Raw genomic sequence first — 57,671 nt, 5'->3', positions numbered from 1 at the left:
GGTCTTTCCATAAATGAAATAAAAACTCAAAGCGGAAAAGAGCCTTCAGGAAGAAGTGGTACATTACAATGGGTTAAGAAAATTAAATTTAAATATGTACCTGCAATAAGAGGATCAGAGTATTTTAATTATTTAATGGGTGACTTACATGATGCTCTCAGTGAAATAAATCCAAGCGCATTTAACGATGCTTCTGAAAAATTTGTAGACGGGTTAAAAACACAAGTGGAACTGTTAGTAAAAAACATTACAACAGAGCTTGGTTATTCAAGCCAAATTGGAATGCCCTCAGACTTTAAACTATTGTTTTCTACTCTTGATTTTTCATTAAATAAAGGTGGAGCGATGATTTCATTAAACAAAAGAGGAGATGGAATAAAAGCTCAACACATTCCAATCATCTTAAAATTTATTGCAAATCACTACAAATCAATTGCAGGGAGAGCAGTAATAAATCCTGACACAATATGGGGCTTTGAGGAACCTGAGAACAATATGGAAATGGGTAATGCATTTAAACTCTCTAAAATTTTTGCAAATTTTTCAGATGATTTACAAATTTTTATAAACACTCACTCCCCTGCGTTTTATTCTTTAGCTAAAGATTTCACAACTAAAACAAATCTATATTTAGTAAAATCAGAAAGTGAAAATATTGGCACAAAATTAAATTCTGTAAATGTAGACGACATTCAAATATTCGATAAAGAGGTTGGTTTACTGCCCATAATTACAGAATATATTTCAAAAGAAGTTGAATTAAGACAATCAGCAGAAAAAAAAGCTGAAGAATTAAGCAAGCTAAAAAGTAATACTAAAATATTAGTTTTATCGGAAGACAAAGACTTAACTTATATAAAGAAAATTTGTGAAATTCAAAATTATGATATGACTACAACCGAATTTATATCATATGAAAGTCGCTCAAACCTTTTAGCGGCTATGCAATCTTGTAAAATAAAACTAACCGACAAACCAGAATTAACAGATATAATTTTTCATCGAGATAGTGATATTTATGATAACGACGAATTTGATAAAGATAGAGTAAAAGAAAGGTTAACAAATTTAAATAAATTAGGAATAGTCAAATACCATTTATTTCAAACTTCTGGATATGATTTAGAAAATTACTTTATTAATACTCAACACATTTTTAGTTTGTATCCAAATTTCACTGTTGAAACAATTGAACAACTAATAAGTGAATCCACACTTGAAACGAAAGGTAAATCAATGGATAAACTATATAATAAGATGGAACAAAAAAGAAGGGAATATGAGAATAGGGGTGAATTATTTAAGTTCAGTAATTCAAATACAATTAAAGAATTACAAGAGCTATACGATAACAATGTGGAAAGATATCGATATGGAAAGACTGTGTTAGGTGTTTTAATAGGGAAACTTGCAAAAGGTTATGGAAATGTTGATTTGCTCCAAAATACGGATAAAATTAAAGTAAAGTTTTTGCAAGATATCATAGAAAAACAAGATTAAACATTAGAAGGTATTAATATCGAAATTTTAATATTTAACACTTATTACAGTTCTACTAAATTCATAATGCAGATAATATATTTCAACCATTATTAAATAATATTTATAAAATCTGCGTCTTATAAATAATCTAGTATTTCTTATAAAAAACTTAGTGAATGTTTATTCAGTACATGCTATATTAAAAATCAAGCCTTACAGAGATAAGGCTTTTTTTTCAATACCCAATACCCAAAATCTTAAACTCCCTATCTTCTGTAGCTAATTTCAACACGGCTACATCACCTACTTTTTTATTGATTAAGATTCTTGCTATGGGTGAGATAAACGAAATCTTGCCTTTGGCGATATTTGCTTCGTCTACTCCTACTATTTGGTACTTTTGAATCTTTTTATCGGTGCCTATTTGCATGCTTATGAGGGCGCCAAATCGTATTTCGTCATGCGGTTGCTTGCTTAAGTCAACTACTTTTGCAGTCGCGATTCTCTGATTCAGCAATTGAATTTTAGCGTTTATATAATTTACTGTAATGCGTCTTTCGTTTTCATCCGTGTTTGCTACTGTTTCTATTTCGTGTAACAACGTTTCTTTTTCCAGGAGTAATTCGTCCATTCCGTTTTGTGTTACGTAGTTCACCATTCCGTCAGGTAAATCAGCTCTAGGTGGAACCATTGGAATTTCTTCTTGATCGTTTTCTTTTACAAATCCTCTGCTCATATTTTCTATTTTTCTACTACTAGTATCGCTCCGTTCAATGTATTTGTGGTTAATTTTTAAACAAGAACAACATTCGATACCTACTAGTTTTTCATTACTAATTTTATCTATCAACCTCAGCATAACTTAATGATTATCACATTACATTAGCGTATTGGCCTATAATACTAAGTTACAAAATATCCTTTTTTTGACTGTAACAATGGCGCCATCTTTAAGAAAACTTTAGCGGTTTAAAACCGTAAAACGAAAATAGTAGCAACAAAAAAACCCCGGAATATCCGGGGTTTTAAAAATGTATTTGAGTTCTTTTAGATTAAAAGAAACCCATTGGTTTTTTATCGTATGAGATCAACATGTTTTTTACAACACGGTAATGGTCTAACGCCATTTTGTGATTCTCGCGTCCAAAACCTGACTCTTTTACTCCACCAAATGGTGCGTGAGCTGGGTAAGTGTGGTATTGATTCACCCATACTCTACCTGCTTGAATAGCACGTGGAACTTGGTATAACTCATGTGCATCACGAGACCAAACTCCTGCTCCTAATCCGTAAGGAGTATCGTTTGCGATTTCGATTGCTTCTTCAGTAGTACTGAATGTTGTTAATGCTACAACTGGCCCAAAAATCTCTTCTTGGAAGATACGCATTTTGTTATTTCCTTTAAGAACTGTAGGTTGGATATAGTACCCCTCAGAAAGTTCTCCTTCATAGTTTCCTGCTCCACCACCAGCAATTACTTCAGCACCTTCTTCTTTACCAATGTTGATATAGTTTAGGATTTTTTCGTATTGTGGTTTAGATACTTGAGAACCAATCATTGTTTCTGGGTCTAAAGGATTTCCTGTTTTGATTGCTTTTAGTCTCACTTTCATTTTTTCGATAAAAAGATCAACGATGTCTTCATGTACTAAAATTCTTGTTGGAGCAGTACAAATCTCCCCTTGATTTAAAGCAAACATCAACGCTCCTTCGATTGATTTACTAAAGAAATCATCATCATGAGCTGCTACAGATGGGAAGAAAATATTAGGTGATTTACCTCCTAATTCCATTGTTACTGGAATAATATTTTCGGCTGCATTGTGGTATACTTTCTGTCCTGTAGCTGTTGAACCTGTAAAAGATAATTTAGCGATTCTTTTTGAAGTTGCTAGTGCTTGACCTGCTTCTGCACCAAAACCTGTTACAATGTTTAAAACTCCTGGAGGCAATAAATCTCCAATTAATTCCATTAACATAATCACACTTGTAGGTGTTTGTTCTGCTGGTTTTACTACTGCAGTACATCCTGCAGCTAATGCTGGTGCTACTTTCCAAGCTAACATTAACATTGGGAAATTCCATGGAATGATTTCTCCCACTACTCCAATAGGCTCGTGCAATACGATACTTACAGTGTTTTTATCATGCTCAGCAATTGTTCCTTCGTCTGCACGAATTACTCCTGCAAAATAACGGAAGTGATCTATACAGTAAGGAATATCTGCTGCACGTGACTCACGAATAGGTTTTCCGTTGTCAATTGTTTCTAGTGTTGCTAAGTATTCTGCGTTATCTTCCATCACTTGCGCAATTTTCAATAAGGCGTTGCTACGCTCTGTTGCTGATGAAGTACTCCATGACGGAAAAGCTTCGTGTGCAGCATCTAGTGCTAAGTCTATATCTTCTTGTGTTGAACGTGCTGCTTGCGTAAATACTTTACCATCTACTGGTGAAATATTATCAAAATATTGTCCTTTAACTGGATCAACAAATTTACCTCCAATAAAATTTCCGTATCTTTCTTTAAAGTCCGGTTTTGTTACATTTGCCATATCTGTTTGTATTTAATTTGTTATAATCGTTTTAAAAACGCTTTGTTTTAATTACAAGGCAAAGGTATCAATACACAAAACCAATCTGATTACCAATACGGTTCAAAAACTTATGAAAACAGTCCAAAAAGTCCAACTCAGCTACTTTTTATTCGAATAAAAATAGTATTTAATTGTTTTTCAGTGTTTTAAAAATAATCGCGCTATTGCAAAATATCCACTGGACTTATTCCAAATTTATTTTTGAAGGCTATACTAAAGTTAGACAGGTTGTTATAACCCGCATCTAAATAAATGTCTGAAGGTTTTAAGACTCCTTCTTGCAATAAATCTTTGGCTCTTTGAAGACGCTTGTCTTGCAACCACTTTCCAGGTGCTTCTTTGTATTCTAAAGTAAAATGACGCTTGAAGGTAGACAAACTCATATTGCATAAAAACGCAATCTCTTCTAGTTTTAGGTTCGAATAGACATTACTCTCTATCACATTTTTAAATGGCGAAACTTCGTTAGAGATTAAAGAATGTAAGAAATCCTCAAATGCCCCTTTGTACTTTGCTAGAAGGTACAGCATAATTTCCTCAAATTTTATCTCTAATAAATTAGCACTATACGCTGAATTATCCAGATGAAGAATAGAAAGCGAGTTCAAGAACGACCCTATATAATCATCATTCTCTATAACAAAGTAGGCTACCTCATTTGTGTACGGCTGTGTATTTTTTGTATGCTTTTTTAAAAATTTTAAAAGTTGGTGTTCCGAAAAAAAGAACAGCTTGCAGTAATAAATCGTTTCTGTGTCTAATAATTCAGTCCACAACCAGTTTCCCTTTTTTAATAGTAGCGATTGCTGGCTGTTGACCGCAATTGAAGTATCCCCAAAGTGGACTTGCTTCTTCCCTACTTGCAAAAAGCTGAACATGTTCATGCTCAAGTTTACCTTGCTTTTTACAACATCGCTCGTCATTTTAAAATCATACACGAGTAAGCCGCTATTTACTTCTTTCTCTTTTATATAAACCTCTGGAATGTTTTCTATTGCCATGACATCTTCTTTCTTGATTGTTGTGAGTTACAATAAATACGAAACTCCAATGGATCCGTAAAAATAACCTGAATTTGTAGGATGGTGTAATTCGCGACCACGATACATAAAAATATAGGATAGATTCCAATTATTCTTTCGATACTTAAAACCTGCCTCACCATTAAAACGCCATGGAACTAGTTTAAACGTAACCGGGCTATTGTCAATAAACATACTCCCTTGAATGGTGGCATCATAGACTTGGTAATTGATGCTTGGTGCGATATAAAAGTAAAATTCACTAACTGAACTCCCTACAGCACCGCCATATAAATTAGAATCGTAAACTGCTGCTAATTTTTTAAAACCTATTCTACTTACTAATCCGGTAGACACGCCTGTGAATAAGGTTCCCAAACTAGCTTCTGATTTAAAATGGAAATCAACAAAGTCACTACTAACACTTTGCACTATTTTTTTCGAAAAAAGAACATGCGCTTGAACTGCCAGAGCATTTTGTATTTGGCTATCCCAACCAAAGACTTCTTTGTACCCTATGAGATCATGAAAGCCTTTTTGCGTTTCCCTACCAAAGGCATTAGGACCCAAATACCCCAAACGGAAATCCAAACTCAATACAGATTCCTTCTTGTAGAATATCGAACTCGCAATTTCTCCAAACAAATAGCCCGCATAAGGACGGTCCATGATTGCCTCGTCAGGCGTGTCTATAAATCGCGGTGTGTAAATGTATTGCCCTAACTTGAATCCTAGCGTTTGCTTGTATACATTGCTATTATCATTTGCAATAGTCTTTTTATAAAATAACTCTAAACCGTTAGTATAATACATGTCGTATTTAGAGGAAGTATACAAGTCATTGTCAGTTATGATACCCACTTCAGCATTTGTACTTTGCGAATGTGAGGCATAAGCCAACAGAAACAGTAGTGCTAGAAAGCGATATTTACTATGCATTTAGTAGTTAATTTTACCAACTGTGCGCATGACACGTACAATTTTTGTTTTTCTATTATTGATATAACTAGACGAACTTGTAGCAGTAAAACGGCGCGGATTAGGCAATATTGCAGCAATTCCAGCTGCTTGTAAAGGGGTAAGATTAGCAGCGCCTTTACGGTACCAGTGCTCTGCAGCAGCTTGTGCTCCATAGACACCATCTCCCATTTCAATGCTATTTAAATACACTTCCATGATGCGTTCTTTTCCCCAGATTAGCTCAATTAAAACTGTAAAATAAGCCTCAAGACCTTTACGTAAGTAGCTACGTCCTTGCCATAAAAAGACATTTTTTGCCGTTTGTTGCGAAATCGTGCTTCCTCCTTTGATGTTTTTTCCTCGGGAGTTGTTTTTATAGGCTTTTTGTAAGGCTATAAAATCAAAACCATTGTGGTTCAAGAAATTCCCATCTTCACTAGCGATAACCGCTTTTTGTAAATTAACTGAGATGTTTTCTAGTGGTTCCCAATCGTGACTAAAAACAGCTTCTTTACCCGCTTTTTTATGTTCGAAAGCGCGAATAACCATCAAGGGCGTAAAATGAACAGGGACAAATTTAAAAAGCACAACAAAAAATACCGACAACCCGATACCGAACAGAAAAAATTTTAAAATAAATGTCCTAATGCTTTTCATAAAACTACCTGATGATTTACTTGTTTTCCTTTTACTACTATTTGTAGGCCTAACTTTTATTCCCATTATATTAAATCTGCTAATTCTTGTCCTATTAAACTTCCTATTGCAACACCCATTCCTCCTAGTCTCACACCACAATAAACATTATTTGACAGCTGTGAAACAATAGGATTCTTGCTATTGCCTATTCCCATGATACCACTCCAGCGGTGTGCAATTTTAAAATCTTGCTCGGGCAAAATTACTTCTTTTAATAGTTGTTCCAATCGGTTTTGTATAATTTCTGTTTGACCAAATTCTGTGGTGGTTTCAGCATCAAAATTGAGGTTTCTACCACCGCCTAGTAAAATGCGATCGCCTATATTTCGAAAATAATAATAGCCTTTATCTAAATGAAACGTTCCCTTGATATCTAGATTCTTAATCGGTTCGGTAATCACTACTTGAGCTCTTGCCGGTTTAACAGCGCCATTTGTAATTTGGTTCGAAAATCCATTTGTAGCAAACAACAACTTATTCGTATAAAAACTAAAATCCTTCAAAGCGACTTCGACAGTATTTTCTTTATCAGCATAAGAAATGACCGTCTGTTGATTCAAAATTAAAATGTTAGCAGCGTGGGCTTTTTTAAGCAGTGCCTCCATCATGTTCCCAGTATCAATTTGCCCTTCAAATGGATTGAAAATTAAATACTCGTTTGTACCCTTAAAACTAAACCGATCAACTTCTTTATTAAAGACATTTGCTTTAAAAAGAGGTCTTAGAATTTCGTTTACAAATGGTAAAGCACGCAAGCACTCCTGAAACAAACTTTCGTCTTGTTCTGTAAATAGTTCGTACCCACCAAAGGGTTTGAAATCTATCGTATCATCACCCAGATTTTTACGCAGCATTTGCAAACCCCTCCATCTCTTTTCGATTAAAGAGACGACCTCTTCTTCAGAGTGTGATTTTAAGTCATCCATGATTTCTGAAAGGCTACCAAAACATGCAAAACCAGCATTCTTTGTACTTGCCCCTTGCGGAAGCACGCCTTTCTCTAGCAGTAAAATCTTGCTATTTGGGAATCTTTCGCGTAAGCGTAAGGCAGCGTGCAAGCCTACAATCCCGCTTCCTACAATGGTATAATCTACATTAGAAAACCAATTTTTTAATTCCCAATAACTTAAATTCATGCCCTAATTTTTTATAAAAATAATATTTTAAACGCAAAAACTAACATTTAGAAATACTTAACAAAATCCTCAAGCCCGATTTAGAATTAAATTGTATTTTTAGATTCCAAAAACAAAAGCATTTTCATGAAAAAAATTCTTCTTACAACATTAACAATGATGAGTTTAAGCGCAATGAGCCAAAACGTAATGACACCAGAATTGCTCTGGAAATTAGGCAGAGTATCTCCCTTAGGCATTTCTAAAGACAGTAAAAATATCGTTTACAAGGTGACAACACCTTCTATCGAAGAAAACAAATCGTCTTCTAAATATTATACAATCCCTGTAAATGGAGGAAACGCCACCGAAGTAAAGGATTATGAAGGACTTGTAATCAATAAAAACATTTCACTAGACTCGAAGTATTTAGCATACAATGAAGAGGTAAAAATCAACGCAGTAAATGGGAAAGATTTTTATCCAGAGTTAGAAAAATCAGAAGTTCAAATTTATGATGGTTTAGATTACCGTCATTGGGATACTTGGAACGAAGGGAAATTCAATCATGTTTTTTACAAAGAAACAAAAACCGATGCAACCGGAATTGATATTTTAAAAGGCGAAGCATACGATAGTCCGCAAAAACCTTTTGGAGGTGACGAAGATTACATTTGGTCACCAGATAGCAAGAGCATTCTATACGTAGCTAAGAAAAAAGCAGGCACACAATATGCTATTTCGACAAATACAGATATTTTTGAATACAATCTAGCCACTGGAAAAACAATCAATAGAACCGAAGGAAACCTAGGATATGATACTGCGCCACAATTTTCTCCTGAAGGAAATATAACGTGGTTACAAATGAAACGTGACGGTTATGAAGCTGATAAAAATGACTTGATTGTTGATTTCAAAGGTCAAAAAATGAACTTAACAGCAAACTGGGACGGTACCGTTGAAAGTTATAAGTGGAGTGTTGACGGTAAAAAAATCTATTTTATTGCTGCTGTAGACGGAACAAAACAACTATTTGAAGTAAACTTTCCTGGTCTTACAAGAATTGCGATACAAGTAATTCAAGTTACAAAAGGTGATTTTGACATAAATGAAATCATTGGTTTTTCAGGAAATAATGTTCTTGTTACAAGAGGAGACATGAATCACGCTGCAGAAATTTTTACCTATGATTTAAAGAAAAATGACTGGAAACAAATCACCAATGTAAATACTGATGTTTATAAAACATTGGCGTTAAGCAAAACTGAAAGAAGATACGTTACGACTACTGATGGCAAAAAAATGTTAGTATGGGTTATCTTACCTCCTAACTTTGATGCAACAAAAAAATACCCTACACTTTTATATTGTCAAGGAGGACCACAAAGCGCTTTGACTCAGTTTTATTCTTTCCGTTGGAATTTTCAATTAATGGCAGCAAACGGCTATATCGTTGTGGCGCCTAACCGCCGTGGTATGCCAGGACATGGTGTTGAATGGAATGAAGCAATTAGTAAAGATTGGGGTGGCCAGGTTATGGACGATTACCTATCTGCGATTGATGATGTAAGCAAAGAAAGCTATGTAGACAAAAGCCGTTTAGGATGTGTAGGAGCTAGTTATGGTGGGTATTCTGCTTTTTACTTAGCTGGAATTCACAACAACCGTTTTAAAACATTTATTGCTCACGATGGTGTTTTTAATACGCAAAGTATGTTTGGGACTACTGAAGAAGTTTTCTTTAACAACTGGGATTTTGGTGGTGCATACTGGGAAAAAGACAATGCTGTAGCGCAAAAAACCTATACTACTTTTAACCCAATTACATTAGTCGACAAATGGAACGCACCTATCTTAGTGATTCAAGGTGGTAAAGATTTTAGAGTCCCAATAGGACAAGGGCAAGAAGCATTTCAAGCAGCACAATTGCGCGGAATAAAAAGCAGATTTTTATATTTTCCGGAAGAAAATCATTGGGTTTTAAAACCTCAAAACGCGCAAGTATGGCAAAGAGAATTCTTTAAATGGCTTAAAGAAACGCTATAATTAAACTTGAATTTTCGATTACCATTTATTCTTAAAATCTCATTACAGAACAACAAATATCGTAACCAAATAATATCTCATGTATAAATTCCCTATTAAAAACTTATTCATCGCATCAGCAATAGCGTTAAGCATGAATTCTGTTTCAGCACAAGATGGATTAGTAAATTCGTTAAAAGTAAACATCAGTGCAAAAAGCGCTGAAAGTTTCACCTTTACTGATATCATCAATCTAGGAAACACCTCTATAAAAAATCAAGGTTCGTCAGGGACATGCTGGAGTTATTCGACTAATTCTTACTTAGAGTCAGAAATGATTAGAATGGGAAAACAACCCGTAGAACTTTCTCAAGTATTTTCGGCACGTAATGCCTATGTTGAAAAAGGTAAAAACTATGTGCGCATGCATGGCGCAGTAACGCTAGGAGACGGAGGAGAATTACATGATGTAACAAACATGTTTAGAAAATACGGAGCGGTACCACAATCAGTGTACAGCGGATTAAATTACGGTACAACAAAGAACAAATTTGCTGAAATGGCAGGTATTACTGAAGCAATGTTAGCAGCAGTAGTAAAAAATCCAAATGGTGAATTGACACCTAACTGGGAAAAAGCATACGCAGCAGTTATTGATTCTTACCTAGGAGAAGTTCCTAAAAACTTTGATTACAAAGGTAAGAACTACACACCGCAATCATTTGCTAAAGAAGTGGTAGGAATTAATCCTGATGAGTACGTAGAATTTGCTTCTTATTCTACTGAGCCTTACTACGCAAAAACGATGATGATGGTTCCTGATAACTGGTCATTTGACTTGGTGTACAACGTCAAGATGAACGACATGACTTCAATTATTGACAATGCATTAAAAACGGGTTATACTGTGGCATGGGCATCTGATGTAAGTGAAAAAAGCTTCAGTTGGAAAAATGGTGTGGCATACGTTCCTACAAAAAAGGCAGAGGACATGACTACTGAAGAAAAAGAAAACATGTTCAATGGACCTAAACCAGAATTAGAAATCACTGAAGAATTGCGTCAAAAAGCATTTGATAATTATCAAACTACAGATGATCACGCGATGCATATTGTAGGGCTTGCAAAAGACCAAACTGGAAAAGAATACTACATCGTTAAAAATTCTTGGGGAGTGACAAATGACTACAAAGGATATTTATATGTTACTAAGAATTTTGTAAAATATAAAACAACTTCTTTTATGGTTAATAAAGCAGCGATCCCAACAGACATTGCCAAGAAAATAGGAGCATAATTAGTAGCGTACAGCTGTAACTAATTATCGTGAATGTAGCTATAATTACTTCACGATAACAATATAAATCTACCCCGCATTAACACTAAAAAATGGGAAATAAGAGCAGTAATATACCTGTCAAGGTTTTTATCAGTTACCTAGCCTTAGCGGCATTAGTAATGAGTGTGGGGTGGATTTTATATTCAGAAAATGTGGTTTATACCAACATTGAAAAAAAGATAATTTTCGAAAAAAACAAGGTTTTAAAAGTCACCAAGCTCTTTACCAGTGTTTATAAAACAGAGAGTTTAGCTCGAAAGACCATCCAAACAAATTCTGAAGCAGATTTTCAAAATTACGTTCTAGAAACTGATTCATTGCAGTTTAAAATAAACGCATTAAAGAAAATCGTTTCTACTAAATACCAAATTAAGTTATTAGATAGCGTCAATATATTATTATCAGAAAAGAATAATAATATTAGGCAATTACGCGCCATAAAAAATCAAGGCAATGATGAAGAATCTGTAAGCAATGCTATTAATGAAATTTCAAAATTAGAATCATCCTTGCGCAAACTTGAGCTCAATGATTTCACTAAAAACCCTGCCGCACTGGGAACTTACCAGCGTAATGTACTGCAAAAATATGTGGATTATTTGAATCAAAATATCCCTGATGACAGCACAAACACCCTTACTAAAAAAGTAACGGATTCTATTTTAGCAGCCTCAAAGCGACTGCTGAGCACCGTCAAGAAAGAAACGGCAAAACAAAAAGAATCTGTAAACATTCAAGAAAACAAACTCTTAAGAAATGAGATATTAATCTCAGAGAAATTGAGAAAAGTATTGCGAATTATTGAGCGAGAGATTATCGTATATTCTGTTCAAAATAATACTGAAAAAGAAAAATCTTTAAAGAAAATCAATCAAATAGTAACTGCCGCCGCCGCTGTAGGCTTACTGCTTACCGTTTTCTTTTCGATATTAATTACTAGTGATTTTTCAAAAACGCAATCCTATAAAAAGCAATTAGAGATTGCCAACTTTAAAACTAAAAATCTCTTAAAAAGCAGAGAACAACTCATCTCTACGGTGAGTCACGACCTTAAAACGCCCTTAAGCACTATTATGGGTTATATTGAGATGTTAGGCAATTCTCCATTGACGGCAAAGCAAAAATACTTTACTCAAAATGTTAAGAACTCGTCAGAATATATTTCGAGATTAGTACAAGACCTTTTAGATTTCTCCCAAATCGAAGCAGGAAAAATCGCCATTGAAAATACCAGTTTTTCACTACCCGATATGATGGACGAGATTGCAAAAAGTGTTCAATCTGTATTTTCACATAAAAAAATAGCCTTAAAAATCACTGCAGATAGCGCATTGAATCAAAATATAATTGCAGATCCTTTTAGATTAAAACAAGTGCTTACAAACATTATAGGTAACGCTTATAAATTTACTGAAGAGGGACGCATCACCATTAATGCTAGCGTAAAAAATAATACTACAGTCGCTATTACAATTCAAGATTCAGGAATAGGAATTGAAGAAGACAGTCAAGATTTAGTATTTGAAGAATTTGCACAAGCCAATGAAAACATAGAAAAAAAGTACGGAGGCACTGGACTAGGATTAGCAATTTCTAAAAAAATAATTTCGCTTCTTGGCGGTACGCTATCATTAAAAGAAAGCAATGAAAAAGGAAGTGCGTTTCTAGTTGAGTTGCCACTCAATTATGATGACACAATATTATCAGTACCTACAAATCAATTTTCGAAAATAAAACCAATGGGATCAAAAACCATTGTAGTAGTTGATGACGACACCGATTTATTGAAACTAACAACAGAAGTATTACGACAACATAATTATACTGTACTACCATTTGACAATGCCCACATCGCATTAAAAGAAATGGCAGTAACCGCTTTTGATTTGGTCATCACCGACATACAAATGCCAGCAATGGATGGTTTTACTTTTTCGAGAGCAGCAAAAGACATTGAAAATTATAACGACCAACCTATTGTAGCTGTAACGGGAAGAAACGATTTGGGTCCCGATATTTATGGTAAAACAGGATTTACAACGGTTATTAAAAAGCCGTATACTACCACAACATTACTAACTACTGTTAGCGCCGTGTTGAACGAGCAGATGATTCCTATTCAACAAGAAGTAGAGACATTAAAAGAGGAAAGTGAACTGTTTACTTTGCGCTCGCTACACTCTTTTTTGAACAATGACAATGAGGCCGTAAACGCAGTATTAACCTCTTTTATAGAATCGACTACTACAAACATGGAGCTGTTGCACGAAGCTATTGAAGGCAGTGATTTTGCCACCGTTAAAATGGTTGCACACAGAATGGCTCCTATGTTCAAACAAATTGAAGCTACAGATAGCGCTGCAATCTTAAACAATCTTGAGATTAACGATCACAGTCAACCAGCGTTAATAGCACTGTTTAAAACATTAGAAGAAAACGTAAATTTACTTGTGAAAGCGATACAAACAGCGATTAATTAAGTTCGTATAATTTTATTTTATTGTAGAGGGTTTTTCTAGTGATATTAAGAAGTTTAGCCGCTTCAGATTTATTATTTTGAGCTTTTGCTAAAGCATTTACTATAGCTTCTTTTTCATTGACAGATAGTGAAAATTCTCCTGCAGTGGTAACCGCGCGCTGAAAAAATTCAGCCGGAAGAACATTGCTTTCAATGAAATCTGTTTGCGTTAGTAAGGTGGCTCTTTTTACACAATTTTGAAGTTCTCTTAAATTTCCTGGCCATGGATATTTTTGAAATATACTTACGACTTCGGGAGAAAAGCCAATCACTTCTTTATTCAACTGATTATTTGCTTTCTCTAAAAAGAACTCTGCAAAAACCATTAAGTCTTCTCCACGCTCTGACAAAGCAGGAGAATGAATCGAGAATTCGTTGATTCTATGATACAGATCTTCTCTAAAATCACCATTTTTCACTGCTTCTCTCAAATCTTCATTTGTAGCAGTTAGAATTCTAATATCTACTTTAATTTCTTTATTACTGCCTACAGGCTTAATTTTTCTTTCTTGTAAAGCACGCAACAACTGTATTTGGTTTTCGTAAGAGAGATTTCCTATTTCGTCTAAAAATATCGTACCGCCATTTGCCGCTTCAAAATAGCCTATTTTATCTGAAATCGCTCCTGTGAACGAACCTTTTAAATGACCAAAAAATTCACTTGCGGCCAGCTCTTTAGGAATAGCACCACAATCGACAGCAATAAAGTTATTGTCTTTTCTAAGACTTTGCTGGTGAATACTTTTTGCTATAATTTCTTTACCAGTACCGCTTTCGCCAATAATTAGCACAGACATATCAGTAGGACTAACCAACTTAATATGTTGCAATAAGGTAATTGAAGCTTTAGAGATACCTTGAACAAATTCTTCAGTATCATCGTTAGTGCTCGGTTTTACCTTTTTTTCTTTTTTCTCAATCTTTTGCTCAGGAACATTATTTTCTAATGCATTAGCAATTACAATTAATACTTCGTCTGGATTAAAGGGTTTAGAAATATAGTCTGAGGCACCATTTTTTATTGCTTTTACAGCGGTATTTACATCAGAGTATCCTGTCATTAAGATTACAGGAATTTGCGGATACAACGCTTTAATTTCTCCCATCAATTTTATACCATCATCATCTGGTAAACGCAAATCTGTAAGTACTAAATCATACTTATCTTTAGTCAAAGCAATCTTAGCTTCGGCAGCAGAGTATGATGCAGTAACGGCATAGGTATTTTTTGTTAGAAATTTTTCTAACAGTTTACAGAACGAGATGTCATCTTCAATAATTAAAATCTTTGGCATTGTATAGCTACATTTTATGCTAAAATAACATTAATAAAATTGTATTTTCACAAAATTTTGTAAAAAAAAAGAGAAGCTACGATACGTAACTTCTCTCTTTCAAACCTAAATCTTAACTTCCATTAATTTCACAATCAACAGTCATCGACATCTGCTAATACAGTAGCCTTTTGACCTTGTATTGTACTTATAAACGGCATTTTTCAAAGTTTCCCCAAACACTTAAAACGCTCGTTATTTTTATTAAAAAAAGTCAGATTATAGTTTATTTATTTTTGTATTATGGTTCCCGCTGCATCTGTATAAACAGTAACACTTTCTTCCCCAACTTTTACCTCAAGTTTGTACTCTTGGTTTTCATTGGTATATGCTTTTTCAATTACTGCTCCAGGCATTGCTGTAGCTACGGCACTTTTTACCGCATCTGGTAACGCATCAACCGCTACTTCAGTGTACTCTTCTTGTACAGCAATTTCTAAAACCTGCTGATTTTTCTCTACTGTATTTGTGTTTGCAAAAGTTGTAAAACTCCCTAATAACACTGCTAATGATAATACTACCTTTTTCATAATAAATTTTTTTGTGGTTAATTAATACGTTGTTGTTTCCAACTATTTTTGAATCCATTTTCCGTTTTCGTCTGCAAAAAGAGATCCTTCTTGATCAGTCATTTTCACGTCAATTCTATACTCCTTTGCTTCGTTTACAAACGCTTTAGTGATTACCGCATCTGGATAAGCTACTTTAAGAGCGTCGCTGATAGCTGTTGGTAATTCTTCTAATTTGATTTCAGTGTATTCATCACCTATTGTGATTGTGCTTTGTACTGAATTTTGTGTTGGTGCGATTGCAGCATATGTTGATAAACTTCCTAGAACTATTGCTGCTGATAAGATTAACTTTTTCATAATGTTTGTTTTTTAATTACTAATGTATGTTGTTATTGTTTATTTTTATTTTTGGATCCATTTTCCAGTTTCATCTGCATATAGTGAACCTTCTTGATCACCTGTTTTAATATCTAAACGATATTCTTTATTAGCATTGATAAATGCTTTGTTAATTACTGCGTCTGGATACGCTGTTTTCAAAGCATCGGTTACCGCTGTTGGTAGTTCTTCTACTTTAATTTCTGTATATTCTTCTTGAATAGTAATTACTTTTTCAATTGAATTTTGAACTGGAGTTCCTGCAGCGAATGTTGTTAAACTTCCTAATAAAACTGCTACTGATAATACTAACTTTTTCATAATGTGTATGTTTTAATTGTTGTTTACTTTTTAAAATTATTGTTTTTGAATCCACTTTCCATTTTCATCTGCAAAGACAGCACCTTGCTTGTCTCCTAATGTTATGTCTAATTGGTATTCTTTATTTTCGTTTACATAAGCTTTATTCACAACGGCATCTGGATAAGCAGTCTTTAAAGCATCTGTAACTGCAGATGGCACTTCTTCGATTTTGATTTCTACAAATTCATCACTTACAACTACCGTTTTTGATGTACTATTAGTTACTGGTGTTACCGATGCAAATGTTGATAAGCTTCCTAAAAGGATTGCTGCTGATACTACTAACTTTTTCATAATATGTATGTTTTAAATAAATGTCTTGTTATTGTGTTACGCTTTAGATAATGAAATAACTATGCCGTTACAATTAGATAAGGCAGCAAGCTTGTTAATACCTAGTAATCAGTAATTTAAAAAATATTGTAATTAGAACGCCTTGTGCCATTTTGTGTACTTGCAGGAAATCTTGTGTATATATTACTCAAAACATCAAAAAATAAGGCACAAAAAAAAGCCACACATTTCTGTGTGGCTTTATAAAAAGATATACTAATTGTTATTCTATTGGTTTCATTTTGAATGTATCCATAAATGCAGTTGTGTAATCACCCTCAATATATTTAGGCTCGTCCATCAATTGTCTATGGAAAGGAATTGTTGTTTTAATCCCTTCGATAACAAACTCATCTAATGCTCTTCTCATTTTGCTAATAGCTTCTTCTCTAGTTTGAGCAGTCGTTATCAATTTTGCAATCATTGAATCGTAGTTAGGTGGAATTGTATATCCAGAATAAACGTGTGTATCTAAACGCACACCGTGTCCACCTGGCATGTGTAAAGTTGTAATTTTTCCTGGAGACGGGCGAAAATCATTGTAAGGATCCTCGGCGTTAATACGGCATTCGATAGCGTGTAATTCTGGTAAATAGTTTTTACCTGAAATAGGCACTCCAGCAGCAACTAATATTTGCTCACGAATTAAATCGTAATCAATTACTTGTTCAGTAATAGGGTGCTCCACTTGAATACGCGTATTCATTTCCATGAAATAGAAGTTGCGGTGCTTGTCTACAAGAAATTCCACTGTTCCAGCTCCTTCATACTTAATGAATTCGGCTGCTTTTACAGCTGCTTCTCCCATTTTAAAACGCAATTCATCAGTCATAAACGGAGAAGGTGTCTCCTCAGTTAACTTCTGGTGACGTCTTTGAACAGAACAATCTCTTTCAGATAGGTGACAAGCTTTACCGTAAGAATCACCAATAACCTGAATCTCGATATGACGAGGCTCTTCGATTAATTTTTCAAGATACATACCGTCATTACCAAAAGCTGCGGCAGACTCTTGACGCGCGCTTTCCCAAGCTTTTAATAAATCCTCTTCTTTCCACACTGCACGCATTCCTTTTCCTCCACCTCCAGCAGTTGCCTTAAGCATTACTGGAAAACCGAATTCTCTAGAAAGCTTAAGTGCTTCTTCATAAGATTCTAAAATACCTACAGATCCTGGCACACAAGGTACACCTGCTTCAATCATAGTAGACTTAGCCGAAGCCTTATCTCCCATTCTATCAATCATTTCAGGAGAAGCACCGATAAATTTTATACCGTGCTCTTGACAAATTTTAGAAAACTTAGAATTCTCAGATAAGAATCCGTATCCCGGATGTATTGCATCAGCATTTGTAATCTCTGCAGCAGCAATAATATTTGACATTTTTAAATAGGACAAATTACTTGGAGGCGGTCCTATACAAACTGCTTCATCTGCAAATCTAACGTGCAAACTTTCTGCATCTGCAGTAGAATAAACTGCTACAGTTTTAATGCCCATTTCTTTACAAGTTCTAATTACACGAAGTGCAATCTCCCCTCTATTGGCAATTAATATTTTTTTAAACATCTAGTTTTTAATTTAAATTATGACTTTAAATTTTAAATTATCTATGGGTGACAAATGAGTTACCTTAAGACATATAATTTAAAATTAATTAAGATGGATCAACTAAAAATAATGGTTGGTCAAATTCTACAGGAGACATATCATCTACAAGTACTTTAACGATTTTACCTGAAATTTCAGATTCGATCTCGTTAAACAATTTCATCGCTTCGATCACACAAAGAACATCACCTTTTCCTATTGTTGTACCTACTTCAACAAACATTGCTTTGTCTGGAGATGGTTTTCTATAGAATGTACCAATGATTGGTGATTTAACAACGATATATTTTGAATCTTCAGCTGGAGGCGTAGCAGCAGGTGCTACTGGCGCTACTGGCTGAGGAGCTAAAGCTTGTTGTAAAGTATTTTGAGCAGGCAATTGTTGCACGTATGTTGTCTCAGTAGTATTACCTTCTAGAGTTGTTCTAATAGTGATTTTTACATCATCCATTTCCAATTTAACTTCTGCAACTCCCGAATTTGCTACAAATTTGATTAAGTTCTGAATTTCTTTTAAATCCATAATTATTTGTTTTTAGTTTAAATTTATTTTGCGTCGTATGCCCATTTCAAATAAATGGACCCCCAAGTAAAACCACCACCAAAGGCAGCAAAAATTACCGTATCTCCTTTTTTGAACTTGTGTTCAAAATCACTTAATACCAATGGTAATGTTGCCGAAGTAGTGTTACCATATTTTTCAATGTTAACTAATACTTTAGATTCCTCAAGATTCATTCTACTTGCCGTAGCATCAATGATTCTTCTATTTGCTTGATGTGGTACTAACCAGTCAACATCTTGATTTGTTAAATTATTTCTTTTCAAAATTAATTCACTCGCATCAGCCATGTTTGTAACAGCATATTTAAATACTGTTTTACCGTCTTGTACAATACTATGTCTTCCTTCATTGATTGTATCAATTGAAGTAGGATTCAATGATCCCCCAGCGTCGATTTTCAAGAAATCACGACCTATACCGTCACTTCTTAAATATTCATCCTGCAGACCCAAACCTTCAAAATTAGGCTCGAATAAAACTGCGCCAGCTCCATCACCAAAGATGATGCAGGTAGAGCGATCTTTATAATCTACGATAGACGACATTTTATCAGCTCCTATAAGTAATACTTTTTTGTATCTTCCTGATTGTATGTATGCTGCTGCAGTAGACATTCCGTATAAAAAACTAGAACAAGCAGCTTGCAAGTCGTATGCAAAGGCATTAGTTGCGCCAATAGCTGTAGCGACATAAGCTCCAGTTGATGCCACAGGCATATCAGCTGTTGCAGTAGCCATAATCAATAAATCGATTTCTAAAGGATCTATACCCGCTTTAGCAATTAAATCTTGAGCAGCTTGTATAGCTAAGAATGAAGTTCCTTTACTATCATCCTTAAGAATTCTTCTTTCTTTAATTCCTGTACGAGAAGTAATCCACTCGTCATTTGTGTCAACCATAGTCTCAAGAATTTTATTCGTAAGAACAAAATCAGGAACGTATGAACCAACAGCGGTAATTGCGGCTGTAATTGTATTCATGGTATTTGAATATTTTTTATTAAATGTTTCCATTTAATAAAACGTTTAAAAGAGTTGAAAATTACAAAAAAAAATCTAAACCCATTGTTTTAGAACTTCTTATTTAATAAAATCACAAACAACAAAAAAACTCTCACGATGTGAGAGTTCAAATATCATTTATAAAAAAAATGCATTAAGCAACAGCTACAGACTTATCTATAACAACTTGCCCTCTGTAATACATTTTCCCTTCATGCCAGTAGGCTCTGTGGTATAAATGCGCTTCACCTGTAATTGGGCAAGTAGCGATTTGTGCTACAGTAGCTTTATAATGTGTTCTTCTCTTATCTCTTCTTGTTTTGGAGATTTTTCTCTTAGGATGTGCCATTTTACTATATTATTTATCCGTTAATAGTTGCTTTAATTTGTCCCATCTCGGGTCAATATTTTCTTCTTTTTGTACTTCTTTTTCTTCCTGCTTAGGTTCCTTTACCTTCAATTCATTCAGTTTATCAAGAGCTTCTGTTTTTAAACTTCCGTCTTTAACTCCTGGATGAACGCGTCTTAGAGGTATAGAAAGCACAATCATTTCATACATATACTGCGCTACGTCAATTTCAAATTCGCCGAAAGGCAAAATAAGCAATTCTTCATTGTCATTATTAAATTCTTCTCCAAAACGAACAATCAATTTCATTTTACCCTTGATAGGCAAATCAAACTCCTCGCTTGTTAAGTCACAAGGAACATTTACGGTACCTTGATGCTGAAAAACTAATTCTAACATAGAACTTTTCTTCTCTAAAACTACATTTACTTTGATATTCGAATTTTCAAATTCATTATAATCAAAGATTTCAAAGAACGCATTATTTAATTGATACTCAAAATGATGTTTTCCTTGCTTTAATCCCACAAAAGGAATTAAATATTCTTTTGTCTTCTTCATTTCAACATGATTTTGCCCTATTCCGAAGCTTCGAAACGGGAGTGCAAAGATATAAAATTATTATAAAACTAATAATGTTATTTATCTTTTTTTATTTACTACTATTTTTCTCTTACTCGCAGCGGTTTTTCAGTGATTTCTGCATACTGAATTCTTGAGCGATATATGTCTAAAGCCAAGTAAACCGCCTCTTTAAACGAATTATTATCTGCTATTCCCTTTCCAGCAATGTCATATGCCGTACCGTGATCAGGTGATGTACGCACCTTATTTAATCCCGCCGTGTAATTTACACCGTTACCAAATGACAATGTTTTAAAAGGAATCAACCCTTGATCGTGATAAGTTGCTATAATTGCGTCGTATTTTTCATACTGTCCACTTCCAAAAAAACCATCTGCTGGAAATGGCCCAAATACAAGTGTTCCTTTTTCGAAGATTTTTTTCAACGCTGGTTTTAACACCGCATCATCTTCCTTACCTATTACTCCACCATCTCCACAATGTGGATTCAAACCTAATACAGCAATTTTAGGGTTATTGATACTAAAATCTTGAATCAACGATTTTCTTACCGTTTCGATTTTTTTTATAATTAACTCTTCTGTAAGATGCGATGCAACTTCACTTAACGGAATATGATCTGTTAATAAACCTACTCTTAAATTATCCTGCACCATCAACATCAAAGCATTTCCTTCTAACTCTTGATCTAAATAATCTGTATGACCAGGAAATTTAAACTCCTCAGATTGTACATTATATTTATTTATAGGAGCCGTCACTAATACATCAACAATACCCTCCTTTAATGCTTCTGTTGCTGCAGTAAAAGATTTAATCGCATAAGTCCCTACCTTTTCATCATTTACCCCTAGATTTAGATCTACTCCTTCTTTCCATAGGTTCAAAACATTGATCTTCCCTATAACGATTTGGTCTAAATTATCAATTCCATGAAGCGCAGTTGTAGCGTCTAAATTTTTCTTGATAAAACTCATTATTTTTACATTAGCAAATATAACTGGTGTACACAACTCAAGCATTCGACTATCTTCAAATGTTTTAAGTACTACTTCGCTTCCAATACCGTTTAAATCTCCAATCGAAATTCCAACAATAATATTTTCTGCTCTTTTCATAATGACTACTAATTATTTATTACTAATTTTGAAGTACAAATTTAGTAAAATAAAACAAGAAATGTTCACAGGAATAATAGAAACCCTTGGTACTATCCAAGAAATTCAAAAAGATAAAGACAACCTACACGTTACAGTAGAAACTTCAATAACTAACGAATTAAAAATTGATCAAAGTGTCGCTCACAATGGCATTTGCTTGACCGTTGTTGCAATCAACGGCAATAGTTACACAGTGACCGCAATTGATGAAACGATCCAAAAAACCAACTTAGGCGATTGGAAGACTGGCGACCAAGTAAATTTAGAAAGAGCCATGAAACTAGGTGATCGTCTGGACGGACACATTGTTCAAGGACATGTTGACCAAACAGGAGTATGTATCGCCACAGAAGAAACAAATGGTAGCTGGTCCTACACTTTTGAATACGATGAAGCACTTAACAATTTAACGATCGAAAAAGGCTCTATCACAGTAAATGGAGTAAGCTTAACGGTAGTGAATTCTAAGAAAAACCAATTTAGCGTTGCCATCATCCCGTACACACACGAACACACTAATTTTAGCGATTTTAAAGTTGGAACAAAAATTAACTTAGAATTTGATGTTATAGGTAAATATGTATCAAAATTACATGCTAACAAATTATAAGCACGCTATTAGCATTACAGCACCAACCTCAGCTAATCACTGAGGTTTTTTTATTTGTTTTATTTTCGAAAGAAAAACAGCCAAAAGCTAAACGAGCTACCCTTTAACTATCGAAGAAGAGAGGAGGATAACTATAATCTTATTGCTGCAGTTATTTAAAAATTATCCATAATCTTATAATTAGTAATAACACGAGCAATATATCATTGTTAGTAAATAGCTTTAAAATAGTAATAGAGAACCTAACATATATATATATATAGTAGGCATTACCACTAACTTCATTTTATTATTGAATAGTGTAAATTTTCATTAAAACAAAGCAAATAACCATCTATAATTGGTACATTTATACATTGATAAACAATTACGGCCTACAAGTTTAACACAATACTAAATTTAAGACTGTAATTATAATTGAAGAGAAACAAATTAGAAATTTAAACATTCCCCCAAATGAAGAATTTATTACTTGTATCTTTTATTGCATTAGGGCTACCTACAGTCTATGCACAAAACGTTACATTGAACATAAAATTAAAACCAATCCAGACATTAGTTGTCAATTCTAGTCAAAGAAATGTTGATTTAGAATACAATTCGAAAGAGGATTATAAAAACGGCGTGTCTAAAACAAACGCAGATCATTTAAATATTTATAGCACCGGAGGTTTTCAAGTAAATGTAAAAAGCGCCACGGCAGCGATGGTGAATGGAACTAAAAAAATTGATGCTGACGGTATTCAACTTACAGCAAGTGCAGGAAGCGATGCAGTAGCTGGAGCAACATATTTGTCAAATGTCAAATTATCAACTTCCGAAAGTCTTTTAGTGTCATCTACAGCCGGCGGAGTAGATAAAAAAATATCTGTAGCCTATAAAGGAGCTGGAGGAGATGCTTATCTTAACAATTATATCGCTACTCAAAACCCAACAATCTACAGTACCGAACTTACCTATACAATGATAAGCCAATAATTAAATAATTTTATATAGAAATAACAACTGATGCCGCAAGAAATTGCGGCATCAGTTATTTATAATAGGTTTAGTACTGATTTAAACTCCTTGTTTTCAGCACTACTTATTTTTTTAAAGCTTCATTAGAAGCAATTTTTATATCAAATACCTTTATTTGAACTCGATTATTACAAACAAAAGAGTTCTTATTTGTTACAAACACATCGAATACCGAAAAATAACTGTAATCCTTTGCCTACTTATTTAGCTCTTTTAAAAATTCAAAAGTAGTTCAACAGAAATATATGCATATCATCTGAAATATGAAAATTCATAAAAATCGTACTTGAATTTCACCATACATTTGCACCAGAAAACAAATCAAAATTTAAATCATACCCCAATGAAAAATTTAATTATCGCATCTTTTATCGTATTAGGACTATCTACAGTTCAAGCTCAAAACGTTACTTTAAACGTAAAATTAAGACCAATTCAAACACTTGTTATTAATACTGCTCAAAGAAGTGTTGACTTAGAATACGCTTCAAAAGACGACTATAAAAATGGTGTTACTTCTACAAATACTGACCACTTAAATATTTACAGCACTGGAGGATTTGAAGTAAAAGTAAAAAGCGCAACTGCATCAATGACTAATGGAGGAAAAACTATTAATACCAACAGCATCCAACTTACACCTACTGCAGGTACTGCTGCATTAACTGGTGCAACATACACGGCCTTAAATCTATCTGCTGATGACAAAGTACTTGTAACTTCTACGACAGGTGGAGTAGATAAAAAAATATCTGTGGCTTATAAAGGAGCTGGAGCAGATGCTTACCTTGATAACTATATTGCAGGTCAAACACCTACAGTTTACACTACAGAACTTACTTATACAATTGTAAGCAAATAAGCTTTAATTTATATACCAATAAAAAAATGCCGCAAGAAATTGCGGCATTTTTTTATTTAGTAACTTTGTGTTTTTCAACATAATGCTATTGCTCCCCCAAAAAACGCCTACAATGAATAAATTTATTTTATTTCTTTCTCTCTTCATTCTACAAGTAAATGCGCAAACAGGCATTTCAGTATCACCTCCAAGAGTATACTTTGACTCAAAATCTGGTGTAAGCAACACACAAATGATATCAGTAACTAATGTAAGCGCAAAAAACACATTGGATTTAGCTGTCAGTCTAGGTGACTGGGAATATGACGAAAAAGGGGAAAACCAAATGTTCTCTTCAAATACGCTTGCAAATTCTTGTGCAAATTGGATTTCCATAAAAAATAGCGACAACTACTTTAGCTTAAAGCCAGGAGAAAAAAAAGAGCTTGAAATTACAGTTACACCTCCTGAAGTTGATAACGATACATTAGCAGCACATACTGCCGTTTTATATGTAAGCCAAATGAATCCTGTGGATGATGTTGACAATAAAGGAGCGTCTATTAAAGTGAGTATCCGTTCTGGAATAAAAGTATTTCATAGTTATCCTGAAAATTTTATTCGAAAACTAGAAATAGAAGATTTAAAGTACGACCAAAAATTGAACATGATCAATTTAAAATTTCGAAATCAATCTAAGCTATGGGTCGATGGAAAAATATCTGGAGAGATATTAAACACCCAAACAGGTAAAAAAACAGTACTAGACAATGTTGTGTTTTATACTTTACCGGGCAACCTGCGCGCTCTGAGTCTACCTGTACTAGAAACTTTAGAAAAAGGATCCTACAATGCTTCGATAATCATTGATTATGGAGATGCTGCCCAATTAGAAATGGCTGAACTAAATTTTAATTATGAATAAATTCATCATTATCTTGTCACTTTCGTTGTCATTAAGTTGCTTTTCACAAGTAGCATTCACTTCTAATACCAATTCGTATTTACAAGTGACATCATATAATGGAAATAGCAGTTCCGAAGCACTAACAGTAAAATTAGCTGGAAATGGAAATTTTAATATTACTAACTGGAAATTATCAACAAAGATTAACCAAAATATAGTTTCAGACGATGGCAAATACACCTTCGATGCAAATAAAATTTCTTTCCAACCTTCTACAATAACTGGGCAACAGTCACCACTGGCAACACCCTCATTTGCTGAAATTGGTGCACCACTAAATGTAATATTGCAGCAGAATGCAGAAGTATTTTTAATACCAAATTCGAACAGTGCTTTATACAATAATTCATCGCAAAACAATTCATATTATTTTTTACAAATGAAATTTAATTTTACGGTAATTGGTGGAGCATATTTAGGTAATTTTCCTGCATGGACAAGATTTACGATTCCTATGGAATTCACAACTTATAATCAAAGTAATGGAATCATTGGTAGAACTACTCAAACGTTCCAAATACATATTGGTAATATCACTGATGCTCCACCCGCAGCTGATGAGATGTCAATGCAAATTAATTTTAGTGCATCAAAAGGTGTTTTAGAGTTTAAGAGCATTCAAGATTACAGCAACGGTGCCAGCGTGACCTACACTGATGGTTTATCGGTAAAGAGTAACACTAATTTCCAAATAAAAGTTCATTCTACTAACAATATCCTACAATCAGCAACTGGAAATACTATCCCAATTGATGTAGTCAACCTTACTTTGTTAGCAGGCTCAAACAGCAATCAACGAATTACACCAATTATTTTGAGCACAGCAAATCAAGTGCTCGTAAAAACGAATACAAGCACTTTGACAACTTACAAATATGATATTAAATATTATACCACTGGTCAAGACCAACGTTTGATTAGCGCGAAGTCTGATGATTATGCTACTACTTTAGTATACGAGATAACCCCTCAATAAACCCTAAAAAATGCCCTTCAATAAATTGAGACTTTTATCTAAATTTATTCTTTTCCTACTCTTCAGCACTCCCATTTTAGCACAAAATGGCGGTACTGGAATTGTGATGACTTTACAAAACGACACTTCATTTAAACAACCTACACTTTTAAGCTTGGTTGTAGTTATTAAAAATAACACTAGCACACCAATAAAAGGTAAGATTAAATTTGAAGCAGCTAAAGGTTTTCGAAATCTAAACGGTGATTACTCGGTCGTACAATTAGATCCAGGAGAAACACGTCACATTCCTGTAAAATATGTGATAGGTGCAGATGTTATTGCGGGTACTTCTGTATTAACTTGTCGCTTAATTTCTATGGAAGGCACTGTTATAGCAGAACAAAATACGACACACACCATAATTCAAGATCGTACTTTAGACATATCTTCAATTGACAATACGATATATCATCAATCGAACAACCAACCGATAGCCGTAAAAGTAAAAATTACGAATAGAGGTAATATACCTCAAAACATAACTTTAGTCTGTAAATTTCCAGACCCTTCAACTGCTAACCTTTTTATTGAACAAACTGCTACTTTGGGGGTTAAAAAAGATTCTATTTTTACTTTTACTTACCTACCTTCTAAGGCGTTAGCAAAACAATCTACTTACACTGTAAGAATTTCTGGTTTTAGAAATCCTGATAAAGAAATTTTCGGAAACACAAACGTTGATATACAGAATATTTCGAGTACACAACAATACCAAGCAACAGATTTTACAAGTTTTTCAAAAGAGACATCTAACGAAATCAGTGCCAGTTATAGAAAACTAGGTGGAAATGTAAATTTTTACCAAATTAGAGGTTCAGGCGGAATAAATACTCCCTCAGGTTACTTATTTATGCGAGGTAACGTGGCACTATCTGATGGGCTGCAAACACCCTTAGTTACTAGTACAGACTTGACCTACCGTCAAGGAAGCAATCAATTTACTGTGGGTAATATAAATAAATTATTCGAAATGGTATTTGTAGGAAGAGGAGCAGAATACAGCCATACTTTTAATAAGAAACAAAAAGTTGAAGTTGGTTTTATAGATCAAAACTACAATCTAATCGAAGAAAACAGTTGGTTAAAAAACGGTTACGGTTTCTACGCAAATGCAATTTTAAATCCTGAAAACAGTAGCAAGAATTTATCTGCAAATTACCTATATAGTTACGATCCATTCGAAAAAGCAAAGCACAATATTGTTGGGACCACCGCAAAGTATGATTTTAACAATGACTGGAATGTAATTGCAAAGTTAAATGGGGGATTAAGCACATATGATTCGAATGCATCAACGAAAACCTCATTTGCAGCCGAGTCAAACTATGTGGGAAAAATAAACGAGATCAATTTAAACGGAAATTACTTTTTTAGCACAGATTACTATCCTGGAAATCGTAGAGGAAACATACAGTTACAACAGAGTTTTTCGACTCCTTTAAAAAAGCAAAATGTATATGCTAACGCGACCTATGCTAATTTCTCACCAAAATACTTTTCATTTGAAACAAATCAAGAGTCGTCAAATACTCGTTTAGAAGTGGGGAACAGGTTTCCTAAACGCAAAAATTTCAGTTACAACCTAGCATATCAATATCAGAGCGAACAATCTAATAGCTTCAGCACACTATTAAATAACATAAACAGTAACGGACCACAAAGAATGGTCGCAAGCCGTGTCACTCAACAGTTTTCATGGGTAAATTCAATTTCGAGACAGTCTGCTCTTTTAGGAATTGAAACTGGAGCGGTGCGCTACCCAATATATGTTAAAGATCAATATCAAATGAGAATTAACGCCAACTACAACTATAAAAATTTCAATATCAATTCAGTGTACCAATTAGGAAGTTACTACCTTTCTGAATACATTTTCTCATCAGTAAATAATGCTAACAAAGAGTATCAAAAACTCTCCCTTTCTCTATTTTACACCAGCAATTTCTTTGATGATAAACTAAATTTAAACAGTGGATTTACTTACATTGACGATATTGTATACGGTAAATCTCCATCGGCATTTATAAACACAAGATACAACGGCAAATCATTTAGCACCTTTCTAAATTCCTCTTGGTACAATTATAACATTGCTGGATTGGTAAATAATATTATCACTGTAGAACTAGGTGTTTCGGTAAAACTAGAAAACACCATTCTAAATCCAGATAAAAAGAGCACCATAAAAATCACCACATTTTATGATAAGAATAATAATAACATTATGGACTCTGATGAGAGTTTAGCGACAAATTATACGATCAATATTAATAAAATTGCATTGCGAACAGATGATCAAGGAACGGCTTCATATAAGAAGATCCCATATGGCACTTATTACTTAAAGCAATTTACGCAAGATGGATGGTATTATAATGACACTGCAATAAACGTAGATCGACATAATTACGACCTAAATTTACCACTACATCAAAGTGGAAAAGTAGAAGGGCAAATTGTTTTTGACTATAATACTGACACCGCATTGGATTTTGACAAAAGAAATTACGGATTTGCATTTAACGTAATGCAAAATGGAAATCTATTACAAAAAGTACAAACCAATGACAACGGTCATTTTACAATTTTCCTACCTACAGGAGAATACAGTATAGTGCTAGACGAGCAATCCTTACCCGTTAACACTTACTGCACGATGAAAAGTCAAGACGTAAAACTAGAGACTGGTAAAATTGCCGTAATTCCTCCTTTTACAATTAATGTAAAAGAGAAAAGAATCAATACTAAGAAATTTACAAATTAATAGCTTCTAAATTAGTTACTAAGAATTTTAAAAATTGGGCAATTTCACTTAAGTACAAGCCATAAAAAAAGAAGTGCTTCAAAGGGTGGATTACAACACTTTGGGAGAAATTGAACAAATATTAAAAAAGGATGTGCTTTTCTATAATAATACTAGGTTAAATTGGCCATTAGGACCTATTAGACCGATGGGGAAATCGAAAGAGGATAAAGACTTAATTTTGATAGAAAAATTAACCGCTAAATTAAAAATCGAAATTTAGAATAACACTCTTTTTCTATAGAGGTAAAAACACATATTATCCACTATAATTTATTTCGAGGTCAATAATCTTAAAAACTATACTATATTAGCTACTGGATTTTTTTAAAAAAAAATTACACCAAATTGATTAAACATTAAACATTAAAAATATTTTTTTAAAATTGGCTAACTACAAACAATTAATTGACGATACCATAGTGGTAATCCCAGCATATAATGCAAATCAAACCATAATAAATGTTATTAGAGACATACAAATAAGTGGTTTTCAAAATATTGTAATTAGTGATGATTGTAGCCCTGAAGGTATTATAGATCTAACTGATTATCTTTCAGAAAGTATAGTTCTTATAAAGCAGTCAAAGAATTTGGGATATGGTGGAAATCAGAAATTTCTATACGATTACGCTTTAAAAAACAATTTCAAATTTATAATAATGATTCATGGTGACCTTCAGTATTCTCCTAGCCTAATTCCATCAATGATTACGATGTTGAAATTTGCTAAATATGATTTTGTAATCGGCTCAAGGATACTTGGAGGTAATTGTATAAAAAAAGGCATGCCCATACCTAAGTATGTAGCGAATAGGTTACTAACTCTATTCCAAAACACATTGACTGGATATAAGCTATCAGAGTACCACACGGGATTAAGAGCATATCGTTCAAGCACCTTAAGAAAAATTCAATATCACAAATTTTCAAATAACTTCTTATTTGACAATCAAGTCATTATTGGAATTATAAACGAGAAATTAGCCATAGGTGAGGTATCTTGTACTACGAAATATGATATAAACTCTTCATCTATCAATTATAAACAATCAATTATCTATGCTATTGGCGTAATAAAAATTACTTTACAGAATTCTTATAGGCAACTTTTTCAAAACTAAAGACCGGTGAACTCTCATTACTTAGACTATCAATTTTCCTAAATATAAATTTATCATCGAAATCAACTATGTTAAGAATTCCAAATCTGTTGATTAAGATATTATTTTTTCCTTCTATAAAGTTTAGCTTGGTGGCGCTTGCTGACATAATATCGATGTAATTTGATTCAGTATTTAACATAGAAATTAATACAAAATTGTCATGAATTACTATGTTCTTTTCTTTTGTACTTAACAAATTTAATTTATTATTAACCTCATGATAATTCGACATTTCATCTATTGCGAAGTCTTCAATAATAGGCATATTATGATATAATAAGTACGAACATGTTAAAAGCGTTATTCCTAACATATATGCCTTTTTAAAAAATTTTCTCCGCTGTCCAAAAACGAAATATGCAGTCATCAAAGGCAAAGTGTTAAACATATACCTAAAAGTTTCAAAATGAGTGATTTCCCTTGCGACTATAGCATATTGCCCCCTATAGTGAAAACCATATGACAGCATTAATGCAAACCAAAGTCCTAAAAACAAAAATGAATCTTTCGAAGGTTTTGTTAGGAGGAATATAATAACAATAATTGCCAGAAAGCCATCAATTCTAAAAAAAGAAGCAAGGTAGGTAGGGAACTGGAATTTAAAATAATTAAGCGAAAAGGTCTCTCTTCCCAAATAATTTGCTTCCAGTCCTTCAGTGTAAAATGGATTTATAGCTATCTGTGATATTATAATACAACTAATTCCTATCCAAAAAATATAATTCTTGATTAACTTTCTAGGATTTAAAATCATTAATGATGCTAAATAGATTAAATTTTCTCTCTTGATATTGATTACAACTATCAATAAAATAAGATATAATATAAGCCACGCATTTTTATTTGAAAGTTTTAATTTATATAAAACCAAAATTAAAACGAGACCAACTGAAAAAGATATATTTTCAATAAGTCCGCTATTTAACACATATAAAAAAGGCAAACATGAAATTAACCCTAAGTACAAAAGTAGAAGGCTAAAGTTATCCCGATAAAGAAAAAAAACGGTAAAGAAACAGATGATGAACAGTAAGGCATTTCCAACTTTATGAACTACATAATTTTTTTGAATATTAAAAAGTTTGTGTACTCCAAACAAATAGATTGAGTAAGTTGCGTAATGTCCCGTATAAGAGCTAACCGAAGTACACTTCCCCCCTTCTAAATTTTCACATCCCATCGTTCTATATGAAACAATGAAATTTGATAAGTCCTTTTGAGTTGAAACATGAGCGCTAACAAATGAATCTTCATATTCAAAGCCGTAAAATTTTTTTTTAGAAAGAGGTTTAAAAACAATAAATAATCCAACTAAAATTATCAATGATATATATAGAATATTATTTTTCATGTAAAAAAGGCAGAGCTGTTGCGGACTTTAAATTCCAAGTAAAAAAACCAGAGCAGTCATCTTTCTTAATGCATTTTTGACACTCCTCTTTAAATCCATTTTTCCAATCAGAAATTGACTGTTTTGCATACTTCCATAAAGGCTCAGGAAGGTGACAAAGTGGTGTATTATAAATTGAGACATTATATTTCCATTGTGCAAGAAAATTCAATGAATCTAATAAATTATCATTAGAATGCGGTGACTGCTCCTCAATTAACTGTGATTTATTTGCATTTGTATATCCTATTATCTCTAAACCCATAAATGTTATATGATAAACAAATGGAAAGTTCATGTGTATAAATTTAGATAACGATAAAAGCCTAGGGTTGGATAGTTTGTGTAGAACAATTCTAATTTCTACTGGAAATCCTAAGCTACTTATTTTATGAATACCTAAACAAGTTTGGTGAAAAGCATCCTTAGCTTGAACTATATGATCATGCTGTTTGTAAACATCAGAATATAGAGGTATTGCAAATACAACGTTTCTTTTATTTGAAACTTGATCTAAAGTTTCGATAGCACTATCTAACGCAAGCATTCTGCCATTTGACAATATCGTTATCAATAAATCAGGGAATTTAGACGTTAGTTTATTTATTAAAATAACTAACTTATTTCCCAATAATGTTGGTTCACCGCCGGTAATGGTTAAGTGCTTTGGAGAACTTACCATTATATCAATAGTATAATTCCAAATATTGTAATTTTCAATTGTATCGTCAACATCCAATGGTGGCTGACTACACATCAAACAATTTGAATTACATCTTATAGTCGCAAATAAAAAATTATTTGAACTACCTTCTCTATAGACAGACCTTACCCTTCTATCTTTCACTGATAGTATATCACCAATTTCCATATCGGAAAGTTCCTGAATGTAGCTAATTGAGTTGTCACAATTCAGTTCAACTGTTGACAAGTAAAAACTTTCAAAATTATTTTTTTCAAAGTTCTTCCCTTCCAGTTTTATTTCAATCTGTCCATTATTATATTTTTTCTCAGTGACTATACCAACAAACAAACTAATACTTTTAGAAGTTAATGTGCCTTTCCAAGAAAGTTTAATTTCATCACTCATTGTTTACCCATGATTTAAATATTTCAAGAACTTCATTATCAGTGTCTATTTTATTAAAGATAATATCAAGTACAGACATATTCCTCATGCAAAAGCTGCTATCCGGTCTAAATCCATACATATCTTTTTGCGTTGCATGATGGTGTACTGGATCTGCACCGCAATATATGTTATAAGCGCAAGTACTGCATCCTGCCAAATAATCATTCACACCTGCGTTACTTATTTTCTCAATTACAGGACTGGACAATAGATTTTCCCATGAATCATTTACTGTTCCTATTTGGAACGTGTAATCATTCATCTGAGCTAACATCCTCGCTTCATCACTCAAGAATACTTTACCATCATAATCATAAAGCATGACACTGTTTACTAGACCTGATGGAGACATCAAGTCAACGTAGTTTTCTGTATAAGCAGTTAGTATTTTCTTTAATAAAATTGAGGTATAGGTTTCTTTAAAGTATTCACCATTTTTATTTAAATCAATTATATAATCTAAACCGTCACTAAAAAATTTTATAAATTCTGCTGTTTGATAAGTACTATTTTTATTTTTAGTTGCAAATCCATAAGGAGATATTGGTCTCAAAAAAACTGATTTAAAACCAAACTGTCGGTACTCATCGATAATCTTAATAGGATGTTCTAGTGATAGAGATGTAGTTGTCATTAATGCTGATACATTCTCTCTACCTAAAATCTCAAATGACAAATTTAGTCCTTGACTAACCAGATCATAACTATTTCTTCCTGGTCTTTTTCGATTTTCGTTATGCAGATTTTCATGACCATCCAGTGAACATGATATTAGAATTTTTTCTTCTTTACAGTATTCGAGAATCTCTCTACTAATTGGTGCGAGATTAGTACATATTACGTAATTTATTCTTTTACCAAGAAGTTCAGCTTTAGATTTAGTATACGCTATAGCCTCTTTTATCCTATCAAATGCTAACAAAGCTTCACCCCCCTGAAATTCCATTGTTAAATCGTCTTCAGGAGAAGAGAGCATCAAATCTATACCTTTATATAAATTATTTTTTGAAAAATCAAATTTTCCTTTATTCTCAGAAACTCGCGAAACTTGACAGTACTGACATGTATGATCACATCTTAAGGTAATTACAAATATGTGTAACTGAGCAAATTTAAATGAATTTGATTTTTTGGCTCGATATCTATTAGATAGTAACTCTAAAGACTTTATGTCTTTACTATCATGTACAATATGATTACTCAATAAATCATAATACAAATTTTCATCTATCCCCTTAATATCTTTAAGAACTAATTTCTCAACCGTACCCTCTGGGACAATTAAAAAATCTCCTAACATACTTATAATTAACTCCCTTTTTGAATTTAATCTTCTAAAATTAAATGGAAGCAAGTAAAACTTATTTGAAACTAAATTGTCGTAATAATTAAAATCTTTAAATCTTCGAAACTCTTTTCGTAATGAATTAATTCCCATGCTTGTTTAAAATATTTATAGGATCATCAAATTCGCCAATATCTTTAAAATTAATTAAATCAGGATAAAATGCTTTTGAAATAACTAAGTTCTTAATATCTCTTGTCTCCACGTTTATTTGCTCTCGCAGCGCAAAATCGTTGAGACTTTTCAAAAATTTCTTTACATTCAAATCATCGAAATCAGTTGAGCTTACAATATAAAAATTTTCTTCTTCAGATAAAACTATAGCTAAATCCTCAGACATCCAATAAATTGTATTTCTAACAGCTTCAATAGGATATATACTCTTCTGTAGTTTAATTTCCATTAAACAAAAGATGATGAGGAGTGAGAAGAATGAGACGAATGAGAAGAGTGAGAAGAGTGAGAAGAGTGAAAACAAGCTACACTATCTTCAAAGTTATTAAAATTAACTTTCAATGCAAACTGCTTAGATTTAGTTTTTTTAAAAGCTATAGTATTCGAATTTAATTGGTCAGAATCTAAGTCCAAAGGAACTTGTTTCACAGCACTGCTTGCTACACTACTCGAGCCCAACAAAGCACTTAAAGCTAAAAGAATTTTCTTGTCCATAATTATATGATTTTAAGACAAATTTAAGTAATTTATTCAATAAAATGAGAAAAAATTAATTGTAGTTGTAATCATGATTTCGCACCATCATTTCACACTACTCAGCAAGCTATTTTTTTTTATAATTTTTTTTTGGATTAACTTAAATTATGACACCTATGATCCTGCAACCTATCATTTACGGTTTAGTAAATAGTGTATAAAATCAGCAGAAGTGCTAGTTAACTTTAATCATATTAATAGAACTCCCCCTATTACTCCCCTAAAAAATAAACCCCTCAAATACAACGTATTGAGGGGTTTTTCTGTGGTCCCACCTGGGCTCGAACCAGGGACCACCTGATTATGAGTCAGGTGCTCTAACCAGCTGAGCTATAGGACCGGTTATGAGAGTGCAATATTACTACTATTTTTCCTTTACTCCAAATAATATTACTCTAGTTTTTACATAAATATTTAAATAAATTAAAAGACCCTGATTACTAGATTTATAAAAACAACACTTATTCATTATTTAATCTCTTGACACAATTCAATTAAGACACCATTAGTGCTTTTAGGATGTAAAAAGGCAACTATTTTATTATCTGCTCCTTTTTTTGGCGTTTCATTCAACACCACAAATCCTTCTCCTTTTAACCTTTCAATTTCTGCGACAATATCGTCTACATCAAAGGCGATGTGATGAATCCCCTCACCCTTTTTTTCTAGAAATTTAGCTATTGGACTCTCGGCATTTGTGGCTGCTAATAATTCTATTTTATTGGGACCGTTCTTGAAAAACGAAGTCATCACGCCTTCACTCGCTACTTCTTCCGACTTATAAGCAGGAGCACCAAACAATTTTTCGAATAAATCATTAGATGCATTTAAGTCTTTTACCGCAATCCCTATGTGTTCTATTTTGTTCATCATCTTTTTTAATTATTTTGAGCCATTACTTACATAAGTATTAAAATAGCCACATTCATTAATAACTTCTTTATAATATTCAGTATCAGAATATTCTTTTTTAAGTGTTTTAAAACTATCCCATGCTTTGAAGTTTACTTCGGCATCATAGATATCCCACCAACTTTTATCTTGGTAATAATAATTAGTATTATAATACTCATTACGTTCACACTTACTAATCAAATATAAACATTTTGCTTGTTGTTCCTTTGTGCTAGCCGCTTTAAATGCCTGTTGATAATAGTGTTTGGCTGTGCTGCAATCTACAATCATTTTCATCATTTGTGTTCTGAAACTTGTGGGACTCGATCCATAACCAACCAAAGTACTTTCATGAAAAACGCGGGCATTTCCAAAATGCGTAATATTATAAAATGCGTTTCCTAACAACAAACTATTATTGTAAACATCTTCATTTACTTTTAGCTTGTGCTGCATTTCGTCTACAATTTTTAAAAATTGTAAAATAGTAAATTTACGTGTCTGAGTCGCTTGGTGCTCGCAATCATGACAATCCTTGATAGTACCATTAAAAGGATTTGCTAGCAACACTGTATTTTTAAATCCTTCTGATTTTTCAACACTTTCAATTGCCTGACTTATATTATTCTCAAATGTAGATTGAATTGCTTCAAATATTTGAATATCTCCCAATGCTACATTGTATATTTTTAGCGCTAGATTCTCCCATGGAGTGTGATGCTCTTTTAACATGAATGCTTTCATTGCTTGAACATTTTCTTTCGAATCATAATATGCTGCGTTGGGAACAAAAAGTTCACTCATCACAAAATTTTTCTTTTTCGAATAAAGCGTAGCCAAATAATTCCTGCTCCATTCCGTAGCATTGTGATACCTGAAATTTTGGTTTTCATCTTTCGGTAATGTAACATAAAGCCAACTCAAATCTGAAAATAAGGCCTTTTCTGCAGCACTACTAATTTTACCTACCTGACTTAAATTATTTATTAATTGTAATAGTCGCAGTTGATTTGACGCTAATTCTGTTTTTGGTAATTCAGATTTTACTTCTTTAAAAGTTTTATCTGCCAAGCTGTGCTCCCCTTGCAACACCTGAAGATACCCCATGGCAATCTTCCATAAATAAGGTTCGTCTGTATCCTTCGACTTCGCAATTTGGTTTATCAGCGCATATACTTCGGGATCGGCTTTAACGACCTTCTTTTTACCAGCTTCATTTGTATCAGCATTTTTACTGTTTATTTTATTCTCTTGTTTATTGATTAAGCGTGTTAACAAGTAATTCAAATGCTTGCTTGACGGGTCTAATTTAAAAATCTGCGCAATTGCATTTTGCTCGTCCTTATAATAACCATGAATTGCCCATAATGCAGCTTTTTCCTTATTATTTTTGGCTAGATCCAAAGAACCATTCCAGTCGATTTCACTATTTGGACGAAAACTATACGTCGCCACTACTCTCATTTGTGGGCAGTTTTCAAATAGCATACTATACATATAGTTTGACATCGCATAATTTTTATTCGAATAATAAACTCCAGCACAATACCCTAATGCGCGGTAGTACAAAGTGTTCTTTGCTACCTTTTGCGAAGTTTGATTAAAAAAATCAATAGCTTTTTGTTTGTCATCACTATAGAAATAGCCCTTCATCAGCTGGAACCAATACCTGTTTCTCATGAAATCATCGGTGGTTGTAGCGTACTGTTTTTCAAGAGAACGTATCACTTTCCAATCGGTGAAAATCTTAGCTTCTGTAGTATCATAATCCCAATACGACTTCCTCAAAGATGCCGATTCTGTTTTCTTAGCCAATGCTAAAAATGTTATAAAGCGCTTTACCTTATCATTTTCTAATGCCATTTTAGTAGTCCATTTTGCCACTATTGCATTTGACTTATTAGTCGAATAATAGCTATCTAAAGCACTAACATCTGCCGCACTTTCTTCTATTATAAAGAATTTTACGACTTCGGTAGGCATTGCTCCTTTTAAATAATTCTCCCAGTCACTGGTGATTTCGTCGTTGAATCTCGAATTGTGCGTATCATCAAAACCTATTCCGTAGAAAACCTCCCCCGATAAAAATAATGGCGAGTAGGATTCTTCAACAAATGCTTCAGGGGTAAAATTAGAAGTGTAACTGTAATACCAGTCATCAAGCCAATCGCCGCCACCGCAAGCTTGAATTACGCCGTAAGAAAACAATAGTGCACCACTAAAAATAAGCAGTAATTTTCTTGAAAATGTTTTTATCATAATTTCTTATATTGATTTCGTCTAAGTCGTAAAAAATAATCTCTTTAGGCACATCTGCCGCATTCTCGCTCAAATCCTCGGCCATTTCTTTCAAGTCTGCTGCAGAAATCGCTTCAATTTTGATCACATCTCCTTTGTTATAAAAAATGCTATTTCTATAATGAGATTTTAAAACCTCAAATGAAAACGTACTAATCTGTTTGTACTTTATATCATAATGTAGGTCACTAACATTCAATTTATTCCGCAAACCAATCACTCTACCGTCGTTTATATGAATACCCCAAGAGTAAATAGGCAACGCAAAGTCTAATGCCATGGGATATTTTTTCAAACTTTTAATGTACTTGCTCGCCGTTTCTTGATTATAAATGGAGTTGAACGATTCTACTGCAATGGTCCCCATATTATAATACATCAACACGGCCCTATCGGCATTTGGGATTTTAGTCTTCTTAAAATATTTCACTTGATGCAGTCGAATGGTTACTGATATTTTCTTTTTTGACACACGCTTAAGATCTTCGATAAATTGCAAATAATGATCCTTACTCGTCAATGTCCAGTCACAGTCAATTTGGATTTCGCTACAATCAAGACCATTCTTCTTATTAATTAACGCAATTAAATCCATTGTTTGTTGAGCCAGGACTTTACTATCGAACTCCTTATCTAGCATGACTTTATTTTGAATGAACACCACGGGAACGATTGCAACCGCAGGCTTCATCTTAAAATGAATAGGGCTCACAGGATACACTGCTCTTGTAGTGGGGTGAATATCGAGATCAAAATAGCGAAGGTAGATTTTATTCACCTGATTTTCCAGCAAGGTCTGTTGCTCTAGTGAGGATAGATCAAAGTTCGTTTTCCAATAATAAAAAGACACAGCAGGATGCTCCTTGCGCTGGCATCCCGCAAGAATCAATAGTACTATAATGTAGGGCCAGAAGTTCTTCAATAGATAATAAATTGAAAGACAAATATACCATTTTCAAAATGTTTGCGCTCTCGATGCTACTGTTTTTAACGATACGTTATAGCAGTAATTTCTCACCACAACTAAGTATCCTAATTAATGTATAAAAATTTCGATTACAGAAAATATAATTGTTATTTTGTAGCTATAAATTCAAAGATTTTATGTTCAAGAATAAAGCAATCCTTATTTTCATACTTTTAGCCCTATCATTAACAAATTGTGCTAAGAGAGGCACAATTACTGGTGGTCTAAAAGACACGCTTGCACCCAACTTAAAAATTAGTTTTCCTGAAAATTTTAGCACTAAATTTCAAGGTGACGAAATCAAATTAGTTTTTGACGAATATATTAAGTTGACTAATGTCAATAAGCAATTGATTATTTCTCCACCTATGGAGCGCGAGCCAATTATTTCACCTACAACGGCTACTAAATATTTGACTATAAAAATTAAAGATACTCTAAAACCCAATACTACTTACAGCTTCAACTTTGGTCAAAGTATTGCCGATAATAACGAAGGAAATGCCTTGAACCAGTTCAAATATGTATTTTCAACGGGAGCATATATCGATTCATTATCTTTAACCGGAACGGTTAGAGATGCCTACGAAAAAGAAGCTGATGCTTTTATATCAGTGATGCTTTATGACATGGACGACAAATTTAACGACTCTGTGGTTTATAATAAATCACCACGATACATCACTAACACCTTAGACAGTTTAAAAACTTTTAAATTAGAAAACCTGAAGGCAGGTAAGTACTTGTTAGTGGCTATGAAGGACCAAAACAGCAACAATAAATTCAATCCTAAACAAGACAAAATAGGTTTTTTAAAAGAGGTTATTACGATCCCAAATGACACCGCTTACACGGTTGATTTATTTAAGGAAACACTAGATTTTAAAACATTTAAACCAAGTCAATCCTCAGGAAATAAATTATTGTTAGGGTATGATGGTAAACAAAGATTAAAAGCAAACCCACCTAAAGTTGTTGTAACTAGCAATAAGATTGTTGTCCCTTCTCTTGTTACAAAGATGCCAGAAAAAGATTCCTTGCAAGTGTGGTACAAACCATTGAAAGCAGATTCTTTAGCAATTAGTGTTAGCCGTGACAATTATAAAGAGGACTTTATTTTAAGAATAAAAGATCAAAAAAAGGATAGCTTAGACATCAAAGCGCTTCAAAATGGTGTTTTGAATTTTAGAGATCGCTTCACATTAGAAGCTAGCACGCCATTAGTTAAATTTGACAAGTCAAAACTAAAATTATTATCTAAAGATTCTACTGCGGTTGATTTCACCACAGAATATGATGATTTTAACCAACAGTTTTTTATAGATTTCAAGAAAGAGGCTTCTGAGCAGTACACTATCTCATTATTACCCGGAGCACTAATTGACTTTTTTGAACAGTCTAATGATAGTTTGAATTACAAATTAACGACTAAAACTCCTGCAGATTATGCAAACCTGCGAGTGCAGTTGCAAAATGTAAAACGTTTTCCTGTAATTGTCGAATTAACAAATAGTCAAGGTAAAGTAATTGCATCGGAATTTTCAGAAGCTAAAACGACTATCGATTTTAACTTGGTCGAACCTACTGTTTTGACGCTGCGATTAATTTATGACGATAATAAAAACGGCGTATATGATACCGGTAGTTATTTACAAAAGCGCTACTCTGAAGAGGTAATTTATTCCTCAAAAGAGATTAATATTCACGCTAATTTTGATTGGGAAGAAACTTTTGATGTGAGCTTACCCTATATCGCACCACCAAAAGAAAAACCTACAAATAAAAAGAAATCTTCTTTTTAATGAGTGATTGTAAAAGTGTCGCGATCATTCAAAAAATTAAATCTTTGTCTGGCATCATCGAGTGCTTTTTTGTCTAAGTCAACAATTATAACAGTCTCCTGAGCAGCAGCGTTGGCTACGGTGTAACCTAGCGCGTCTAATACTTGTGATTGTCCACTGTAATCGTGATTATTGCCATCTAAGCCTATTCTATTTACCCCAATGGTGTAACTCATATTCTCAATCGCTCTAGCAGCTAGCAAGCTATTCCAAGCGTGCAAGCGTTTACTAGGCCAGTTTGCCACGTACAGCAGTAGATCATAATCGTTGTTATTTCTAGAGAAGACAGGAAAGCGCAAGTCGTAGCATATAAGTGGTGCAATACGCCATCCCATATAGTTTACGATTAACTTTTCACCTCCTTTTGCGTATTGTTTTTCCTCACCCGCAAGCGTAAATAAATGCCTCTTGTTATACTGCTGTAATTCTCCAGATGGAAACACAAATAATAGTCGGTTATAAAACGCTCCTTCTTCTTCAATCACAACACTACCGGTTATTGCGCAGTTGTTGGCTTTCGCCAAAGTTTGCATCCATACCACTGTTTCTCCCGTCATGGTTTCGGCGGTTGCAGCAGGATTCATTGTAAAACCAGAAGTAAACATTTCAGGAAGAACAATTAGGTTTACCGCTCCCTCAATTGAGTTTATTTTTTCTTCGAAATTTTCTCTGTTTGCTTGTGGATTTTCCCAGACTAATGCAGATTGTATTATTGCTACTTTCATTTTATAAAATTACTAAAAATTGACATACTGATCGAATGGTAATCTTCTAAATTACAATCACCAATACATCTTAAACATAGAGCATCTGAAACAGCATCAAGCAGCTATCACAAATCACTTGGCAATATTACCTAACTACGAATCACTAGTCACTAATAACTAATGCCTAATCAGCAGTCACTTTTAACTAATACCTAATTACGAATCACTAGTCACTAGTCACTAATAACTGCTGCCTAATGACTATTGCCTACTAACTAATGGCTAATAACTAATCACTAGTAACTAATAACTAATACCTAATGGCTATTACCTATAAACTAATGGCTTATAACTAATTACGAATTACTAGTCACTAGTAACTAATGCCTAATGGCTATTACCTATAAACTAATGGCTAATAACTAATTACGAATCACTAGTCACTAATACCTAATGGCTATTGCCTATAAACTATTGCCTATAAACTAATGACTAACATTAAGTCGGGTGAGGGATAGCAGAGGAAAGCCCACAGCCCGACGGAGGAGGTACGAGGACTTGTAACGTATAGCCCGACCGGAGCTTTTGCGGAGGACACCCCCAAAAACAAAAAAACGCATCCAAATAAATTGAATGCGTTTTTTAATCTTTGCCGTAAAATATAAACTTTATGACATTATATTTAAGTTATCCTTGAGCACTTGCAGATAAATATTCTCTATTCATACGAGCGATGTTTTCTAAAGAAATTCCTTTAGGACATTCAACCTCACATGCTCCAGTGTTACTACAGTTACCAAAACCTTCAGCATCCATTTGGTGTACCATATTTAATACACGGTCTGTTGCTTCTACTTTACCTTGCGGTAACAGTGCATATTGAGAAACTTTAGCAGCTACAAATAACATTGCTGATGAGTTTTTACAACTAGCAACACAAGCTCCACAACCAATACAAGCCGCAGCCATAAATGAAGCATCTGCATCATCTTTAGGAATAGGAATTGTATTTGCGTCGATTGTATTCCCTGAAGTATTTACAGAGATAAAACCTCCAGCATGCTGGATTCTATCAAATGCACTACGGTTAACTACTAAATCTTTTACTACTGGAAACGCAGCAGCACGGAAAGGCTCGATCGTGATCGTGTCGCCATCCTTGAACATACGCATGTGTAATTGACAAGTTGTTACTCCTCTATCTGGACCGTGTGCTTCACCGTTAATGTACAATGAACACATTCCGCAAATTCCTTCGCGACAATCATGGTCAAATGCAACTGGCTCACCACCTTTACTCATTAAATCTTCATTGAAAACGTCAAGCATTTCAAGGAAAGACATGTCTGGCTCAATTCCGTCGATTTGATAATCAACCATTGCTCCTTTATCTTGGGCGTTTTTTTGACGCCATATTTTTAATGTAAGTTTCATTGTATTTTAGTTTATTAGCCAAAAGGCAAAAGGCAAAAGTTATACTACTTGCTCAATGACTTTATAAAGGCGTTTAACATTTTACTTTCTTCAGTGATAATTTGTGTTAGCTCGTTAAATTTTAATTCACTTATAAAACTCAACTCGTTTGCAATAATTAATTGTGTTTCTAACTCAAACAAAGAACCTCTAGCGATTTTCAAAAAATGAAGATAACTTAAGGTAGAACCTCTGCCCCATCCCTCTGCTATATTAGAGGGAATTGAAACAGCTGATCTTTTTATTTGACTAGTTAAACCAAAGACTTCATCTTTAGGAAAACCTTCAATATTATTGTAAACAACTTTTACAAGTAAAATGCCTTTTTGCCAAATCAATAAATCTTTGTACGTTTTTATATCGCTCATGATCTCTTACTATTGGCTAGTGGCTTCTTACTCTATACTTTTACTTGTAATTTCTTTGAACTAGTTTAACGGTGTCAAATACCAAGTCTTCTTTGTGTAAAACAGCATCGCTTGGTTTTCCCTTGTATTCCCAAGCAGCTACGTATGCGAAGTTCTCGTCATCACGTTTTGCTTCACCATCTTCTGTTTGGTATTCTTCTCTAAAGTGACCTCCACATGATTCATTACGGTGTAATGCATCCTTAGCAAATAACTCTCCTAGTTCAAGGAAATCAGCAACGCGAGTCGCTTTTTCTAATTCTTGGTTGAATCCTTTATCTGTTCCAGGGATTTTAACATCCTTGTAAAACTCTTCACGCAAAGCAGCGATCTCGTTGATTGCTTCATTTAATCCTGCTGCATTACGAGCCATACCAACTTTGTCCCACATAATTTTTCCTAATTTCCTGTGGAAATAGTCAACAGAATGTGTTCCATTGTTATTCATGAATCTATCAATTTGATCTTTAACCGCTTTTTCTGCTGCAGCAAATTCAGCAGTATCTGTTGGGATAGGTCCCATTTTGATATCTGGAGATAAGTAATCACCAATTGTGTATGGCAATACAAAATATCCATCAGCTAATCCTTGCATTAATGCAGAAGCTCCCAATCTATTTGCTCCGTGATCAGAGAAATTTGATTCCCCAATAGAGAAACATCCTGGAATTGTAGTCATTAAGTTATAATCTACCCATGTTCCACCCATTGTGTAATGCACAGCTGGATAAATCATCATAGGAGTAGTATATGGATCCTCATCTACAATTTTATAGTACATCTGGAATAAGTTTCCGTATTTACTTTTTACAACCTCAGTACCTAATTTAGTAATAAGAGCAGTATCATTAGAATCTAAACCTTTAACATAGGCTTGTTCTTTTCCGTAACGTTGAATTGCAGCAGCAAAATCTAAGTAAACTGCTTCACCTGTTTTGTTTACTCCATAACCAGCGTCACATCTTTCTTTTGCAGCACGAGAAGCAACATCTCTAGGAACTAAGTTACCAAAAGCTGGATATCTTCTTTCTAAGTAATAATCTCTTTCTGCTTCAGATAAGTCTTTTGCTTTTTTCTTTCCTTCACGAATTGCAACTGCATCTTCGATTTTTGCAGGAACCCAGATACGTCCATCATTACGTAAAGACTCTGACATCAAAGTTAACTTTGATTGGTGGTCTCCAGAAACTGGAATACATGTTGGGTGAATTTGTGTATAACAAGGATTTGCAAAAAACGCTCCTTTTTTATGGATTTTCCAAGCTGCAGTAGCATTAGATCCCATTGCGTTTGTTGACAAGAAAAATACGTTACCGTATCCTCCTGAAGCAATAACAACTGCGTGAGCAGAATGTCTTTCGATTTCACCTGTAATCAAGTTACGAGCGATAATCCCTCTTGCTTTTCCGTTTACGATTACGATGTCAAGCATCTCGTGACGGCTATGCATTTTAATTTTTCCACGACCAATCTGGCGGTTCATAGCAGAGTAAGCTCCTAATAAAAGTTGCTGCCCTGTTTGCCCTTGCGCATAGAAAGTACGAGATACTAGAGCACCACCAAAAGAACGGTTGTCTAGCAATCCACCATACTCACGAGCTAAAGGAACACCTTGAGCCACACACTGGTCAATAATATTTGTAGATACTTCAGCAAGACGATGTACGTTTGCCTCACGAGCACGGTAATCTCCTCCTTTTACAGTGTCATAAAACAATCTGAAAACTGAATCTCCGTCTCCTTTATAATTTTTAGCTGCGTTAATTCCCCCTTGTGCTGCAATAGAGTGCGCACGACGTGGTGAATCTTGAAAACAAAAAGCTTTTACGTTATAACCTAATTCTGCTAATGTTGCAGCAGCTGAACCTCCAGCTAATCCTGTACCAACAACTATAACATCTAAGTTACGTTTGTTTGCAGGATTCACTAAATTAATATGATCTTTATAATCTGTCCATTTATCCGAAATTGGACCATTTGGAATTTTTGAGTCTAATGCCATTATAATTTAATATTAATGATTGAAATGATGAAATAAAGCAATAAAAATAAATCCAAAAGGAACGATGAACGCAAATGCTAATCCAAATGTTCTTAATCCTCTAGAGTATTTATTATTGAAACCAACTGATTGAAATGAAGAACTAAATCCGTGTTTCAAATGCAGTGCAAGTAGTACAAAAGAAATACAATACAAAGCAGTACGTACTGGACTCTCAAACTTTTCGGCTAATTCATGAAAATATCTAGTTTCGTTTAATGGACTTCCTTCTACGTACTTATAAACCATCTCTGGAAACCAGAAATCGTAAAAATGCACACATAAAAAGGCTAAAATTACTAAACCAGAAATAATCATGTTTCTAGATGCCCAAGATGAGTTTGCAGCACCATTGTTTTTTGCATAAGCAATAGGTCTTGCATTTCTATTTTGAATTTCTAAAACAAAACCCATAATAAAGTGAAAAATCACCCCTACTATTAAGATAGGCTGTATCACAAATTGTACTAAAGGATTATTTCCCATGAAATGAGAAATCGAATTAAATACGTCGGAACTAAATACCGAAGTCATGTTAATGAAAAAGTGCTGTGCTAGAAACAACATCAGAAAAATTCCTGAAAGCGCCATAGCAACTTTTTTAGCTATTGACGACTTCAATAATGCAGATTTTGCCATAAGATTTGAATAATTTGTTTTAAAAAATATTACAAAAATACTGCAAATAGACTTGAACTACAACCTTTTCGTTGTTATTTATAATGAATTTAAAGTGTTCTAGCAGCCTTTTTAACAATGTCTTAAATCATAGGCGCTAACCCATTATACCACCGTAAGTTACTTAAACAACTATCAATAAAGCCTTAAATACCTTTTAAAATTAGCCTTAAATAACTGTTTTTTTCAAGTGTACCCCACTACCGTCTCAATAATTTCAAATTTGCTTTCGAATAAAAATAAAAAAATCACAAATTTGACTCATCTTGTTGCTAATTTCTACTAAATATTGACTGCAAATGTACTACCGTCAAAATAACATAATCCAAATACGTTAGCTACTTAAAACAAGTTTATAAAGTTAATCGCATTGTTAACTTTCACTGTTGTAAAGATAAATTATTGAATTCATAACGGGAAACAATTTAATCTTAGTATTTTTGAGTAATTAAAAGTAAAAACAACTTACGTTATGAAATACCATCAAATTGACCGTGACTTATTTATAAAAAACCGTGCAAAATTCGTAGCTCAAATGAAGCCTAAGAGTGTTGCCGTTTTTAACTCTAATGATATTTACCCAATAAGCGCAGATAGCACAATGCCCTTTGCACAACACCGTGATATTTTTTACTTATCAGGTGTAGATCAAGAAGAAAGTATATTATTGCTTTTTCCAGATGCTCCTTATGAAAACCAAAGAGAGATGCTTTTTTTAAAAGAAACTAACGATCACATCGCTGTGTGGGAAGGGGAGAAACTAACTAAAGAGCGTGCTGTAGCAGTTACAGGAATAAAGAACATATACTGGTTGCAAGATTTTGATAAGGTTTTAAACGAAATGATGACGTATGCAGATACGATGTACATCAATACTAATGAACACTATCGTGCATCCGTTGAAACAGAAACTCGTGAGGCTCGTTTTGTAAAAAAATGGAAGGAGAAATATCCTGCTCATGCTGTCGCAAAAAGCAATCCAATACTACAACGCATTCGTTCTGTTAAGGAAAGTGAAGAAATTGATTTGATTCAAAAAGCCTGTGACATCACCGAAAAAGGTTTTAGACGAATTCTATCATTTGTAAAACCAAACGTTGCTGAGTACGAAATCGAAGCCGAATTTATCCATGAGTTCATACGCAATCGTTCTAAAGGTTTTGCTTACACACCAATAATTGCTTCAGGAAACAACGCAAACGTATTGCATTACATCGAGAATAACCAACAGTGTAAAGCCGGCGATTTAATTCTACTTGATGTAGGAGCTGAATACGGAAATTACTCAAGCGATATGACCCGTACGATTCCCGTTTCAGGAAAATTCTCTGACAGACAAAAAGCGGTTTACAACGCAGTCTTGAAAGTTAAAAACGAAGCTACAAAAATGCTAGTTCCAGGAACATTATGGAAACAATATCATGTGGAAGTTGGTAAATTAATGACTTCAGAGTTGTTGGGCTTAGGACTTCTTGACAAAGCCGATGTGCAAAACGAAAACCCAGAATGGCCTGCTTATAAAAAATATTTCATGCACGGTACGTCGCACCACATGGGACTTGACACACATGATTACGGACTATTGACTGAGCCAATGCAAGCTAATATGGTCTTTACTGTAGAGCCTGGGATTTATATTCCTGCAGAAGGTTTTGGGATTCGTCTTGAGGATGATGTTGTAATTCAAAAAACTGGCGAACCGTTCAACTTAATGCGCAACATTCCTATTGAGGTTGACGAAATTGAGAGTTTGATGAACGCTTAAAAGGTTTCAAGTTTAAGTTTAAAGTGAACAGTCTAGAATATTCTAGGCTGTTTTTTTTATGCTCAAAAGTTATTATAAACATCTTTTATACGATTAAATACTTCTATTTGGGCGCATCCCGCCTACGTAAACTCCGTCAGGGTCGGGCTGTACGCTATTAGTCCTCGTCCCTAAAAAACGGGACTGTGGGCTAGCCGCTGCCATCCCTTGCGCATTAAAAGAACGTTAATTCTTCCAAAACAATATTTTTATAAGCATCACAAACTGTAACTTTATACTACTATTTTCGTCATATATTATATAAACGACAAAGTCATTACTCAAAAAGAACGAATTCTTATTACTAATGATTTACCAACAAACAAAATCATCTTTTAAAAATCAATAACAATCTACATTATGACAGCACACGAAATAGATTACGAAATTTTTGGCGAGGAAATGCAATACGTCGAAATCGAATTAGATCCACAAGAAATAGTTATCGCAGAGGCAGGCAGCTTCATGATGATGGACAACAACATCCAGATGCAAACTATTTTTGGAGACGGATCTAGACAACAATCAGGAATTTTTGACAAATTATTAAGCGCTGGTAAAAGAGTTTTAACAGGCGAAAGCATGTTTATGACCGCTTTTATTAACCAGCACAACGGAAAAGGAAAAGTATCCTTTGCCTCTCCGTATCCAGGAAAAATTCTTCCTATTGACCTAACCGAATTTCACGGAAAATTCATCTGTCAAAAGAGTTCGTTTCTTTGTGCCGCAAAAGGAGTATCAGTAGGAATCGAATTTTCTAAGAAAATTGGTCGTGGCCTTTTTGGTGGTGAAGGATTCATCATGCAAAAAATTGAAGGTGACGGAATGGCTTTTGTACATTCTGGAGGAACGATGGCTAAAAAAGAATTAAAAGCTGGAGAAATTTTAAAAGTAGACACCGGCTGTATCATCGGTTTCACAAAAGATGTTGATTATGATATCGAATTCATAGGCGGAATCAAGAACTCCATCTTTGGAGGAGAAGGATTATTCTACGCTACATTACGTGGTCCAGGAACGGTTTACGTACAATCACTACCCTTCAGTCGTCTAGCTGATAGAATCATTGCATCAGCACCTAGAGTTGGTGGAGAAAGCCGCGGTGAAGGAAGTATACTTGGCGGATTAGGTAATTTATTAGATGGTGATAATCGTTTTTAGAAAAGCAATTTATAACTATAACCTATTTAAAGAACGACTTTCAGTGATGAGAGTCGTTTTTTATTTTAAAGGAAGTTTAATTTGAGGCATTGGTTGACATAGTGTTTTGTTAACTATTTTTGATCTCATCAATTTCTTGTCATTGAAATGTCTAGAAATGTTTTGAGTAAGTTCTGTATAATTATCACTAATAATTTTACCTTCAACATCTTTCTGCTCGTAATAAAAAACTTTTATTGAACAACAATTTTCATGCTCGAAAACAGTATTTAACAAAGTTCTGTCAGACAATCCACAAGAGTGCCCCATGATATATACCTGAAAAGGAATGTTATCAATCAATTCTAATAGGTTCTTATAGTTCGAAGTATGTAAATATTGAAAAGATTTGATATTATGTAAATATTCGTTATCATTTTTTTCTTCTATTTCCTGATAAAATTTATCCATTTCATCTCCAAATCCGAAATTTATTGGGTTTTGAATGTTTCTCAAATTACCATGAATTTGATTAACCTTATAATAGTCTTTTCCCAATTCATTTACATATTCTGAAACAGTTGATGTATAATTGAAATCCAGAAAACAAGTATCCATAAATAATTGTTGTTTAACTGGATCATTTTCGCAGGAGTTCTGAGAGGTATCAAATTTGTATTCAATCCCATTTAAAATATCTTTAATATATTTTTGTCCCTTTCCAGATAATTCGTCAAGGAATTTATTAAGTGCTCCATCTTCATAAGAATCATTCTTGAAAATATCCAAAAATTGAATAGCTCGGTCTTTTGAGAAAACAAAACCTTCTTCAATCCGTTCAATTAAATATTTTTCTAATAATAATTTAAGCTGATCAAAATCATTATTCAAGACTTTTACTAATTTTTTTTGTTCTTTCTGCCAACCAAGTCTACTATCCAAACGATCTTTTGTTGCAGATCGAACTATTTTTTTTAATTGACTATAATACAAATCTTCAATATCAACCCATTTCTCTATTCCTACTATATCATTAATTACTGAGAAAAACGTGTTATTAAACCTATATGTAGTGTGGCTTTGGTATTTTACGATTAATTTTTTGATAGAATTTAAATCTTTTAAATCACTTTCTTTTAACAAGCCGCTTTTAAATTTTGAGGTCAGACTTTGAATATTACAAGCAAATAAATGATCTTCATATTTATAATTTAAGTATAAATTTTCTGAAACCGTCTTCCAATAATCCTCTATAAAATCTTTATACGAAGTTGGTAATCCATGAGCTAAATCAAATCCGTTTCCTATAATAACAAGTCTGTTCATTTCTATAAATTGCTTTCCTCAAATCTACTGAATTTTATTACAATCGAGCTTCTAAGAAACAGCTTCGATGACTTTGTTATCAACAATATAATAACATTCTTGAAAAATTAGAACAAACTAGCTAGCCCCGATTGCAGCGGCATCCTTTTATCCCTCCCGATAACTATCGGGAGGGATAAAAGATATAGCGAAAAGCGGGAGCAATCATGAAATATGCAGGGAGGCAGTGCTCCTAAAAAAATAAATAGACTTACTTTTGCAGTCTAAAATTTAGATTTGAAAAATACGCAGTTCAAAAACACAAATATCGCTTTTACAGATACCGGCAAAGGAACGGCAATTGTTTTACTACATGGTTTTCTTGAAAATCAAAACATGTGGGATAATTATATCGCTCCACTTTCTAAAAAAAACAGGGTGATCACCATTGATTTATTAGGACATGGCGCCACTGAATGCATGGGTTATGTTCACAGCATGGAAGACAACGCCGATGCGGTGCAAGCTGTTTTATCAGAATTGCGCATTAGGAAAGCCATTTTTGTAGGGCATTCTATGGGTGGTTATATTGCCTTAGCTTTTGCTGAACTGTACCCCGATAACGTGAAGGGACTTGTGCTTTTAAACTCGACTGCCACAGCAGATGGTGCGGAGAAAAAAATAAATCGTGATCGTGCTATAAAAGCAGTGAAGCAAAATCACACTAGTTTTGTGAGCTTAGCTATTGCTAATTTATTTAGCGAATCTAACAGAGAGCGATTGAAAACCGAGATTGAAAACGTTAAAATAGAAGCTTTAAATACACCGCTTCAAGCTATTGTTGCTTCGCTAGAAGGAATGAAAATTAGGGCAGACAGAGAGGTTTTACTGCATTTAACACCCTACCCTAAAATGTTAATATTGGGAGAAAAAGATCCCGTTTTACAATACCAAGATACCCTAAAACAAGTGGAAGACACTGATGTAAAGTTGGTCACTTTTCCTGATGGCCACATGTCTCACATTGAAAATCAAGAAGAACTAACCGAAATTCTATTGCAGTTTTTCAAGAAGATTTAAAAGCATTCTCACTCAAATAACCTTTATTAATAAGATCGTACTTATCCTTGATGTGATGCACTTTTTGATCTTTGATCACAATTAATTTTGTAGCAATAGAGATCACGTTCTCATAATTGTGGTCAGTAATAATAATTCCTTTTTTAGTAGCATTTTGCAATAGTAAAGCATTCACTTTTTCGATCATAACCGGCGACAATCCATTATAAGGCTCGTCAAGGAGTATAAATTTAGATGCATTACTTAAAACTATTTTGATTTCGAGATACCGCATTTCGCCACCAGACAATTGACTGATCTTGTTCTCCTTTATGTTTTGGATAAAATGATCTTTATAAAAATTTTCAATAGTACTTTTTTCTATTGAAAGTTGGATTGCCTTTGCAACTGTAAAATGTCTAGGGATAAAATTCTCTTGAGAGAGGTAACTAATGTCCCGAAACAAATCGCTGGTTTTTACTTTTACACTGTGGTCTATTCTAACAAACTTAAATTCGGCTTTCTCGATTCCGAAAATAATTTTTAATAAAGTAGATTTTCCCGACCCATTGCGACCGAGTAATCCTATGATTTCGCCCGTTTCACATTGTAAATACACATCTGAAAGGACGAGCTTATTGTCATAACTTTTCTGGACACTATCGACTTCTAAAACATGTTTTTTCAAAATAATTTCAGGATAAGGTTATAAACTAAACTGATGATTATTAGTGTTACAAAATTGAAACACCAGGCGTATAGCCAAAGGGCTGTTTTTGAAATAGCATTATTATAATAGAATAAGTACTCGTTTTTTGAATTAAGTTCTTTACACAGCAAACTAACTGCAAAACCTACCGTCAAGAAAACATATTTAAAAACCATGAAGCCAAGAAAAAGCATTGGCATCACGCAAATTGCTAAATTGATTAGCAGCGTGCTTTTATAAAATTCGAAAATATTAAGTGCTTTTTTGATAGGTTGGCTCGTTTCTGTAAAGAAAACCATTTCTTACATATAAATACTACATTGTTTTAAAAAAATTATCAAACCACTTTTTCTTCAAAAGGAATATTTTTATCTAAAATCTCTTTTAACAAAGTGCCGATTTCTACTTTGTAATTATCCATAATAGTAGCATCAATAAGGACTTGACTTTCTTTTTCTTCTTTAAAATTGAAAGGCAAAAATCCCGATTTTAAATTTTTGAACGAAATAATTCCCGCCTCAATAGGTTTAGATTCCGCCAAGGTCTCATACATGAAAGCATACGCCAAGACCTGAATTATTTTGTCGTTTTTAATATCTTCTGTTAAACCTCTCCACGATTTAAGTATGACACTTGCTTTTTCAACCTTACCTGTTTTATAATCTACGATTCTAACGTTTCCATTGCGCTCTTCGATTCTATCAACATTCCCTTTTATAAGTACCGGAAATGGCAAAGCAGGATCTGTAAGCACTCTTTCATACGTTTTTTCTAAGGCAATAATTTTTATTGCATCACCCGCTTTGATATTTTCTAGCTCTACTTTCAAAAAGTTGTGTACGTTTCGTTTTGCCACTTCAAACGCCAGTAAATTTCGACCTTTCTTAATTTCGCCCTCTTTATAAACCGCTTTGAACTGCGTAAGCACTTCTGCGTCAATTAACTTGAAACAGTTTTCAATATCAGCCTCCGAAATAAATCTACCAACAAATGGGTCATACAATGCTTTTAAGGTTTCGTGAATAATAGTTCCCAAGGTATTTAAAGCAATATTCTCTTCGACTTCATCAACTTCTCTAATGCGCAAGATTTTTTGGAAATAAAACTGTATTGGATTACGTATATAACTCGTCAAGGCAGAAGGCGAAAATCCGATCCTTGCAATTTCTTCCAGCCTGCTCATCACCGCATCTGATTTTTCAATTACCATAGGTTCATACGCTTTCTCAGGGAGGACAGCATTATAGATTTCGTGCGTTAAATTATGATTAGGTTGTTTTTCAACTTCAAGCTGCGTAATAAACCTACTTTTTTCACCAGCATCGAGTCCGTCACTCTCCGTATTATAAAGTAAATAGACATTCTTTGCTCTTTGCAATAAGTGGTAAAAGTGATAGGTATAGATGGCATCCTTTTCCTTGAATGTAGGCAAACCTAACTCCCTTTTCACATCATAAGGAATAAAAGAATTTTGAGATTTTCCAGCAGGAAACTTACCTTCATTCATAGAAGTCACAATCACGGTATCAAAATCTAAAACACGACTTTCTAGCACTCCCATGATTTGCAAGCCGTTAAGCGGCTCACCTTCAAAGGAAACTTCAGCTAGATCAATCACTTGTTTATAAATAGCGTGTAGGGTGTCAATTTTGTCGATATGCGAGTGCTGAGAATAGTAATTAATTAACTTATTTATCACTTTAAAAATAGCAAACACAAAGGCTTTGGTTATTTTCTCCTCCTCGTTATCATTACTTAAATTATTTTTGATTGTTAAAAGTAATTCAGAGATTGTTTCTAGAACAGCAATCGATCCGTTATCCCATTTTTTAAACAGTAGCAAGAATAAATCAGTAGGCTGAGGATTTAATTCTATTAGCTTTTGATGTGTGATAAACGTATAATTATTTTGATTAATGATCTTCACCAATGCTGCGGTTTGAGCATAAGGTTCGACCAGCGGATGCGTTAAAACATCTAGCACATCTTTATAATACAACACATAGCTTTTTACATTACGTGATAAAGCATTAGTATGCATTTTAAATAATTTGGCAATCAAAATTTGAGCTGGATTGTTCTTACTCGAATAACCCATGGTAATATTCAAAGCACCTACAGTAGACGGCAATGAATATAAAAGAGGCACTAGCACATTCTCCTCCCCTAGCACAATCGCTACTTTATCAAGTGAAGCCATTGGGTTTTCATCAAGGATTTTTTCTATGATGGTACCAGCAATTTTAGCCTGCCCTATGGTTTTAGGGGTACCTATTACTTGGATATTTTTAGATTGAGAAAACTCATCAACTATCCATTCAAACGGATTTGATTTGTAGTGTTTCCAGTTAGACTTAAACCTTCTTAAAAACAAACCTGCATCGTGATATGGATCGTTTAAAAATGTTTGATCTGCATCCCAATAAATTTTGGCTTGATCAACAGCAACTAAGTGTTGGATAATCTTCTCCTCACTTGCGTTTAAAGCATTAAAACCTGCAAATAGATACTTCTTGTTCTGAATTTTTTTAGTATAAGCCTGCAAATTCTCAACTGCTTGACGATAAATAAGCCCTTGGTAACCAATTCCCTTTTTTAACAAATGGTCATAAAAGGCCTTATAATATTTAGGCAATAACTTCCAAAAATCAATGTAGTTCTCTAATAATTGTGTCTTCTGATCGACCTCAATTCCCCATTTCTTGATATCTTCAATATCTTTTAAATAAGAGAGTACATAATTAGGATCTAATAAATACCGATCAATCTCATTAAAGTCTTGTAAGAGCATCTTTGCCCAATTAGCAAATTGTTCAAATGATTGTTGTTGCGCTTTATCCGTTACTGATAAATACACCTCATAAAATTCAAAAAGCAACTCAATAGGATCAACGGTTCTAATTTGAGAAATATCCTGGATAAAATCCTCTATACTAATAATTTCTGGAGATAAAATATTAGCAGTTACTTGCTTTTTTAAAGCATCAATCAAGAATATTTTTGCTCTTTTATTGGGTAAAACAACAATAGTATCTGTTAAATTGTCACTATAATTTTCGATTAAACTAGCCGCAATTTTATCTAGGAAAGAATGATTTATCATCCTATAAAAATAAAAAAACGCCCCGATAAATCGGGGCGTTTTCTATAAATATTTTGAAGAAAATACTATTTAATCAAAGAAACTTCAACTCTTCTGTTTTCAGCTTTTCCTTTTGCTGTTTTATTAGAAGTGATTGGTTTAGTTTCACCAAAACCAGTAGATTTCAATCTGTCTGCATTGATTCCTTTTTCTACCAAGTAGTTTCTTACTGCAGCAGCTCTATTTTCAGATAAAGTTTGGTTCAATGCATTACTTCCATCACTATCAGTATGACCTTCGATCATAAAGTTTGAGTTAGGATACTCTTTCAAGATATCAGTGATTGATTGTAAAACTGTATACGATTGTGATTTGAAAGAAGATTTTCCTGAATCAAATAAAATCGTTTTACCGTAGTTGTTCAATTGTTTGATTACCTCAACAGAAACTTCAGGACAACCACCATTAGCAGCAGTTCCTTTTACAGTAGGACATTTATCATCTTTGTCTAATACTCCGTCTCCGTCAGTATCTGGCCAAGGACATCCCGCATTTTCTTTAGGACCTGCAACGTTTGGACATTTATCATCTTTATCAGCGATTCCATCTCCATCAGCATCAGGACAACCATTTAACGCTTTTAAACCAGCAATATTTGGACAAGCATCTTCATTATCTGGGATTCCGTCTCCATCAGTATCAGGACATCCGTTGAATTCTTTAGGACCTGCAATAGTTGGACAAGCATCATCTTTATCAGGAATACCATCGCCGTCTGTATCAGGACAACCGTTGAATTCTTTTAAACCAGCAATTTCTGGACAAGCATCGTCTTTATCAGAAATTCCATCACCATCAGTGTCTTTTCCTCCAAATTTGAAGATAAGACCAGCAGTGTGTTGAAAGTGAGATGGTGCATCTGGAGCTCCAGCAGCATCTTCTCTATCTCCATAAGATTTTTTGTATGATGTTTCAAGAGCTAAACCTAATTTTTTAGTAAACCAGAAAGTTAGTCCAGCACCTGGATTAACAGTTCCGTAACTACTGTCTCCAAAGAAAGTGTATCCTCCACCAATATGTAACGATGGGTCAATTACTTTAGATCCAATTAAGTTCATGAAGCTATATTTAAATGAAGCATCAATTCCGTAGTACATTAAATCATCAGGATTAGATCTTGTGTTACCATGTGAATCACTTCCTACAGCTGTTGGATCAAATTTAATGTATTTGTCAATTTTGTTAACAGAACCTTGCAATCCAAAAGAAATATTATCTCCTAAATATCTAGATACACTGATGTAAGATACCGTAGGAATAGCGTTCCAATTGCTTTTTGTATCAAATGGTTGCGCAAAGATATCATTTAACGAACCGTCATTTCCTTTTGCACTAGTTCTAGTGTCTACCGCGTTTGCCCCAAAAGAGATCGCCCATGGATTGTTACTGTCTTGGGCTTGAGAACTTAATCCCATAACCATCATACCAGCAACTAAAACCTTATTAAGATTTTTCATACTTGTTTTTTTAATTATAAATTTGTTTAATTATGCACAAAATAGTGCGTTAATAGTTAACCTTAAAGTCAAACTTTTATTGTTATCAAAGGTATTTAATAACGCTAGTTATACAAATCACTTTAAAAAAAATTTAACATGATTAGCTATATTTTCTTTAGAATTTCTTTTGATAAAGTTCTCACAAAATAAAAATGACAACGAGCTAAACCATTGTGCTTATTCACATTTATAACATTCAACTAAAATTTTACAACTTTATATATTTTTTAATAAAGCAGTAATTTGTGTTAATTTTTTATCCCGCTGTTCAACTAAGAAAAGTACTATTTATCAAAGAGTAATTAATTGTTGTGGTAAAAAAAAACGCCCCGATACATCGGGGCGTTTTCTATAAATATTTTGAAGAAATTATTCTTTGATCAAAGAAACTTCAACTCTTCTGTTTTCAGCTTTTCCTTTTGCTGTTTTATTAGAAGCGATTGGTTTAGTTTCACCAAAACCAGTAGATTTCAATCTGTCTGTATTGATTCCTTTTTCTACTAAGTAGTTTCTTACTGCAGCAGCTCTATTTTCAGATAAAGTTTGGTTCAACGCATTACTTCCATCACTATCAGTATGACCTTCAACCATAAAGTTTGAGTTAGGATGCTCTTTCAAGATATCGTTGATAGATTGTAATACTGGGTAAGATTGTGATTTGAAAGAAGATTTTCCTGAATCAAATAAGATTGTTTTACCGTAGTCATTCAATTGTTTGATAACTTCAGCAGAAACTTCAGGACAACCACCAT

The 57,671-nt window shown here is 33.8% G+C and carries 50 protein-coding genes and 1 tRNA gene (1 of these 51 running past the window's edge); 15 read left to right on the top strand and 36 right to left on the bottom strand.

The window, feature by feature from the left end; translation table 11 throughout:
• On the top strand, positions 1-1,500 hold the 3' portion of the coding sequence (locus tag HNQ00_RS13740) for an ATP-dependent nuclease (protein WP_173839074.1). The gene continues 318 nt to the left of window position 1, outside the view; the window shows 1,500 of its 1,818 coding nt (coding positions 319-1,818); the start codon falls outside the window, past its left edge; it ends in the stop codon at positions 1,498-1,500.
• 217 nt (positions 1,501-1,717) lie between these two features.
• Here the strand turns inward: HNQ00_RS13740 and HNQ00_RS13735 are convergent, their stop codons facing one another.
• From HNQ00_RS13735 to HNQ00_RS13710, 6 genes are all read right to left on the bottom strand, one after another.
• A complete protein-coding gene (locus HNQ00_RS13735) occupies positions 1,718-2,218 on the bottom strand; it encodes a GreA/GreB family elongation factor (protein WP_173839136.1) in 501 nt (166 codons plus the stop codon).
• 316 nt (positions 2,219-2,534) lie between these two features.
• Positions 2,535-4,037, bottom strand: a complete 1,503-nt coding sequence (locus HNQ00_RS13730) for an aldehyde dehydrogenase family protein (protein WP_173839073.1) — start codon at positions 4,035-4,037, stop codon at positions 2,535-2,537.
• Between the two features lie 203 nt (positions 4,038-4,240).
• The gene (locus HNQ00_RS13725) at positions 4,241-5,080 is read right to left on the bottom strand and encodes a helix-turn-helix domain-containing protein (RefSeq protein ID WP_173839072.1); all 840 of its coding nucleotides are present in this window, start codon (positions 5,078-5,080) and stop codon (positions 4,241-4,243) included.
• 27 nt (positions 5,081-5,107) lie between these two features.
• Positions 5,108-6,040, bottom strand: a complete 933-nt coding sequence (locus HNQ00_RS13720) for a lipid A deacylase LpxR family protein (protein ID WP_173839071.1) — start codon at positions 6,038-6,040, stop codon at positions 5,108-5,110.
• Positions 6,041-6,784: a monofunctional biosynthetic peptidoglycan transglycosylase gene (gene mtgA / locus HNQ00_RS13715; protein WP_173839070.1), complete on the bottom strand. Its 744-nt coding sequence runs from the start codon at positions 6,782-6,784 to the stop codon at positions 6,041-6,043. It lies immediately after the preceding gene.
• Positions 6,784-7,896, bottom strand: coding sequence for an NAD(P)/FAD-dependent oxidoreductase (locus HNQ00_RS13710; RefSeq protein ID WP_173839069.1), 1,113 nt, complete (start codon positions 7,894-7,896; stop codon positions 6,784-6,786). Before HNQ00_RS13710 ends, mtgA begins: the two co-directional genes overlap by 1 nt.
• Before the next feature lie 126 nt (positions 7,897-8,022).
• Between HNQ00_RS13710 and HNQ00_RS13705 the strand changes: the two genes are divergently transcribed.
• The 3 genes from HNQ00_RS13705 to HNQ00_RS13695 all read left to right on the top strand — a co-directional run bounded on the left by HNQ00_RS13705 (position 8,023) and on the right by HNQ00_RS13695 (position 13,722).
• The gene (locus HNQ00_RS13705) at positions 8,023-9,924 is read left to right on the top strand and encodes a S9 family peptidase (RefSeq protein ID WP_173839068.1); all 1,902 of its coding nucleotides are present in this window, start codon (positions 8,023-8,025) and stop codon (positions 9,922-9,924) included.
• A gap of 79 nt (positions 9,925-10,003) precedes the next feature.
• Entirely contained in the window at positions 10,004-11,200 is a 1,197-nt protein-coding gene (locus HNQ00_RS13700; protein WP_173839067.1) for a C1 family peptidase, read from the top strand.
• Positions 11,201-11,292: 92 nt separating this feature from the next.
• Entirely contained in the window at positions 11,293-13,722 is a 2,430-nt protein-coding gene (locus HNQ00_RS13695) for a hybrid sensor histidine kinase/response regulator (protein ID WP_173839066.1), read from the top strand.
• On the opposite strand, the gene HNQ00_RS13690 is transcribed toward HNQ00_RS13695, so the two are convergent.
• The 11 genes from HNQ00_RS13690 to pdxA form a co-directional block, all read right to left on the bottom strand.
• Positions 13,715-15,055, bottom strand: coding sequence for a sigma-54-dependent transcriptional regulator (locus HNQ00_RS13690; RefSeq protein WP_173839065.1), 1,341 nt, complete (start codon positions 15,053-15,055; stop codon positions 13,715-13,717). The genes HNQ00_RS13695 and HNQ00_RS13690 overlap by 8 nt on opposite strands.
• A 269-nt stretch (positions 15,056-15,324) precedes the next feature.
• Positions 15,325-15,624 (bottom strand): hypothetical protein, encoded by a 300-nt coding sequence (locus tag HNQ00_RS13685; RefSeq protein ID WP_173839064.1) that lies wholly within the window; start codon positions 15,622-15,624, stop codon positions 15,325-15,327.
• A gap of 42 nt (positions 15,625-15,666) precedes the next feature.
• Complete coding sequence (locus HNQ00_RS13680) at positions 15,667-15,963, bottom strand: hypothetical protein (protein ID WP_173839063.1); 297 nt, start codon at positions 15,961-15,963, stop codon at positions 15,667-15,669.
• A 45-nt stretch (positions 15,964-16,008) separates the two neighbouring features.
• Entirely contained in the window at positions 16,009-16,305 is a 297-nt protein-coding gene (locus HNQ00_RS13675) for a hypothetical protein (RefSeq protein WP_173839062.1), read from the bottom strand.
• A gap of 36 nt (positions 16,306-16,341) precedes the next feature.
• The gene (locus tag HNQ00_RS13670) at positions 16,342-16,641 is read right to left on the bottom strand and encodes a hypothetical protein (RefSeq protein ID WP_173839061.1); all 300 of its coding nucleotides are present in this window, start codon (positions 16,639-16,641) and stop codon (positions 16,342-16,344) included.
• 262 nt (positions 16,642-16,903) lie between these two features.
• Positions 16,904-18,250: an acetyl-CoA carboxylase biotin carboxylase subunit gene (gene accC, locus HNQ00_RS13665; protein WP_173839060.1), complete on the bottom strand. Its 1,347-nt coding sequence runs from the start codon at positions 18,248-18,250 to the stop codon at positions 16,904-16,906.
• An 88-nt stretch (positions 18,251-18,338) separates the two neighbouring features.
• Complete coding sequence (gene accB, locus HNQ00_RS13660) at positions 18,339-18,815, bottom strand: acetyl-CoA carboxylase biotin carboxyl carrier protein (RefSeq protein ID WP_173839059.1); 477 nt, start codon at positions 18,813-18,815, stop codon at positions 18,339-18,341.
• Positions 18,816-18,838: 23 nt separating this feature from the next.
• The gene (locus tag HNQ00_RS13655; protein WP_173839135.1) at positions 18,839-19,837 is read right to left on the bottom strand and encodes a beta-ketoacyl-ACP synthase III; all 999 of its coding nucleotides are present in this window, start codon (positions 19,835-19,837) and stop codon (positions 18,839-18,841) included.
• 175 nt (positions 19,838-20,012) lie between these two features.
• Entirely contained in the window at positions 20,013-20,207 is a 195-nt protein-coding gene (gene rpmF / locus HNQ00_RS13650) for a 50S ribosomal protein L32 (RefSeq protein WP_007137315.1), read from the bottom strand.
• A gap of 9 nt (positions 20,208-20,216) precedes the next feature.
• Positions 20,217-20,768 carry a YceD family protein gene (locus tag HNQ00_RS13645; protein WP_173839058.1) on the bottom strand — a complete coding sequence of 184 codons (552 nt, stop codon included), beginning with the start codon at positions 20,766-20,768 and terminating at the stop codon, positions 20,217-20,219.
• 101 nt (positions 20,769-20,869) lie between these two features.
• Positions 20,870-21,913 (bottom strand): 4-hydroxythreonine-4-phosphate dehydrogenase PdxA, encoded by a 1,044-nt coding sequence (pdxA, locus tag HNQ00_RS13640; RefSeq protein WP_173839134.1) that lies wholly within the window; start codon positions 21,911-21,913, stop codon positions 20,870-20,872.
• Positions 21,914-21,971: 58 nt separating this feature from the next.
• On the opposite strand from pdxA, the gene HNQ00_RS13635 reads away from it, so the two are divergent.
• From HNQ00_RS13635 to HNQ00_RS13605, 7 genes are all read left to right on the top strand, one after another.
• Complete coding sequence (locus HNQ00_RS13635) at positions 21,972-22,562, top strand: riboflavin synthase (RefSeq protein WP_173839057.1); 591 nt, start codon at positions 21,972-21,974, stop codon at positions 22,560-22,562.
• A 456-nt stretch (positions 22,563-23,018) separates the two neighbouring features.
• The gene (locus HNQ00_RS13630) at positions 23,019-23,540 is read left to right on the top strand and encodes a hypothetical protein (RefSeq protein WP_173839056.1); all 522 of its coding nucleotides are present in this window, start codon (positions 23,019-23,021) and stop codon (positions 23,538-23,540) included.
• A 385-nt stretch (positions 23,541-23,925) separates the two neighbouring features.
• Complete coding sequence (locus HNQ00_RS13625) at positions 23,926-24,444, top strand: hypothetical protein (protein WP_173839055.1); 519 nt, start codon at positions 23,926-23,928, stop codon at positions 24,442-24,444.
• 112 nt (positions 24,445-24,556) lie between these two features.
• Positions 24,557-25,348 (top strand): fimbrial biogenesis chaperone, encoded by a 792-nt coding sequence (locus HNQ00_RS13620; protein WP_173839054.1) that lies wholly within the window; start codon positions 24,557-24,559, stop codon positions 25,346-25,348.
• Positions 25,341-26,366, top strand: coding sequence for a hypothetical protein (locus HNQ00_RS13615; protein ID WP_173839053.1), 1,026 nt, complete (start codon positions 25,341-25,343; stop codon positions 26,364-26,366). The genes HNQ00_RS13620 and HNQ00_RS13615 overlap by 8 nt, the downstream gene beginning before the upstream one ends.
• 10 nt (positions 26,367-26,376) lie before the next feature.
• A complete protein-coding gene (locus HNQ00_RS13610) occupies positions 26,377-29,172 on the top strand; it encodes a COG1470 family protein (protein ID WP_173839052.1) in 2,796 nt (931 codons plus the stop codon).
• Positions 29,173-29,597: 425 nt separating this feature from the next.
• Entirely contained in the window at positions 29,598-30,335 is a 738-nt protein-coding gene (locus tag HNQ00_RS13605) for a glycosyltransferase family 2 protein (RefSeq protein ID WP_173839051.1), read from the top strand.
• Here the strand turns inward: HNQ00_RS13605 and HNQ00_RS13600 are convergent.
• The 9 genes from HNQ00_RS13600 to HNQ00_RS13560 all read right to left on the bottom strand — a co-directional run bounded on the left by HNQ00_RS13600 (position 30,295) and on the right by HNQ00_RS13560 (position 39,069).
• Positions 30,295-31,728 carry a hypothetical protein gene (locus HNQ00_RS13600; RefSeq protein WP_173839050.1) on the bottom strand — a complete coding sequence of 478 codons (1,434 nt, stop codon included), beginning with the start codon at positions 31,726-31,728 and terminating at the stop codon, positions 30,295-30,297. The two genes, HNQ00_RS13605 and HNQ00_RS13600, sit on opposite strands and share 41 nt — an antisense overlap.
• Positions 31,718-32,857, bottom strand: a complete 1,140-nt coding sequence (gene hxsC, locus HNQ00_RS13595; protein WP_173839049.1) for a His-Xaa-Ser system radical SAM maturase HxsC — start codon at positions 32,855-32,857, stop codon at positions 31,718-31,720. Before hxsC ends, HNQ00_RS13600 begins: the two co-directional genes overlap by 11 nt.
• Positions 32,850-34,337 (bottom strand): His-Xaa-Ser system radical SAM maturase HxsB, encoded by a 1,488-nt coding sequence (hxsB, locus tag HNQ00_RS13590; RefSeq protein WP_173839048.1) that lies wholly within the window; start codon positions 34,335-34,337, stop codon positions 32,850-32,852. Before hxsB ends, hxsC begins: the two co-directional genes overlap by 8 nt.
• Entirely contained in the window at positions 34,327-34,647 is a 321-nt protein-coding gene (gene hxsD, locus HNQ00_RS13585) for a His-Xaa-Ser system protein HxsD (protein WP_173839047.1), read from the bottom strand. The genes hxsB and hxsD overlap by 11 nt, the downstream gene beginning before the upstream one ends.
• A complete protein-coding gene (locus HNQ00_RS13580) occupies positions 34,647-34,913 on the bottom strand; it encodes a hypothetical protein (RefSeq protein ID WP_173839046.1) in 267 nt (88 codons plus the stop codon). Before HNQ00_RS13580 ends, hxsD begins: the two co-directional genes overlap by 1 nt.
• Positions 34,914-35,221: 308 nt before the next feature.
• A tRNA-Ile gene (locus HNQ00_RS13575) sits at positions 35,222-35,295 on the bottom strand.
• Between the two features lie 128 nt (positions 35,296-35,423).
• The gene (gene mce / locus HNQ00_RS13570) at positions 35,424-35,825 is read right to left on the bottom strand and encodes a methylmalonyl-CoA epimerase (RefSeq protein WP_173839133.1); all 402 of its coding nucleotides are present in this window, start codon (positions 35,823-35,825) and stop codon (positions 35,424-35,426) included.
• Positions 35,826-35,837: 12 nt separating this feature from the next.
• Positions 35,838-38,108, bottom strand: coding sequence for a hypothetical protein (locus tag HNQ00_RS13565; protein WP_173839045.1), 2,271 nt, complete (start codon positions 38,106-38,108; stop codon positions 35,838-35,840).
• Positions 38,068-39,069, bottom strand: a complete 1,002-nt coding sequence (locus tag HNQ00_RS13560; RefSeq protein ID WP_217425280.1) for a hypothetical protein — start codon at positions 39,067-39,069, stop codon at positions 38,068-38,070. The genes HNQ00_RS13565 and HNQ00_RS13560 overlap by 41 nt, the downstream gene beginning before the upstream one ends.
• 182 nt (positions 39,070-39,251) lie before the next feature.
• On the opposite strand from HNQ00_RS13560, the gene HNQ00_RS13555 reads away from it, so the two are divergent.
• On the top strand, positions 39,252-40,916 hold the full coding sequence (locus HNQ00_RS13555) for an Ig-like domain-containing domain (RefSeq protein ID WP_173839044.1): 1,665 nt from the start codon (positions 39,252-39,254) through the stop codon (positions 40,914-40,916).
• Here the strand turns inward: HNQ00_RS13555 and HNQ00_RS13550 are convergent.
• From HNQ00_RS13550 to HNQ00_RS13530, 5 genes are all read right to left on the bottom strand, one after another.
• Positions 40,913-41,680 (bottom strand): amidohydrolase, encoded by a 768-nt coding sequence (locus tag HNQ00_RS13550; RefSeq protein ID WP_173839043.1) that lies wholly within the window; start codon positions 41,678-41,680, stop codon positions 40,913-40,915. The two genes, HNQ00_RS13555 and HNQ00_RS13550, sit on opposite strands and share 4 nt — an antisense overlap.
• Before the next feature lie 669 nt (positions 41,681-42,349).
• Positions 42,350-43,096, bottom strand: a complete 747-nt coding sequence (locus tag HNQ00_RS13545) for a succinate dehydrogenase/fumarate reductase iron-sulfur subunit (protein ID WP_173839042.1) — start codon at positions 43,094-43,096, stop codon at positions 42,350-42,352.
• A gap of 44 nt (positions 43,097-43,140) precedes the next feature.
• On the bottom strand, positions 43,141-43,503 hold the full coding sequence (locus tag HNQ00_RS13540; protein WP_173839041.1) for a four helix bundle protein: 363 nt from the start codon (positions 43,501-43,503) through the stop codon (positions 43,141-43,143).
• Positions 43,504-43,543: 40 nt separating this feature from the next.
• Complete coding sequence (locus tag HNQ00_RS13535) at positions 43,544-45,544, bottom strand: fumarate reductase/succinate dehydrogenase flavoprotein subunit (protein WP_173839040.1); 2,001 nt, start codon at positions 45,542-45,544, stop codon at positions 43,544-43,546.
• Positions 45,545-45,556: 12 nt separating this feature from the next.
• Positions 45,557-46,222 (bottom strand): succinate dehydrogenase cytochrome b subunit, encoded by a 666-nt coding sequence (locus HNQ00_RS13530; protein WP_173839039.1) that lies wholly within the window; start codon positions 46,220-46,222, stop codon positions 45,557-45,559.
• A 511-nt stretch (positions 46,223-46,733) separates the two neighbouring features.
• On the opposite strand from HNQ00_RS13530, the gene HNQ00_RS13525 reads away from it, so the two are divergent.
• On the top strand, positions 46,734-48,026 hold the full coding sequence (locus HNQ00_RS13525) for an aminopeptidase P family protein (RefSeq protein WP_173839038.1): 1,293 nt from the start codon (positions 46,734-46,736) through the stop codon (positions 48,024-48,026).
• Between the two features lie 399 nt (positions 48,027-48,425).
• The gene (locus tag HNQ00_RS13520; protein ID WP_173839037.1) at positions 48,426-49,226 is read left to right on the top strand and encodes a TIGR00266 family protein; all 801 of its coding nucleotides are present in this window, start codon (positions 48,426-48,428) and stop codon (positions 49,224-49,226) included.
• A gap of 60 nt (positions 49,227-49,286) precedes the next feature.
• Here the strand turns inward: HNQ00_RS13520 and HNQ00_RS13515 are convergent, their stop codons facing one another.
• On the bottom strand, positions 49,287-50,531 hold the full coding sequence (locus tag HNQ00_RS13515) for an AbiH family protein (protein WP_173839036.1): 1,245 nt from the start codon (positions 50,529-50,531) through the stop codon (positions 49,287-49,289).
• Positions 50,532-50,807: 276 nt separating this feature from the next.
• Between HNQ00_RS13515 and HNQ00_RS13510 the strand changes: the two genes are divergently transcribed.
• Positions 50,808-51,590, top strand: coding sequence for an alpha/beta fold hydrolase (locus HNQ00_RS13510; RefSeq protein ID WP_173839035.1), 783 nt, complete (start codon positions 50,808-50,810; stop codon positions 51,588-51,590).
• Here the strand turns inward: HNQ00_RS13510 and HNQ00_RS13505 are convergent.
• The 4 genes from HNQ00_RS13505 to HNQ00_RS13490 form a co-directional block, all read right to left on the bottom strand.
• A complete protein-coding gene (locus tag HNQ00_RS13505) occupies positions 51,577-52,257 on the bottom strand; it encodes an ATP-binding cassette domain-containing protein (RefSeq protein ID WP_173839034.1) in 681 nt (226 codons plus the stop codon). The two genes, HNQ00_RS13510 and HNQ00_RS13505, sit on opposite strands and share 14 nt — an antisense overlap.
• Before the next feature lie 358 nt (positions 52,258-52,615).
• Positions 52,616-55,381: a PD-(D/E)XK nuclease family protein gene (locus tag HNQ00_RS13500; protein WP_173839033.1), complete on the bottom strand. Its 2,766-nt coding sequence runs from the start codon at positions 55,379-55,381 to the stop codon at positions 52,616-52,618.
• A 65-nt stretch (positions 55,382-55,446) separates the two neighbouring features.
• On the bottom strand, positions 55,447-56,877 hold the full coding sequence (locus HNQ00_RS13495; protein ID WP_173839032.1) for an OmpA family protein: 1,431 nt from the start codon (positions 56,875-56,877) through the stop codon (positions 55,447-55,449).
• A gap of 411 nt (positions 56,878-57,288) precedes the next feature.
• Positions 57,289-57,671, bottom strand: a 383-nt coding sequence (locus tag HNQ00_RS13490) for an OmpA family protein (RefSeq protein ID WP_173839031.1), incomplete at its 5' end; no start/stop codon positions are given.

Origin of the sequence: Flavobacterium aeripolare, from assembly GCF_013294025.1 — a bacterium.
GTDB lineage: Bacteria > Bacteroidota > Bacteroidia > Flavobacteriales > Flavobacteriaceae > Flavobacterium.
The sequence above is the reverse complement of the archived record's forward strand: the minus strand, read 5'-3'. Positions and strand labels throughout refer to the sequence as shown.

Bases quoted from the DNA above. Each gene is read 5' to 3' on its own strand.
- HNQ00_RS13610 (WP_173839052.1), top strand. From the start codon at position 26,377: ATGCCCTTCAATAAATTGAGACTTTTATCTAAATTTATTCTTTTCCTA.
- HNQ00_RS13735 (WP_173839136.1), bottom strand. From the start codon at position 2,218: ATGAGCAGAGGATTTGTAAAAGAAAACGATCAAGAAGAAATTCCAATG.
- HNQ00_RS13625 (WP_173839055.1), top strand. From the start codon at position 23,926: ATGAAAAATTTAATTATCGCATCTTTTATCGTATTAGGACTATCTACA.
- HNQ00_RS13555 (WP_173839044.1), top strand. From the start codon at position 39,252: ATGTTCAAGAATAAAGCAATCCTTATTTTCATACTTTTAGCCCTATCA.
- HNQ00_RS13710 (WP_173839069.1), bottom strand. From the start codon at position 7,896: ATGAATTTAAGTTATTGGGAATTAAAAAATTGGTTTTCTAATGTAGAT.
- HNQ00_RS13550 (WP_173839043.1), bottom strand. From the start codon at position 41,680: ATGAAAGTAGCAATAATACAATCTGCATTAGTCTGGGAAAATCCACAA.
- HNQ00_RS13525 (WP_173839038.1), top strand. From the start codon at position 46,734: ATGAAATACCATCAAATTGACCGTGACTTATTTATAAAAAACCGTGCA.
- HNQ00_RS13600 (WP_173839050.1), bottom strand. From the start codon at position 31,728: ATGAAAAATAATATTCTATATATATCATTGATAATTTTAGTTGGATTA.
- hxsD (WP_173839047.1), bottom strand. From the start codon at position 34,647: ATGGAAATTAAACTACAGAAGAGTATATATCCTATTGAAGCTGTTAGA.
- HNQ00_RS13495 (WP_173839032.1), bottom strand. From the start codon at position 56,877: ATGAAAAATCTTAATAAGGTTTTAGTTGCTGGTATGATGGTTATGGGA.
- HNQ00_RS13535 (WP_173839040.1), bottom strand. From the start codon at position 45,544: ATGGCATTAGACTCAAAAATTCCAAATGGTCCAATTTCGGATAAATGG.
- HNQ00_RS13515 (WP_173839036.1), bottom strand. From the start codon at position 50,531: ATGAACAGACTTGTTATTATAGGAAACGGATTTGATTTAGCTCATGGA.
- HNQ00_RS13655 (WP_173839135.1), bottom strand. From the start codon at position 19,837: ATGAATACAATTACAGCCGCAATTACCGCTGTTGGTTCATACGTTCCT.
- accB (WP_173839059.1), bottom strand. From the start codon at position 18,815: ATGGATTTAAAAGAAATTCAGAACTTAATCAAATTTGTAGCAAATTCG.
- HNQ00_RS13705 (WP_173839068.1), top strand. From the start codon at position 8,023: ATGAAAAAAATTCTTCTTACAACATTAACAATGATGAGTTTAAGCGCA.
- HNQ00_RS13520 (WP_173839037.1), top strand. From the start codon at position 48,426: ATGACAGCACACGAAATAGATTACGAAATTTTTGGCGAGGAAATGCAA.
- HNQ00_RS13675 (WP_173839062.1), bottom strand. From the start codon at position 16,305: ATGAAAAAGTTAGTATTATCAGTAGCAGTTTTATTAGGAAGTTTAACA.
- HNQ00_RS13680 (WP_173839063.1), bottom strand. From the start codon at position 15,963: ATGAAAAAGTTAATCTTATCAGCAGCAATAGTTCTAGGAAGTTTATCA.
- HNQ00_RS13530 (WP_173839039.1), bottom strand. From the start codon at position 46,222: ATGGCAAAATCTGCATTATTGAAGTCGTCAATAGCTAAAAAAGTTGCT.
- HNQ00_RS13635 (WP_173839057.1), top strand. From the start codon at position 21,972: ATGTTCACAGGAATAATAGAAACCCTTGGTACTATCCAAGAAATTCAA.
- hxsC (WP_173839049.1), bottom strand. From the start codon at position 32,857: ATGAGTGATGAAATTAAACTTTCTTGGAAAGGCACATTAACTTCTAAA.
- HNQ00_RS13700 (WP_173839067.1), top strand. From the start codon at position 10,004: ATGTATAAATTCCCTATTAAAAACTTATTCATCGCATCAGCAATAGCG.
- HNQ00_RS13615 (WP_173839053.1), top strand. From the start codon at position 25,341: ATGAATAAATTCATCATTATCTTGTCACTTTCGTTGTCATTAAGTTGC.
- HNQ00_RS13580 (WP_173839046.1), bottom strand. From the start codon at position 34,913: ATGGACAAGAAAATTCTTTTAGCTTTAAGTGCTTTGTTGGGCTCGAGT.
- HNQ00_RS13565 (WP_173839045.1), bottom strand. From the start codon at position 38,108: ATGATAAAAACATTTTCAAGAAAATTACTGCTTATTTTTAGTGGTGCA.
- accC (WP_173839060.1), bottom strand. From the start codon at position 18,250: ATGTTTAAAAAAATATTAATTGCCAATAGAGGGGAGATTGCACTTCGT.
- HNQ00_RS13540 (WP_173839041.1), bottom strand. From the start codon at position 43,503: ATGAGCGATATAAAAACGTACAAAGATTTATTGATTTGGCAAAAAGGC.
- HNQ00_RS13500 (WP_173839033.1), bottom strand. From the start codon at position 55,381: ATGATAAATCATTCTTTCCTAGATAAAATTGCGGCTAGTTTAATCGAA.
- HNQ00_RS13725 (WP_173839072.1), bottom strand. From the start codon at position 5,080: ATGGCAATAGAAAACATTCCAGAGGTTTATATAAAAGAGAAAGAAGTA.
- rpmF (WP_007137315.1), bottom strand. From the start codon at position 20,207: ATGGCACATCCTAAGAGAAAAATCTCCAAAACAAGAAGAGATAAGAGA.
- HNQ00_RS13645 (WP_173839058.1), bottom strand. From the start codon at position 20,768: ATGAAGAAGACAAAAGAATATTTAATTCCTTTTGTGGGATTAAAGCAA.
- HNQ00_RS13545 (WP_173839042.1), bottom strand. From the start codon at position 43,096: ATGAAACTTACATTAAAAATATGGCGTCAAAAAAACGCCCAAGATAAA.
- HNQ00_RS13620 (WP_173839054.1), top strand. From the start codon at position 24,557: ATGAATAAATTTATTTTATTTCTTTCTCTCTTCATTCTACAAGTAAAT.
- mtgA (WP_173839070.1), bottom strand. From the start codon at position 6,784: ATGGGAATAAAAGTTAGGCCTACAAATAGTAGTAAAAGGAAAACAAGT.
- HNQ00_RS13720 (WP_173839071.1), bottom strand. From the start codon at position 6,040: ATGCATAGTAAATATCGCTTTCTAGCACTACTGTTTCTGTTGGCTTAT.
- HNQ00_RS13695 (WP_173839066.1), top strand. From the start codon at position 11,293: ATGGGAAATAAGAGCAGTAATATACCTGTCAAGGTTTTTATCAGTTAC.
- HNQ00_RS13690 (WP_173839065.1), bottom strand. From the start codon at position 15,055: ATGCCAAAGATTTTAATTATTGAAGATGACATCTCGTTCTGTAAACTG.
- HNQ00_RS13685 (WP_173839064.1), bottom strand. From the start codon at position 15,624: ATGAAAAAGGTAGTATTATCATTAGCAGTGTTATTAGGGAGTTTTACA.
- hxsB (WP_173839048.1), bottom strand. From the start codon at position 34,337: ATGGGAATTAATTCATTACGAAAAGAGTTTCGAAGATTTAAAGATTTT.
- HNQ00_RS13630 (WP_173839056.1), top strand. From the start codon at position 23,019: ATGAAGAATTTATTACTTGTATCTTTTATTGCATTAGGGCTACCTACA.
- HNQ00_RS13730 (WP_173839073.1), bottom strand. From the start codon at position 4,037: ATGGCAAATGTAACAAAACCGGACTTTAAAGAAAGATACGGAAATTTT.
- HNQ00_RS13670 (WP_173839061.1), bottom strand. From the start codon at position 16,641: ATGAAAAAGTTAGTAGTATCAGCAGCAATCCTTTTAGGAAGCTTATCA.
- mce (WP_173839133.1), bottom strand. From the start codon at position 35,825: ATGAACAAAATAGAACACATAGGGATTGCGGTAAAAGACTTAAATGCA.